Annotated in this window: 43 protein-coding genes, 1 tRNA gene and 3 rRNA genes; 3 read left to right on the top strand and 44 right to left on the bottom strand. The window is 36.9% G+C overall.

The features are described 5' to 3' along the window. From BN3326_RS13700 to BN3326_RS13650, 12 genes are all read right to left on the bottom strand, one after another. Window positions 1-402: ribosomal RNA gene (locus tag BN3326_RS13700) — 16S ribosomal RNA — on the bottom strand; the annotation flags it as partial. A 482-nt stretch (window positions 403-884) separates the two neighbouring features. Further along, complete coding sequence (locus BN3326_RS13695) at window positions 885-1277, bottom strand: 6-carboxytetrahydropterin synthase (RefSeq protein ID WP_069999814.1); 393 nt, start codon at window positions 1275-1277, stop codon at window positions 885-887. Then, entirely contained in the window at window positions 1274-1723 is a 450-nt protein-coding gene (locus tag BN3326_RS13690) for a GtrA domain-containing protein (protein ID WP_069999813.1), read from the bottom strand. The genes BN3326_RS13695 and BN3326_RS13690 overlap by 4 nt, the downstream gene beginning before the upstream one ends. A gap of 56 nt (window positions 1724-1779) precedes the next feature. Beyond that, window positions 1780-3030 (bottom strand): nucleotidyl cyclase domain-containing protein, encoded by a 1251-nt coding sequence (locus BN3326_RS13685; RefSeq protein WP_069999812.1) that lies wholly within the window; start codon window positions 3028-3030, stop codon window positions 1780-1782. 375 nt (window positions 3031-3405) lie between these two features. After that, a complete protein-coding gene (locus BN3326_RS13680; protein WP_069999811.1) occupies window positions 3406-4167 on the bottom strand; it encodes a glycosyltransferase family 2 protein in 762 nt (253 codons plus the stop codon). Then, window positions 4160-5530, bottom strand: a complete 1371-nt coding sequence (locus BN3326_RS13675) for a TIGR03111 family XrtG-associated glycosyltransferase (protein ID WP_069999810.1) — start codon at window positions 5528-5530, stop codon at window positions 4160-4162. The genes BN3326_RS13680 and BN3326_RS13675 overlap by 8 nt, the downstream gene beginning before the upstream one ends. Beyond that, entirely contained in the window at window positions 5514-6107 is a 594-nt protein-coding gene (xrtG, locus tag BN3326_RS13670) for an exosortase family protein XrtG (protein ID WP_069999809.1), read from the bottom strand. Before xrtG ends, BN3326_RS13675 begins: the two co-directional genes overlap by 17 nt. Next, window positions 6104-6727 (bottom strand): Firmicu-CTERM sorting domain-containing protein, encoded by a 624-nt coding sequence (locus BN3326_RS13665; protein ID WP_069999808.1) that lies wholly within the window; start codon window positions 6725-6727, stop codon window positions 6104-6106. The genes xrtG and BN3326_RS13665 overlap by 4 nt, the downstream gene beginning before the upstream one ends. Next, window positions 6724-9768, bottom strand: a complete 3045-nt coding sequence (locus tag BN3326_RS13660) for a 6-pyruvoyl-tetrahydropterin synthase-related protein (RefSeq protein WP_069999807.1) — start codon at window positions 9766-9768, stop codon at window positions 6724-6726. Before BN3326_RS13660 ends, BN3326_RS13665 begins: the two co-directional genes overlap by 4 nt. 138 nt (window positions 9769-9906) lie before the next feature. Continuing rightward, a complete protein-coding gene (locus BN3326_RS13655; protein WP_069999806.1) occupies window positions 9907-11676 on the bottom strand; it encodes a M3 family oligoendopeptidase in 1770 nt (589 codons plus the stop codon). 206 nt (window positions 11677-11882) lie between these two features. Then, window positions 11883-12053, bottom strand: a complete 171-nt coding sequence (locus BN3326_RS22050; protein ID WP_171903837.1) for a hypothetical protein — start codon at window positions 12051-12053, stop codon at window positions 11883-11885. Between the two features lie 69 nt (window positions 12054-12122). Next, window positions 12123-13064 carry a 2-hydroxyacid dehydrogenase gene (locus BN3326_RS13650; protein ID WP_069999805.1) on the bottom strand — a complete coding sequence of 314 codons (942 nt, stop codon included), beginning with the start codon at window positions 13062-13064 and terminating at the stop codon, window positions 12123-12125. Window positions 13065-13290: 226 nt separating this feature from the next. Between BN3326_RS13650 and BN3326_RS21505 the strand changes: the two genes are divergently transcribed. After that, window positions 13291-13440 carry an HAD family hydrolase gene (locus tag BN3326_RS21505; protein ID WP_141722923.1) on the top strand — a complete coding sequence of 50 codons (150 nt, stop codon included), beginning with the start codon at window positions 13291-13293 and terminating at the stop codon, window positions 13438-13440. Window positions 13441-13447: 7 nt separating this feature from the next. Here the strand turns inward: BN3326_RS21505 and BN3326_RS13645 are convergent, their stop codons facing one another. Then, the gene (locus tag BN3326_RS13645) at window positions 13448-14389 is read right to left on the bottom strand and encodes a PHP domain-containing protein (protein WP_069999804.1); all 942 of its coding nucleotides are present in this window, start codon (window positions 14387-14389) and stop codon (window positions 13448-13450) included. Window positions 14390-14606: 217 nt separating this feature from the next. Here BN3326_RS13645 and BN3326_RS13640 point away from each other — a divergent pair, with 217 nt between their 5' ends. Continuing rightward, entirely contained in the window at window positions 14607-15995 is a 1389-nt protein-coding gene (locus tag BN3326_RS13640; RefSeq protein ID WP_069999803.1) for an aspartate ammonia-lyase, read from the top strand. Between the two features lie 184 nt (window positions 15996-16179). On the opposite strand, the gene BN3326_RS13635 is transcribed toward BN3326_RS13640, so the two are convergent. The 12 genes from BN3326_RS13635 to BN3326_RS13580 form a co-directional block, all read right to left on the bottom strand. Then, entirely contained in the window at window positions 16180-16551 is a 372-nt protein-coding gene (locus BN3326_RS13635) for a metal-dependent transcriptional regulator (RefSeq protein WP_069999802.1), read from the bottom strand. A gap of 79 nt (window positions 16552-16630) precedes the next feature. After that, a complete protein-coding gene (locus tag BN3326_RS13630; protein ID WP_069999801.1) occupies window positions 16631-17587 on the bottom strand; it encodes a M14 family metallopeptidase in 957 nt (318 codons plus the stop codon). Further along, complete coding sequence (locus BN3326_RS13625) at window positions 17571-18935, bottom strand: MATE family efflux transporter (RefSeq protein ID WP_069999820.1); 1365 nt, start codon at window positions 18933-18935, stop codon at window positions 17571-17573. The genes BN3326_RS13630 and BN3326_RS13625 overlap by 17 nt, the downstream gene beginning before the upstream one ends. Next, on the bottom strand, window positions 18932-19753 hold the full coding sequence (locus BN3326_RS13620) for an ABC transporter ATP-binding protein (protein ID WP_069999800.1): 822 nt from the start codon (window positions 19751-19753) through the stop codon (window positions 18932-18934). Before BN3326_RS13620 ends, BN3326_RS13625 begins: the two co-directional genes overlap by 4 nt. A 13-nt stretch (window positions 19754-19766) precedes the next feature. Then, a complete protein-coding gene (locus tag BN3326_RS13615) occupies window positions 19767-20585 on the bottom strand; it encodes an ABC transporter ATP-binding protein (protein ID WP_069999799.1) in 819 nt (272 codons plus the stop codon). Continuing rightward, window positions 20582-21406, bottom strand: coding sequence for a nickel/cobalt ABC transporter permease (gene opp1C, locus BN3326_RS13610; RefSeq protein ID WP_069999798.1), 825 nt, complete (start codon window positions 21404-21406; stop codon window positions 20582-20584). Before opp1C ends, BN3326_RS13615 begins: the two co-directional genes overlap by 4 nt. Then, complete coding sequence (opp1B, locus tag BN3326_RS13605) at window positions 21407-22348, bottom strand: nickel/cobalt ABC transporter permease (RefSeq protein WP_069999797.1); 942 nt, start codon at window positions 22346-22348, stop codon at window positions 21407-21409. Window positions 22349-22434: 86 nt separating this feature from the next. Beyond that, on the bottom strand, window positions 22435-24075 hold the full coding sequence (nikA, locus tag BN3326_RS13600) for a nickel ABC transporter substrate-binding protein (RefSeq protein ID WP_074463616.1): 1641 nt from the start codon (window positions 24073-24075) through the stop codon (window positions 22435-22437). 182 nt (window positions 24076-24257) lie between these two features. Next, entirely contained in the window at window positions 24258-25172 is a 915-nt protein-coding gene (locus BN3326_RS13595; RefSeq protein ID WP_069999796.1) for a LysR family transcriptional regulator, read from the bottom strand. 256 nt (window positions 25173-25428) lie between these two features. Beyond that, window positions 25429-26658: a [FeFe] hydrogenase H-cluster maturation GTPase HydF gene (gene hydF, locus BN3326_RS13590; protein WP_069999795.1), complete on the bottom strand. Its 1230-nt coding sequence runs from the start codon at window positions 26656-26658 to the stop codon at window positions 25429-25431. Window positions 26659-26678: 20 nt separating this feature from the next. After that, window positions 26679-28097, bottom strand: a complete 1419-nt coding sequence (gene hydG / locus BN3326_RS13585) for a [FeFe] hydrogenase H-cluster radical SAM maturase HydG (RefSeq protein WP_069999818.1) — start codon at window positions 28095-28097, stop codon at window positions 26679-26681. A gap of 156 nt (window positions 28098-28253) precedes the next feature. Continuing rightward, window positions 28254-28526, bottom strand: coding sequence for a TM1266 family iron-only hydrogenase system putative regulator (locus BN3326_RS13580; RefSeq protein WP_069999794.1), 273 nt, complete (start codon window positions 28524-28526; stop codon window positions 28254-28256). A gap of 312 nt (window positions 28527-28838) precedes the next feature. Between BN3326_RS13580 and BN3326_RS13575 the strand changes: the two genes are divergently transcribed. Further along, complete coding sequence (locus BN3326_RS13575) at window positions 28839-29483, top strand: SGNH/GDSL hydrolase family protein (RefSeq protein ID WP_069999793.1); 645 nt, start codon at window positions 28839-28841, stop codon at window positions 29481-29483. Between the two features lie 24 nt (window positions 29484-29507). On the opposite strand, the gene BN3326_RS13570 is transcribed toward BN3326_RS13575, so the two are convergent. The 19 genes from BN3326_RS13570 to BN3326_RS22240 all read right to left on the bottom strand — a co-directional run. After that, the gene (locus BN3326_RS13570; protein ID WP_069999792.1) at window positions 29508-30758 is read right to left on the bottom strand and encodes a uroporphyrinogen decarboxylase family protein; all 1251 of its coding nucleotides are present in this window, start codon (window positions 30756-30758) and stop codon (window positions 29508-29510) included. Between the two features lie 587 nt (window positions 30759-31345). Further along, a complete protein-coding gene (locus BN3326_RS13565; RefSeq protein ID WP_069999791.1) occupies window positions 31346-32248 on the bottom strand; it encodes a sugar phosphate isomerase/epimerase family protein in 903 nt (300 codons plus the stop codon). Window positions 32249-32293: 45 nt separating this feature from the next. After that, window positions 32294-33397 (bottom strand): Gfo/Idh/MocA family protein, encoded by a 1104-nt coding sequence (locus tag BN3326_RS13560; protein ID WP_069999790.1) that lies wholly within the window; start codon window positions 33395-33397, stop codon window positions 32294-32296. A gap of 54 nt (window positions 33398-33451) precedes the next feature. After that, window positions 33452-34018, bottom strand: coding sequence for a DUF1097 domain-containing protein (locus BN3326_RS13555; protein WP_069999789.1), 567 nt, complete (start codon window positions 34016-34018; stop codon window positions 33452-33454). A gap of 152 nt (window positions 34019-34170) precedes the next feature. Beyond that, the gene (locus BN3326_RS13550) at window positions 34171-36393 is read right to left on the bottom strand and encodes an extracellular solute-binding protein (RefSeq protein WP_069999788.1); all 2223 of its coding nucleotides are present in this window, start codon (window positions 36391-36393) and stop codon (window positions 34171-34173) included. A 416-nt stretch (window positions 36394-36809) separates the two neighbouring features. Next, the gene (locus tag BN3326_RS13545; RefSeq protein ID WP_083258720.1) at window positions 36810-40013 is read right to left on the bottom strand and encodes a hypothetical protein; all 3204 of its coding nucleotides are present in this window, start codon (window positions 40011-40013) and stop codon (window positions 36810-36812) included. 4 nt (window positions 40014-40017) lie between these two features. Continuing rightward, window positions 40018-43047, bottom strand: coding sequence for a glycosyltransferase family 2 protein (locus BN3326_RS21500; RefSeq protein WP_083258719.1), 3030 nt, complete (start codon window positions 43045-43047; stop codon window positions 40018-40020). After that, window positions 43044-45050 (bottom strand): oxygen-binding di-iron domain-containing protein, encoded by a 2007-nt coding sequence (locus BN3326_RS13535; protein WP_069999787.1) that lies wholly within the window; start codon window positions 45048-45050, stop codon window positions 43044-43046. The genes BN3326_RS21500 and BN3326_RS13535 overlap by 4 nt, the downstream gene beginning before the upstream one ends. Window positions 45051-45400: 350 nt before the next feature. Beyond that, the gene (locus tag BN3326_RS13530; RefSeq protein WP_069999786.1) at window positions 45401-45799 is read right to left on the bottom strand and encodes a cupin domain-containing protein; all 399 of its coding nucleotides are present in this window, start codon (window positions 45797-45799) and stop codon (window positions 45401-45403) included. A gap of 1 nt (window position 45800) precedes the next feature. Further along, window positions 45801-46736, bottom strand: a complete 936-nt coding sequence (locus BN3326_RS13525; protein WP_069999785.1) for a transketolase family protein — start codon at window positions 46734-46736, stop codon at window positions 45801-45803. Next, the gene (locus BN3326_RS13520; protein ID WP_171903836.1) at window positions 46736-47548 is read right to left on the bottom strand and encodes a transketolase; all 813 of its coding nucleotides are present in this window, start codon (window positions 47546-47548) and stop codon (window positions 46736-46738) included. The genes BN3326_RS13525 and BN3326_RS13520 overlap by 1 nt, the downstream gene beginning before the upstream one ends. Before the next feature lie 29 nt (window positions 47549-47577). Continuing rightward, the gene (locus BN3326_RS13515) at window positions 47578-48399 is read right to left on the bottom strand and encodes a carbohydrate ABC transporter permease (protein WP_141722924.1); all 822 of its coding nucleotides are present in this window, start codon (window positions 48397-48399) and stop codon (window positions 47578-47580) included. Window positions 48400-48413: 14 nt separating this feature from the next. Further along, window positions 48414-49292: a carbohydrate ABC transporter permease gene (locus BN3326_RS13510; RefSeq protein WP_069999783.1), complete on the bottom strand. Its 879-nt coding sequence runs from the start codon at window positions 49290-49292 to the stop codon at window positions 48414-48416. A 132-nt stretch (window positions 49293-49424) separates the two neighbouring features. Next, entirely contained in the window at window positions 49425-50759 is a 1335-nt protein-coding gene (locus BN3326_RS13505) for an ABC transporter substrate-binding protein (RefSeq protein WP_069999782.1), read from the bottom strand. Next, complete coding sequence (locus BN3326_RS13500; protein WP_069999781.1) at window positions 50719-51453, bottom strand: FadR/GntR family transcriptional regulator; 735 nt, start codon at window positions 51451-51453, stop codon at window positions 50719-50721. Before BN3326_RS13500 ends, BN3326_RS13505 begins: the two co-directional genes overlap by 41 nt. A 520-nt stretch (window positions 51454-51973) precedes the next feature. Then, on the bottom strand, window positions 51974-53011 hold the full coding sequence (locus BN3326_RS13495) for a uroporphyrinogen decarboxylase family protein (RefSeq protein WP_069999780.1): 1038 nt from the start codon (window positions 53009-53011) through the stop codon (window positions 51974-51976). A gap of 358 nt (window positions 53012-53369) precedes the next feature. Then, a tRNA-Gly gene (locus tag BN3326_RS13490) sits at window positions 53370-53440 on the bottom strand. Window positions 53441-53486: 46 nt separating this feature from the next. Beyond that, window positions 53487-53604 (bottom strand): 5S ribosomal RNA (gene rrf / locus BN3326_RS13485). Window positions 53605-54059: 455 nt separating this feature from the next. Beyond that, window positions 54060-54176 (bottom strand): 23S ribosomal RNA (locus BN3326_RS22240); the annotation flags it as partial.

Raw genomic sequence — 54176 nt, 5'->3', positions numbered from 1 at the left:
ACGCGGCGTCGCTGCATCAGGCTTGCGCCCATTGTGCAATATTCCCCACTGCTGCCTCCCGTAGGAGTCTGGGCCGTGTCTCAGTCCCAGTGTGGCCGTTCACCCTCTCAGGCCGGCTATGGATCGTTGCCTTGGTGGGCTGTTATCTCACCAACTAGCTAATCCAACGCGGGTCCATCCTATGCCGATAAATCTTTGAAAGAAAAACCATGCAGTTTTTCTTTATTATGCGGTATTAGCAACAATTTCTCGTTGTTATCCCCCTGCATAGGGCAGGTTACCCACGCGTTACTCACCCGTCCGCCACTAACCAAGAGAGCAAGCTCTCTTAGTCCGTTCGACTTGCATGTGTTAAGCACGCCGCCAGCGTTCATCCTGAGCCAGGATCAAACTCTCATATAAAAGTTTGTCCAAACAGTAGTTAACTGTTTTTTGACTTAATTACTTGTACTTTTAAAGAATATTGCTATTCTTTAAGCACTTGATTCGAACTTGCAATGAAACTTAGTATAAGTTTCTATGTGAAGTTCTTTTGAATCGACTGGTTTTATGGTTACTATTCTATTTTCAAAGTTCATTAAGTGTTGATGCTCAAGCCCTAAGGCTTTTTCGTTTGTGCCGCTAACTAGTGGCGACTTGTATAATATTACACGAGTTTTCTACATATGTCAACACTTTTTTCATATTTTTTATTCTTATTTTTTATATTGCTCCAAACCCTTGATAAATATACATAGATATCTTTTCCAGTATAGAAATAATTTCGGGAAGAGCAGATAAACTTTATCGTTATGAAGAAGTTTTCGAAACTATTCTCCAATCAATAAGGCTATAAGCACTTTTTATACTGTGCTTATAGCCTTATTGATTGAATATGCCTTCTTCTATCTGGAAGCCTGCACTTCTTTAACCTCATCAGAAATATCAATAATATAAGACCTTGTAGGCGTTTCACTGACTTCAATAGATAAAAGAAGCCACCTTTTTTCAAATAATAGTTGCTGCAATGTTTCTTTAAAGTAGTGGCTGATATTTTCAAGCGTAGGATTTAAAGTTGTAAAAGGCTCAACTTGATTAATAGATACATCCTGAAATCTATGCAGATACTTTTCAATATCTTTTTCTATAGTATCGAAGGCAATGAAATCATCTTTAACTTTAAGCGTATGCATCGTAATCTCCCACGTATGGGGATGTTCTTGCCCCAGCACCCCATTGATATAGATCGCATGGGTTGCATTAATATAAAACTTAAACCTATATTGATTATACTTCAAAGTGCTACATCTCCTTTATGCTTAGCCGTTTTTTCCACAAGATGATAAAGATATTTTCTCATAAAATACAAAACAAAAAATGGAACGATTAAAGAGACCCCCTTACTAAATAAGAAATTAAGTTCCCTGGATAAAAAATAAAATACATACTGATAGCATAGACTGATGAGCCCGCCTGCCAAAAACAAACCTACTACGAAGGTACCTATATAAATTAAGAAACCTAAGAGGCCATAAGCCGCATTAAAAATAGACTTTGATGCTAATACATAATGTATAAAAAAGCCCAAAATTACTCCTGTTGTATTGGCATAAACTAAGCTGACGTCAAAATAGCTGATTAGAAGCCATACCAAACCACCATCAATAACCGCTGCTAAAACTGAGTAAATAAAGTATTTTATAAGAGGATTATGCAAACTTATGCGCCTTCTAATACTATTCATAATATCCCCCTTCTATTCTGAATCTTTTATCTACGTCTTATTAATTTTGCTTCTGCTTAAGCTGAGTAACCCGAAAACTGTCCCATCTCCTTGTATGTTTCTTCTTGATACGTTTTATTAATAGTTTTTTCTAAGGTCTCCCATATACTTTCATCTTCTTGATTTTGGGTCGCCATACTCAATTTTATGCAAGCTTCCCTATTGTCCCTTAAATTAAATGCTTCTTTAACATCGTCAATAAACTTTTGGGCGAGTTCTTTATCCGCTTGGAGCATCACTAACACCAATTCATTTTGATTAAGACGTGCTACGATATCAGACTTTCTGCTCTTTTCCCCAACTAACTTTGCTACGTCTTTTAATATCTCCTCTGATAAGACACTTTCATCTGTATCTGATGAAGAAGTTAAACTTATTCTAATAAAAGTAAGCGGTAAAAATGTTTCTATATTAAGTTTTGTCATAAGATTATCAAAAAATTCCCTGTTATAAACTCCAGAAGCCAGATCGTAAATACTAGCTGTTTGGGTAACCTGCTGCATAGCATTAATCTGTGTACTAAACTTTTCGATCTGTAGATTTTTATTTTTAATTTCATTTTTAAATCCATTTGCTTTTTTAGCTGCATCAAAGATATAAATTGAGAACAAGATGCTTAATACGACGATACCTAACGCTATGAAGGTTCCCAACATATAAATTCTTGTAAAATGCTGTGGTATGCGCAGTGTCGTTAGCATATATGTTTCTAGCGTTGCTATACCGATTATATATTGTGCCTCTCCTGCATTTAAAAAGGTCCATGCAAGCACTTCTTTACCTTTGTCACTTTGCTTTATCACCGTTGCTGTTCCGCTTATACCCTGATTCATAAGCTGCTCCGCAGCCTCTAGATCTTGTCCGCCTTCATATCTCCACTTATCAAATAGCGCATTTATACTTTTATCTTGATATTTTTGTGTCGTTGAAGCATCTTTTTCAAATAAAACGCCTTCCCTGTCATAGAAAAATATATACTGATTGTGAGAATTAACTTGCGTCTTAATAATCTCATCAATAACCTTTGTTTCGGCTATTTTAAAAGTGTTTTTATCTTCTGCCACAGCATCTGCAAGAAGTTGTTCTGCTTCTTCTGCCAGCCGAGTTACCTCCATCTGCTGCTCATTTGCAAAGACTTCAACCAATGTATTTTTATGATCATTCATTTGGTAAACCAAAAGTGTCCCCAACACTATAATGAGTAAAGTTACCACGCTGCAGATGCTAAATATTTTAAATAAATACTTTTCTTCCTTATTGTTTCTCATCTTTATCCCTCCCCCTTGTATAACCTTAAATCTATAAGATTAATGAGCCTATTTGTCTCCAACATAGGGTCTACGTCCTTTTAATAAAACAAAAACACCTATGATCTTTCCTGCTGTTAATAAGTCATAAAACCCATCGCACAAGAAGTTTACATAAATGTTTGTTGTCTTTATTATATCCTTATTACACGCGATAATCAAATTTCTAAATAGATTATATTTTTACTTTTCACCCACAAAACTATTTTAAAAATATAAACTTGACCCTATCAAACCTATGATATTCTTGATGTTTAATTATGTCACACTGAACACTTTAAAATTTCCACTTTAAGAAAATCATATAGAAATTGGTAAACTTTCAAATCTTTCCTATCAAGTTTTAATTCTTTTAAGCTTTATAACTAACTTCATGCTATTAATAGATGTTCTGATGATTTTCATTTTGCTATCCCCTTGTTTGAAATCATATCTAAGTTCAAAAGGCACCTCTGCGAAAACAGCACCACAAGCATATAGCTTGTACAAAAGCTCCGTCATACAGGCAAATCCACTCTCTTCGATCATCTGATCTTTAAACTTATCTTTTAATTTCTCTAAAATAGTCCTTTTATAAAGTCTATAGCCACAAGTATAGTCCCTTACCCCTTTTACATGTAAAGAGGTCCCATAAACCCTCTTGGCTGCTTGGCAAGTAAAGCGTCTTAGTTTTGAAAGCCCCCGAACCGATGCACCCTCTTGATATCTTGAAGCGATAACGACATCTGCATGGGTTTCTTTTTGTTTATCTATCATATCGCGTATATACTTAGGATCATGGGTATTATCACAGTCCATAAAACAAATGTATTCACTATTAGAACTATTTTTCAAAACATATTCTATGCCCGTTTTAACAGCCATCCCAAGTCCTTGATTAACTGGATGATTAATAAGCTTTAGATTATCATAATCTTCTTGTAATCTTTCAGCTATAACCTTTGTTTGATCTACACTTCCGTCATTAATAATAACAATTTGCAAATCAAGCTGATAATGTAATTTTAAAGTACTTTTATAATTTTCCCATTTTTTAATCAGTTCAATAATGTTGCCCTCTTCATTGTAAGCAGGAAGCATAACTGTTATTTCATTCATTATTAACCCTCTTTCTTATACGACGTATAATTTGAAGCGCATAGTCGAAATCTCTTTTTGCTATGGTCGTGAAAATTTTATATTCTTCTTTTAAATTCAATGTTTTCCACTGTCTTTCTCCTTTGATGCTATTAATAATGCCTGCAAATCTTATCCAAAAGATGATAAAGTTAAAAACAGGCAGTAGAAAAATCATATAAATCCTTGAAGTGTAATAGATTCTAACGGCTTCATAATTTCTAAGATACATGCTTATATTCAGATAAAATAAAAAACCTGAGAAAACATATAGCAAATAAATGATAAATACTGAACCTATAACAAGCTCAAAGGGATAGTTCATAAATACCAGAAAAATCAGTGCAAAATACCATATCAGTCTTGGAAAAGCAAAAGTATGATCATATATAAGCAACCTAATCATAAAATTACTAAAAAACCCTTTAACCGCTGACATCTTATGTTGCAAAAACATATGTGAAACTTCTATTTCTCCCCGCTGCCACCTTTGTCTTTGGGTATAGAGCTTGTTAAAATCTTCAATGGGATCTACAAAAAATAAAGCTTCTTCACATAAATGCACATTCTTTTTTAATAGATGCCGCATCTGAAAAGTAATCTGAGTATCTTCACAAACCGTTTCACTGTTATAAAGCTGGGTTTTTAAAACGACTGATTTTCTAAAAGATGAAAAAGCTCCGGATACTGTATAAATACTGCCTAGCTCCGACTCAAAATTTCTTCCCGCCAAAAAAGCTTGTGCATATTCAAAAAACTCACAGTCTCTTAGGATACGTAAAAATAAACCTTTGGTCTTTTTAATATAAACGGGATCAACTAAGATAACACCTGTCATACAATGTATGTCCTGATTTTGTTCAAAGCGTATAATCATATTTTTAAGCGCATCTTTTTCAAGCTGTCCATCGCTGTCAATATGAATAATATACTTGCCTGTGCTATTAAAAAGTGCCATGTTAAGTGCCTTAGATTTGCCTTGCTTAGAATTTAAATAACTCATAGATAAGCCTTCAAAGTGCCTCTGAGCTTGGGTAAAAATCTCGAAGCTATTATCACTGCTCATATTATCTACTAGTAAGACATCTATAAGTTCCATAGGATAGTTTGAGTGATAAATTGATCCCAAGCATGCGCTCAGGGTATCTGCTGAATTATAGACGGGTACAATGACTGTAATCTGAGGGAGTTTTCCTTTAAAAGCTTCTCTTTTTATAAGAAACTTCTTTTTAAGAAGTATAAAAAACCCTCCAATAGCCGGAATAATCTCCATAATGAATGGAATAATAATCCATGCCATCCAGAAAATCATCGTTCTTAACGTTCTGCTAAATATCATCTCCATACGAAACATCTCCTATCTTTTGCCTTTTAATCTGCGCTTTAGTAAATACATGAAAATATAAAATGATAGATAATGTATAGAAAACAATTCTGCCAAACAATGTATGCGCAAAATAAAAAATGTTATTGCCATAGTAATATACCAAACTACAGATTATAAAAAGTCTCAGTACATTGGACATGAAGATCCAAAAAGCCCCTAGGATGCAGCCTGCTATTTTTTCTAAGATATTGTAGACTGGAAAGAAGCAAAGAAGCGAAATAAAAGCTAGAATCTCGATAACTCCTGAACATTCGTAATCTATATAAAGTGATATTGTTTCTTCATTTCTAGAAATCAGAATAAGCGAATACTCATGGAATGTCTTATAATAACCTGTTGCATCCCCAATAATTCCTGCTGCAATGGTTACTAATCGACTCAATAGGCTCACTAAATAAGGCTCAAAAAACGTCATTAAAAAAAAGAATATCCCCACAGCCCCAAAAACAAACTTAAAAAAATGCAATTTCCCTCTATTAAAGACTGTCATTAAATAAAGCCATAGAATAAATACGCACCCTATTAAAATACTCATACACTTGGTCTTCTCTTTCTTTTATAAATCATAGCCCCTACTATAGCCACTACCCCACTGATAACTAGTCCCATGTATGGCCGGGTGCTTCCCGCCTCAAAAATAACTGATTGACTTCCTAAATTTGGAAACTCTAGCCTTAAAGTAAACATCTGGTTATTAGTATCTTGCCTAAAGGTAGATAAAGGTATACGAAATTCTCCTTGATCACTGGTTTTTCCATCCTTATTATCCCCCCTTACAACGTAACCATCGGCTGTTAAAATGAGGTAGCCTCCACTCGTATCAACAATACTTATCCTGCCTTTACTGGGGGTATCAGGCGCTAGTGCTAACTGCCTCCTTGATCCTTGATCTACATAATATACTATTTGATAGTAGTTTAAAGCTTGGCCTCCTCGAGTACCCATTTTGATATACAAATATAAATTGTTATCATCCATATGCCATTTTAAAATATGCACTTGCCCCTCATTGTTCCATGGGTATTTTAATTCTGAAGCCGGTTTATCTGACCAGTCATCAAAATGCCCATCAAGCACTACATTAACTGGGGCACCATGGGTGCTCTTGGCACTCATAATTATTATCAGGAAAATTATGCTGATGATTTGCTTCATTTAGACCTCCCCTTCTTGTTGGTAATAACAAATACCCCTATTAATGCAATAATGCCCGCTAAAGAGACTATTGTCCCTTCCACTAAATAAGGATAAGTAATTTTAATCAATGTCTGTCCACGGTTTAAGTGTAAAAGATTATTTTTCTTAAAGATGGGCTTAGTGCTTTCATAGGCATCTAAAAATGCAAACGTTGTATTTACATTATCTTCTGGCACATCAATCATCAGATCATTTTTATCCCGTTTAATCTCTAGACTTACAAGCCTCCTCTGAGGCACCCAAGAAGGTTCTATCCCTATTGCTTCATTAAGCAGCTGCTGTATTTGCGGGTCTTGATTAAACATTGCATGAAACATGAGATTAAAACCTACGAAGATAATATTTTCATGTTGATTGTTTCCCATAAAAGCCAGTTTTTGATTCCGTATCCACGAAAAACCTGTGACGCCACTCAGATTATCTAAATAAACTGTATTCCAGTCTTGATACTCTTCTTTAAACTGTGTGCTTTTATAAAGCTTATTGTTAAAAAATAGATCTCCAAAGTTATTATGAAAGGTAATAGGCTGTGCACTTACTCCCAAAAACGTTATTCGGTTAGTCCCGAGGTCTACTGGAATCTTATTCATATCAATCACTATTTTTACACCTTTACGGCTTAGATTAATCAACATCTTTTCAGCTTTTAGGCGATTATTGTATCTAAAATCAGATAAGTAAATAAGTTTATATTGACTGAGATCTTCTAGGGTATAGTCTTCAACATTCCAAGATCCTCCGATTTCAAAATACGGGTATTGAAGCGGAATTTCTGTAGCAGAACGACCTATACATAAACCTTCATAGTGTGTAACAACGCCAAATGCACCTTCTACTTGTCTACGAATAATATAGCTCTCATCTGTTTCTGCATATAAGGCATAGTCAGATATCCTAGCCGCATGCAACATATCATCCCACTTGTTTTTAGTTTGTTCTAAAGAAGCTTTTCTTATAATGATCGTATCGCATCCCATTTCTATAGCCCGATCAAACATATAGGTATAATAGCCTTTTTCCACTGCGGAATTTAAAAGCACGATATTCTTAGCAGTAGCTGCTCCCTGCCAAGCCCATCCATAAGCATATTGAACCTTCTCGCCTTCTCCGCCAAGGTAATATGAAGGGAATGAACCAAATAAGCTATTATCCAAAAGTAAAATCCTTTGCTTAGTAATAGGCTTGGTCATATCAAGCACGCTTGTAATCTTTGGAGGTTTTTCATCCGTATATAGGGGGAGATTGAAAGATAAGCTGCTATCTAGTGCAATCAAAAGCAGCATTGTCAGTACAATAGATCTTTTACAAGTCTTCCAAGAAATCATCCCTATAATAAAAAAACTATAGGCCATAGGTGTAAATCGCATCATCCACAAAAGCTGGTTAAGAGGTAGTTTAATCAGAAAAGGCACAAAAGCTGTTGTGGTTCCTAAAAAGATAACGAGAGTAGCAATAAATCCCGGCTGACTTTTTTTATGTGAAAGCAACACCCCTATAAATGCAATGATCACAATTGATAAGCCATAATAAAAATAGCCTGTACTTCTTAGTCTTAAGAAGGGATTTAAAGAAATAGTAAAGGGTATACTCAGTGCCCTCATAACCTCTGAAGTGGCTTCACTATCCATCGCTACAAGCCCTCCACGAAGTGCTGGATAAACCCAAATACCACAAACTGCAAAAGTTAGCAGCATAACAATTATAATTTGAAAAGATGCCTCTGCTTCTTTATGCATAATCGTATAACATAGTAAAAAAATAAACGTTGCAATACCTATCATCGCCGCAATCATTAAGTGACTTGTAATACTTAAAATCATGATGAGAATAACTCCTATAGCAGCCCTTTTATGCTTATGTTCAACAAACTCCCATACAAAAAACATCAGATAAGGAAGTAGCATCGTAATAACTATTCTTGGAATATTTCCCTCTGAAAAAATCACTCTTGCATTATCCGGCATAAAGAACCACAGCATCCCAAAGGCTAGTGAAAGAAATATTCTATTTTCTTTAATCCCCCATGCCAGCCACCCACAAGCTCCTATGAAAAAAGTCATGCCAATAAATAAAAGATAGCCACCTGCTATACTCCCCCCTACTAAAGCCTGGCATCCTGCTAAAATATAATAAGGAACGGGTCCCCAGTATCTAAAAGGCTGTATGCCGTTATACCAAAGTTCTGTAAAAAGAGGATATATGTTTCCGTTCTTTATTCCTTGATATACGAGATCTGCCTTAAAAATATGTCCATATATATCAGCACCCCAAGGCCCTCCCTCTACCTGGCTTACATAGAACATTAGAACTATTGTACTTATGGTTAAAAAAACAAGGGCAAGTATGGTCTTAAACCCTAAGCTACACTTTACACTGCTTGATGTGTTATTTTCTATACTGCCTGTCATGTCTCCTTGTAATCTATTTTTTGAAGATCCTTGTTCCCTCATATCACTTCTGTGACTTTTATAGGTATCATCAAAGCCTGTTAGTTGAGTTTGTTTTATTGGTTTTAACGGTTCATCTTCTATTTGTGACTGCTGCAGTTTCAGTGCTTGACTCACTACTTCTTCTGTTGCTTTATCAAGCATGCTTTGCATAAGTAACTGAGTAAGCATTGTTTGATCTATCCTATTTTCTGGGTGATTCACAATATATATTCTTGAAGGCGTTTCACCGATTTCTAATTTCACAAGCTTAAATTGATGGGCTTCAAGCCGTACATATAGCTTTTCGAAAAATACAGTCCCCATATTCTCAAGAGTAGGTTCTATCTGATCAAAAGGCTTTATTTCTCCGAGTTCTCTGTGTTCGTAGGAGGATAGAAACTGCTGAACTAAATTTTCAAGTTCATCATATAAGATTAATTCTTCCGCAAATGATTCTACAAATAATGTGATTTCAAAAGTATGAAGATGTGAAGCTGTAGGCCGGTGATTAATAAAGATACTATGCGATGCATTTAAATTAAACTTATACTTATAACCCTTAAATTTCATCTTAGCCCTCACCTCCTCTAAAATAATAAATAGTATGGCTTTAAATAAGTTGATTTATTTAAAGCCACACTATTTATTACTCCTCTTATGAATTTGAGATAGTTTTTACAACTAAAAAAAGACCAAATTGGTCTTTTTTTAGTATGCCTGCAGAAACTCTTCAATATCCGCTTCTACTATTTTAAGTGAGCTTCTCCAAAAATCTACACTGCGTACATCTATATTCATTTCTTTTGTAACACCCGCAATAGGTTTTTTACCGGTTACTGCCAGAAGTTTTTCATAGGCTTTTGGGAAATTTTCTTTATCTTGTTCATACTTTGCATAAAGTCCTTTGGCAAATAAAAGTCCAAATGCATAAGGAAAGTTGTAAAAATTAGCACTTGCATAATAGTAATGTGGCTTCCATGTCCACATATAAGGATGTAAATATTCTGGATCTAAACCATCTCCATAAGCCTCTTTTTGCGCTTTAAGCATTAAATCATTGAGCTCTTTAGGTGAAAGCGGCCCATCAGTTCTATTTTCAAAAACTTCACTTTCAAATAAAAATCTAGAATAAATGTCCACAATAACTTGTGTATAGTCACTGATTTCTGTTTCTAATATGGCAAGTGTTTCTTCGACGTCAGCTTCTTTTAAAGCTGCTTTTTTAACAATCGTCTCACAAAATGTAGAAGCTGTCTCCGCCAGCGGCATAGGAGGATCGATATTAAGAATGCTCTCTTCGTTTAAACACTGATCATGAAAACCATGGCCAAGCTCATGCGCCATCGTAATCACATCACTTAAGTTATTGCCATAGTTAAGCATAATACGGCATTCACCTATACTATGGAGTGCATAGCAAAAAGCGCCTCCCACCTTTCCCTCTTTAGGGAATACATCTATCCACTCATTATCCATTGCTTTTTGTGCAAAGTCAGCTAACTCCTTACTAAAGGCACCAAAATTCTTTAAGATAAAGGCCTTCCCTTCTTCATATTGAAAAGACATTTCTTTTTGTACAACTGGTGCATATAACTCATAAAATGGTAGTCCATTTGTATAACCTAGTTTTTCTGCTTTCTTTCTAAGATATTTTCTAAATAGCGGGAGACTCTCCTTAATCGCCTGAAGCATTGCATCAAGGGTTTCCTTATCCATTCTGGAACTTTCAAGAGTCATCTCTAACGGTGAAGTATAGCCGCGCATCTCACAAAGTGCAAGTACTTCTCCTTTAATGGCATTAAGCGCTGCCGCTGTGCCTTCTTCTATCTTTTTATAAGAAGCTATTTCTGCCATGTAAGCTCTTTTTCTAATCTCCTTATCTTTATCATACGCCATATTAAGAACCTCTGTTAAAGGAAGCTCTTTCTTTTCTCCGCTTACCTCTATCTCTACTTTATGGGTGGCGATTAATAAATTTTTATAGTTTACCCACGCACTAGATCCTGTATTTTGCATTCTGGCAATAATATCTTCTTCTTTTTCTGCTAACATATGTTTTTGTTCCCGTACTATTTCCTGCAGATAAAATGTATGTTCTTTTAACAAATCAGAAGAACTGATTATTTCTTCAAGTTTTTCTATCTTGCTGATCCAGTTACCTAACTTTGCTTGTGTTCCTGCTAACTGGCTCATCTTTTGCTCAAGCACTGCATCATACTTAGTGGCTGACTCATTTTGTGAATCTACACTTAAAGTAAGCGCCGCAAAAGCACTTAGCTTTTCATGAAGACTGGTAAGTTCTTTTACGAGAGTGATATACTGTTCTAATTTTTCCTTTTCATGATCATGACTTATTGTATTATCATTAACCCAGTTTTTTATTTTTAAAATAAGTGATTCTAATGTTTTAATATCTTCTTTAAAGTGCTCATCTTCAAATGAATGATAAAGTTTTTTTAAGCTCCAGTTTAATTGCATACTTATCTCCTTTTTTAACCAATGCACTATTTTTATAAATCTCTGTATTATATTTATAAACTTATAATTTATGTTCTACTCTATATTATTATACACATTAGCTCCTATTCTCAATCATTTTTTATTCTCTGTAAACGTCTCTAATGACATACTAAAAAAATAACGTATAAAGTATTAGAAAATCTTTACTTTATACGTTATTTTTATTATTTGTCATTAAATATTTTAACATCATCTAGATCGGCCTTTTTAAGCGTTGGGTATAAGTAATCACAAATAAATGATTTTTCTTCTTCTGCTGTATAAATACAGGATTCCCAAATCTGAGTCGCTTTAGGTTCATTTTTGGTTGACTGAAAAGTCTTTATTTTTTTCATAAATATCACTTATCCCTTTCTTTCTATAATAAAAAGGATCAAGCACCTGACACTTTAGTTATTCAGCTATTATATAACGTTTTGTGGTCTTCCTTGCAGCCACTTATCAATATTATCAAATACAATGACAGCTCTTTTTTCTAATGCTTCCTTAGTTGCAAAAGCTACATGAGGCGTTACCACAACATTAGGCGCATCAAACAAAGGATGATCAGTGGGGACTGGCGGTTCCACTTCAAATACATCTATCCCAGCTCCCGCAATCTGTCCACTTTTTAAAGCCTCAGCAAGTGCTGTGCTATCTACAATAGGTCCTCTTGCCGTATTAATAAGCACCGCATTTTTCTTCATAAGGGCAAGTTTATCTTGATTGATAAGTCCTATTGTTGCGTCATTTTGAGGGACATGAAGAGATACAATATCACAAGTTGCAAGCAGTGTATCTAAATGCACATATTGGACACCCGCTCCTTCTTTTATAGATCGGCTATAGGCATAAACCTCACACCCAAAGGCCTTTGCAATATTGGCTGTTCTTAAGCCTATAGCGCCGGTCCCTATAACCCCAAATTTTTTGCCTTCTAGTTCAAAACCAATAAGCCCTGCTTTTGTTCCACCTTCTCTTGTTACCTTATCACATGGAATAAGACGGCGATAAAGTGCAAAAAGCAAACCAAATACTAAATCTGCTACAGCAACAGTAGAATAGCCCGCACAATTACATACTGTAATACCTCTTTCCTTACAATACGCTGTATCAACATGGTCTACACCTGTAAAGGCTACACAAATCATCTTTAACTTCGGACACTTTTCAATGACTTCTTTTTGATATTTAAAATTGGAAAGGACAACAACATCTGCATCTTTACTTCTTTCTATTAATGTCTCTGCATCTTCTTGTCGTGTATTGTAATACACAATCTCCATTCTGTCCCCAACAGTATTTTTTGCCATATCTAAAAGCTTACTTTCATCTACGCCTAATGGCTCTAATATGACTAATTTCATTCTCTTTCTCCTTTTCTAAGTTAATCTATCTTCCACTCTTTATAAATACTTATCTTAATTATAGTTTTGTCTTAGCAAATTTGCTACTGTTAAATATAATGTTTTTCTTCTCTTTTTATATTTCATTTGTGCTTTAGTTGTGTTCTTTTGATTGCATTGACTTTCACTACTATCTAGCATAGTATTAATTATATTCCAACAAAAATCTTAGAAGGAGATGATCCTCGTGATAAAACTTGTTGCCCTTGATATGGATGGTACCTTACTTAATAACACAAACCAAATTACGCCAAAGACAGCTCAAATAATAAAGCAAATGCAGAAGATGGTATATCCCATGCACTCAAAACCTTTATTCTTAAATAGTTTAAGTTAAATACTTTCTAATACAACTTGTTTAATAATGCATTCCCATAAAAATAATCAAGGTCAATCCCGCACTCCCCAAGCTCTCTTGCATTTACTATGTGCTTTTTATAATCCCCATGATAATCAGATCCTCCTGATATAATAGCGACTTTCCCCGCATATTTCTGCCTGATTTCTTTTTCTATTTCTTTGTTTTCCATAGATCCCTTATAACTGGTTTTATCATAGGTATAACACGCTTCTATACCATCTAATGAGCCCTCAATGAGTCCTTTAATATACTGGTCTCTAGAGCGCGTATACCCCTTATAACTTACCCTGTCTTCTATCAAGTAGGGATGTGCTAAAATCGCAATGCCTCCAGTTCTGTGGATTTCATCTATAACCTCTATAGGATCTGGCTTTTTACGGGTGCTTTTTAAGCTTAGATCATTCTGAATAAATAGCTTTGCCTCTTGCCAAGATTCTGTATACCCTTTTGACGCCATTAGTTCATAAATATGTTTTTTTTGAATCAATTCTGGATGATTTACATTGTTATTTACCTTAAGCACCTCATCCCAAGTAATATCTATTCCTTTTTTATTAAGTACTGCTATAAGCGCCTTATAGCTTACTGCCCTGCTCTTTTGAATCTCTCTTTCTAGTGATTTAAAATAAGCATCCTTCCAATCACATCCTAACCCAATAATGTGGACATCTTCATTACTGGTATCACAAGAAATTTCTATTCCTCTTATAAGTTTTAGGCCCTTATCTGCTGCATACTCAACGATGCTTATTTTATTACCATTTTCTATTACACTTTCAACAGGTATCCTGTCATGATCTGTGATAGCAATAATTTTCATACCTACGCTGATCGCTCTGTCTATCAATTCTTTAGGTGTATCATGTCCATCTGAACAAGTGGTATGTGTATGCAAATCACATAAATACATAGGTGTATATCCCATAAAGATCCTCCCTCCTATAACTTACTGTTAAAAACTAAACAGCTCTATACCTTATTGTACTCTATGATTTTAATAACTTTCTAGTACTTTATCTAGCTTTGACTGATTACTAAGGCCCATTTTGCGCTCTAAAGAATATTGGTAGTCTTATCTAAGTAAACATGCTATACTTTTTTTAAGTTATAGATCAAATACTAAATACAAGAGGTATGAACCTATGAATATAAGGGAAGAAAAAGATAAAATAGGAAGTCTTTCAGTTGAAAGAGATGCTTTATACGGTATTCAGACTGTACGGGCGTCAAATAATTTTGCAATTAGTAATAATCATGTAAGACTGGAACTTGTTTATGCCATGGTTACTATAAAAAAGGCTGCTGCCATGACTCATAAAGAACTTAAGCTGCTAGATGACAAAATAGCTTCTGCCATTATAGAAGCATGTGATAGAGCTCTTAGGGGAGAAGTGAATGATGCTTTCATTACCAATGCCCTGCAAGGCGGTGCCGGCACGTCAACTAATATGAATGTGAATGAAGTGATTGCAAATTTAGCACTTAATCACTTAGGACTTCCTTTAGGAGATTATCAGAGCATCCACCCTCTAGATCATGTGAATAAAGGACAGTCCACCAACGATGTCTATCCCACTGCACTCCGCATCGCTGCTATTAAAGAGATCCGTGCTTTAAGTGATGAATGCAGTAAACTCCAAGAGAGCCTTCAGAAAAAAGAACTTGAATATGCCGATATTTTAAAGCTTGGACGTACAGAACTGATGGATGCCCTGCCTATTACACTGGGCCAGGAATTTGGTGCGTACGCTCAGGCTATCTCTCGTGATAGATGGCGTATCTATAAAGTGGAAGAGCGTCTGCGCCAGATTAACCTTGGAGGTACCGCGGTGGGAACGGGCAGTAATACCAACCGCAAATTTACCTATAGAGTTACTGATATCTTGCGTGAACTTACAGATATGGGACTTGCTCGAGCCGAATACCCTATGGATTTGACCCAGAATAATGATGTATTTGTTGAAGTATCAGGGCTTCTAAAGGCTCTCGCTGTTAATCTTATGAAAATCTCCACAGACCTGCGGCTTATGAACTCTGGACCTTATGGAGGCTTTGGAGAAATCACACTAGAGGAGCTACAAGCTGGCAGTACTATCATGCCTGGCAAAGTGAACCCTGTTATTCCTGAAATGGTAACTCAAGTTGCTATCAAGGTCATGTCTAACGATAATGCGATTACGCTTTGTGCAGCAAGCGGCAACTTTGAACTAAATGCCTTTATGCCGTTGATTGCAGACAGTCTGCTTGAAAGCTTGAGTCTCTTAACCCATACCCTTGCTATCTTTCGGACAAAATGTATCGAAACACTTACCCCAAATGTTGAAGCCTGCAGAGCTCACCTTGATCGTTCTCTTGTTTTGGCTACTTCACTAGCTCCTTATATCGGTTATGAAAATGTAGCTTTTCTCATCAAAGAATGTGGCAGTGACGCCACCAAAATCCGCGAGTTAGTTTTACAAAAAGAACTCTTAGACGAACAGACTCTGGACAAGCTTCTTAATTACCGTCATGAGATGACTTACCTGGTATAGAGCAGTCCTATCCTCGCAAAACAAACGTCCTTTAAACTAGATAAAATACCTTTATTAAAAGTAAAACAGGCGGATAAACACCCTTTTTTTGAGTGTTTATCCGCCTACTAATTCATTTCACTTCTCTATCTAAACTGTTGGACCAATCAACTAAGAAACCCTTTTTATGAATTCAGCATCTTTGTTAACTATTTTCCCTTACTAAAATTTTCATCTTTTCGAAGCTTTGTTCACTAATAACATGTTCTATTTTGCAAGCATCCTGTTCTGCAATATCCTTATCAACACCTAGCACCATCACAAGAAATTGTAAAATGACTTGGTGTCTTTCATAGATCTTATTAGCTCTTATTCTACCCATCTCAGTAAGCAAAATATTGCCCTTCTCATCTATTGTAATTAACTTGTCATTTTTGAGAATCCCCATAGCTCTACTTATACTAGGCTTTGAAAAATTAAGCTCATTGGCTATATCAATGGAGCGAACACTTCCTGTTTTTTTCTCTAGCATCAAGATAGTTTCTAAATAATTTTCGCCCGACTCGTAAATTGCCATAATATCCTCCTATAGTAAACTTACCGTCATTTTAACATATCTCCTCAAAAGACTCAATATCCCTGGCATTTCATAGTGACTAAAAGTCAACTTCTCCATAGGCTATTAAGGGATCCCCATTTGTAACAGCTAAGGCTACCATCATATAAAGTACAACGCCACTTATTTGAGCAAAATAGGACCTCATTGTATTGCCAAAAAAGTCACGGATTTCTCCTATTAGTTCTCCCTCCGTAACTTTTTGCCCCGCCACAACTTGGGGATACCAGCACCCCTCGCAGTCTGCTTCTAAATAAACTGCCCTGGTAATATTGTACGGTGCTTGCAAAACAGAGGTCTGACTTGCTATAATGCCAAGATATGCCAGCACACTTCTGACATCTTTTTTATAAGCTTCTACCTCTTCTTTTGTCCAAATACCTGCTCCGCCACGTTCAACTAAAATCCCTGGAACCCCGCGGATCGCTGCTGAATTATAAGCACCTGTTGTGGCCCCTGATTTCACCATATATTTTACATCTAAAACTGCAGCTACCTCTTTTGAGGCGGCTACTATGTCTTCTTCTGCAATGCCCGGATAATAGACAAAAGGTATGACTGCTTCATGCAGATCTCCCCCATGCAGATCCATATAAAAATCTGCCTTACTTTGAAACTCATAGGTCAGCATATGCGCTATTTTTTGCGTTATACTGCCATCTTTATCTCCTGGAAACTCCCTGTTCAGATTCTTTTTATCCTCTGATACAAGTGCAAAGATGCGCTCTTTAAAAGCAGACGTATTCACTGGATGGATGATAATAATCTGTCCTGCAATGTCCATTGGATCAATTTCTTGTGCCAGTTCAATAGCTGTTTGGATACATGGATATTCGCCCCCATGGATTCCCGCTGTAATAAGAACAGTCTTACCCTCACTTATTCCATTGATAAGTGTCACCGGAAACTGTACTTCTTCATCATAAACTCTGATAAACCCTTGAGTTTTTTCTCCAGGCGCTGCCTCAAGGTTCCCTATTTTAAGTTGCTCTAGCATATAAGTCTTCTCCCTCCTTTTGAGAGTTCATAATAAGTCGTGTTTTTTTGAGCTGTACTATTAAAAATAAACTTCTGCCAAAATAGAATGATAAAAGCGAAAGCCATAACCCATGATTGTGCCATATCGGAACGGCAGCTGCCCATACTAAAATACTTAAACCTAATGCCATAATCGTGGAGTTACGTACCGGCCTTGTAACCGCTGTACCTGTAAAAACACCATAAAAGGCTAAGCCAATTCCTGCAATCAGCGGATATAGAGCAATCCATAGATCATAGCTGCCTGCCAAACGAATAACCTCCCCTATATCTGTAAAAAGCAGTATAAGCTCTTTACGCAGCAATACATATACAGGCGTTATACAAAGGATAAAAATCCCTACCCATTCTCCAGTCTTTCTCCAGCATGCCTTAAGCAAAGCTTCCTGTCTTTGTCCTGCCGCCTTGCCTGCATAAAAGCTGGAGGCGTTGGCTAAGCCGTCAAACATATAAGAAATAACATATTGAATCTGATGTAATATAGCATTAGCAGACAGCATGAGCGTGCCATAGGACGCACTGGTCGCTGTAAATAAATTCGTTTGAATCAATAGACATGCCGTACGTACCATCAGATCTGCATTGACCCGCATCATTGCCATCAGCGAGCTTCTATGTAATATCGATTTGATTTTCATCTCTTCTTTATCAAACTTACCATGCATCACAATAAAACCTGCACCTATCATAAATGTAACCACCTGTGAAATCAGGGTTGCAGCAGCAACGCCGCCTACATTCATATTAAAATACTGCACGAACAAAAGATCTAATAAAATATTCAGGACATTGCCAGATATCTGCATAAAAAGTGCCATTTTAAGTTTGGCCTGCCCCATCAGCCACCCGAGTATCACATAATTAACGAGTACAAACGGTGCGCCCCAAATCAGGATGTAAAAATAGGTTCCTGTAAAACTCTGCACCTCTTTTTCTGGGGATAAGATAGACATGGTCGCCTTAAATAATGGATTCTGAAGTATGATAAAACCTAGCCCTACAATTAAGGCAATGCTGCAAGGGCGAAAAAAAGCTGTCGTTCTATCCCGCTCACTCTCTTTACCATAAGCCTGTGCGCTGTAACTTGTGGTACTGACTCTTAGAAATCCAAACAGCCAATACATGGTATTAAAAATCACACTGCCTACCGATACCCCTGCTATATAAGCTGGATCTGAAAGACGGCCTACTACTGCGGTATCTACAGCACCCAAAAGCGGCTGAGTCACTGTCGAGATAATAAAAGGAACAGCAATTTTCAAGTAATCCCAGTGGGTAAGGTGTATCTTTTCACTTACTTTACTCATATCACTTTAGACTCCCATTCTGGCTTGATATCTATTGGCATTACCGCCCTTAAGAGCTTTCTTGCATACTTATTTTTTAAACTGCTTAATCTGCTTATATCATCGACTTGTTCAACAATCTGTCCTTCATGAAAAAACATTACGCGATCACATAGGTAAGTGATGGCCGTTAAATCATGGGTAATAAAAATATAGGAAAAACTATACTTTGCTCTTAACTCTATCAGAAGATCCATGATCTGTGTTTGTGTCGATACATCAAGGGAGCTGATCGCTTCATCTAGTAAAATCACCTTTGGCCGTACAGCAATGGCTCTTGCAATACAAACTCTTTGCAGTTCTCCCCCGCTTAGTTCATGAGGATACCTGTCTTTAAACGAACTATCTAGTCCGACTTGTCTAAGCAGTTCTTCTACATGCTCTTCTTTTTTGAACTTTGTTTTACTCGTTTTCATAATAAAGCGCAAGGATTCTCCAATAATATCCTTGACGCGAAAACGTGGATTCACAGAGGACGTATAATCTTGAAAAACTACACTTATTTTATGATCGCATCCAGGGCTGCCTGATTGATACGATCTGCCATAAAGCGGCATGCCATCTAAAGTAACTTCGCCTTGGTCTGGCTTTAAAAGACCCAGTAGAACTTTACCAAAAGTGCTTTTGCCGCTTCCGCTCTCACCTATAATACCAAGGCATTCTCCTTCTTTAAGTATCAGATGAACACCTTTTAAAACCTGCTGGCGCTCCTTGCCCCAAAGGCGTTTCTGATTTTCTTTTTTAAAGCTGACGTAAACGTCTTTCGCCTGCATAATCATATTCATGCCTCCTTTAGCCTCGTTGATAAACAACCCGCTCAAACTGATTCATAACCGCCATTCTTTTTTCAATGAGCATCCGTGTGTACGGATCAACTGCATGACGGAAAACATCTCTTAATGGGCCTTGTTCCACTGCTATGCCTTTATGCATAATCACTACATCATCCGCAAGCTGCGTAATAATCCCAAGGTCATGGGTTACAAAAATAATGGCTGCATCCAGTTCTTGCTTGAGTCGTATAAATTCTTTGATAATTTCAAATTGAGTAATTGAATCTATGGCAGTCGTAGGCTCATCTGCAATAATGAGTTTGGGCTTTAGAGCCAGTGCAAGCCCAATCATAACACGTTGCAGCATCCCTCCACTAAATTGATGGGGGTACTTTTTCAGCACATCTTCAGGATTTTTAATCTGCATTCTCTCTAAAATATCGACTGACTGTAATTGTATTTCTTTAGACGAAAGACGCGTATGTGTCCTAAAAGTCTCTTCCATCTGGGTTCCTATGCGGTAAAGGGGATCAAAACAGTTCATAGGGTTTTGTAAAATCATACACATGTCTTTTCCCCTAAGGGTACGCTTTTTTTCCCCTGACATCTCAGTAAGCTCTCTGCCGCTTAGTTGTACACTGCCTGTTATTTTATAGTTATGATCTAAAAGACCCATAATTGCCTTGCAAGTCATGCTTTTTCCGCTGCCTGATTCTCCTAAAATACCAAGACACCTGCCCTTTTCTACAGTAAAAGAAACATCTGAAACTAACACCTTCTCATGCCCTTTTTGTCTGGTGCTGACTGACAAATGATTAACTTCTAATAGGCTGCTCATCGTCTTACCTCCTTTGGATCAAGGGCGTCTCTTAGACAATCCCCCAACAGATTAAAAGCTGCGACCAAAATAACAATGGCTGCTCCTGGGACTATCATTTGGGTAGGATTTGACGTCATGACATTTTTAGCTTCACTTAACATAGCGCCCCACTCCGGCATAGGCGCCTGTACCCCAAGTCCCAAAAAGGATAGGGTAGAAATATTTAAGATGGTCCAGCCCGTATCTAAAGTGGCCAGCACTGCCATCTCTGAGGCAATACAAGGCAACATATGCCGCGTTAAAATATATCCCGTTCCAGATCCAATACTCCTTGAAAACAGTACGAAGTTTTTGTGGGTATACTGAATCACATTGGTTCTTATCATCCTTGCATACCAGGCCCACTTAATAAATATATTAGCGATAATCACATTCCTGATATCTACACCTAAAAGTGCTACAATAGCTAAAATCATAATCTGACTTGGAAAAGAAAGCATCACATCCACAATACGCATGATCACCTCATCCACAGCCCCCCTAAAGTATCCGGCCATAACGCCCATGGAGGTGCCTATGGCGATAGTCCCTGCCATAGTGAGTACAGATAAAAACAAAGTAGGTCGTATACCATAAATCATACGGGACAAAATGCAGCGTCCCAAATGGTCAGTCCCTAAAGGAAACTGTGCAGATGGTGCCGCAAATTTATTTAAAATACTATTGACATACGGATCATTGGGTGCAAAAAACGGTGCGAAGACCCCCAGTATACTGGTAAATAAGATAATGATAATACAAACTATTGCGAGTTTATTTTTCAAAAACTGCCTTATCACTTAAGCCACATCCCTTCTGAGCCTTGGATCTGCTGCATACTGCAAAATATCAACCCCTAAGTTGCAAAATACAAATAAAACCCCCATCATCAACACATAAGCCTGAATAACTGGATAATCCCTATTAAAAATCGAAGCGATGCACAGTTTGCCAATCCCCGGCCATGCAAATACATTTTCGACTACAATGGTGCCTGCAATCAGCTGCGGCACACTCATACCCAGGGCTGTAATACAAGACTGCAGTGAATTTTTTAAAATATGCTTAACTAAAATAGTCCTTTGCTTTAAGCCTCTGGCCTGAGCATATAACACGTAGTCTTGACGCATATTCTCGAGCATGTTGTTGCGAATCAGACGAATATAGGTGGCAATATACGTTAAGGCTACAGTTATTGAAGGTAAGATCAGATGTTTAAGAGATCCGCTGCCGCTGGTAGGCAGTAAATCCAGCTTAATGCTTATCCACCACATCAGTAAAAGCCCCACCCAATAGGCGGGCATCGCAGTTGTAAGAAAAACAAGCCCCCGCATGATTCTATCAAACCAGCTGTCTTTATAAACGGCACAAAAAAAGCCTATAGGCAGGCTTAAACCTACCACAAAGAGCAGTGAAAACCCAGCCAGCTGCAAGGTAGCAGGCAGACAGCGCCTAAACTCTCCCAACACAGTCCTCGCAGGATTCGTATAACTTACGCCAAAGTCAAGTCTTAAGCAGTCACCCATCCACCTTACATACCGTACTAAAAAAGGCGCATCCAGCCCCAGCTGTGCTTTCATCTCATCAATAGCCTGCTGTGTGACAATAGGCGTTTGATTGACACGCAGCGCCACCTCTGCTGGATCTGATGGAATGAGGTTGATAAATACAAAACATAAGAAAGATATCCCGATTAAAAGAGGTATTGCAGCGAGGGTACGCTTAATGATATAATGCTTCATTTCTAAGCCTCCTTACAAAACATAGCTGCCAAAATGCGAGTTTCCTCTTCATTTGGGCAGCTTAGTGAGTGTATTTTTAAATCCTTCTATTTTTCGAAATACATTTTTTCCATAGGCACTTTATATTGTGTCTGTGCAAATGTTACATTTTTAAGTGCTGAGGTATAAACCGCACGGTTGCATTCATAAGTCAGCGGAATATAAACTGCATCATCATGAAGTCTTGATAATACAAAGTTATAAAGCTCCTGACGTTCCTTTTCATCTGTAGATCTAAGAATCTTGGTAATCGCCTCATCTATTTCAGCTTTATCATGCAGACCTTGCTGCGCTGCATAATCTCCATAAACTGGCTGGCGCATCCCAGCTAGTGAAGACTGTGGATCATAAGGCATCCCCCAACAGATATTAAATACGAGGTCAAAGTTCCCTGCCTTCATATTATCACGATAAGACTGCTCTTCTTCTCCTGTAATATTAAGTACAATACCTACCTTAGAAAGCTCTGATTGTAAATATTCTGAAATGGTTTTTTCTGTTACACTATCACTATTATATAGCAAAGCAAGCTCAAGCTTTTTGCCATCTTTTGATCTTACATTTCCACTTTCTGTCCAGCCCGCTTCATCTAATAAAGCTTTTGCCTGATCAAGACTATATGCATAAGGCTTAAGGTCTACATCGCAATAAGGTACAGTTTTTGCATAAAGTGTATCTGCTGGCTTTTCTAGTCCATTGAAAATGCCTTCCGAAATTTCTTGGCGGTTAATCGCATGTTGCAGCGCTTTTCTTACATTAGTGTCTTTTAAAATGTCATGACTTGTATTAATAACAATTTGTCTGGTAGACGTTGCCTCTGAAATAGCTGTTTCAAATCCTTCTTTGTCTTTGTACTTATTCATTGCCTCTGCATCGATCATATTTTTACCATAGATCAGGTCAATTTCACCTTTTTCTAAAGCTAAAATGCGGGTTTGATTATCCGGAATAACCTTAACGGTAATTTTTTTAATTTCAGGCTTTTCTCCCCAGTAGTTTTCATTCGCTTCAAATACTGCATATTCATCTGTTACAAAATCTGTAAGTACATAAGGGCCTGTTCCGATATAGGCACTCACACCATCTTTTGTTGAGCCTTCAAGCATTGCTTTTGGTGAAATAAAGCGGAAGGGTCTCGTTACGCCAAGCTCTGTAAGCATCGGGTAATACGGGCCGCTTAGGGTGATTCTAAATATGTATTCATCTACCACTTCTGTTCCTACCAGCAGATTCATCATCTCAAGCCAAGTATGTCTTTCTTTATTTTCTACAATAGCATCAAAGTTTGCTTTAACAGCCTCAGCATTAAACTTCTCGCCATCTGAGAAAATTACATCTTCTCTTAACTTAAAGGTATAAATTGTTCCATCCTCAGAAATCTCCCAAGACTTAGCAAGTGCCGGTGCATAACCATCCTTTGTGATCGTTACTAGCGATTCATATAAAAGCTCCTGTGCATACATCTCACCTCCATAAAGATGGGGATTTAAATCACGAATATCTCTAAAATTGACGTAAGTGAGCTCTGTTTTCTTTTCTGCTGCATCCATAGTTACTGCTTTTTGGGCTTCTGTATTGGTTTCAGACGTTTGCTCTGGCAAATTTGATTTTGGAGCACATCCTGAGAACATACTTAGAGCCATTACCCCAGCTATGCCTAAAACTGCTATTTTTTTATTTCGTATCATGTTTTATCTCCTTCATTAATAGGTCTGTACTCAAGTTAGCTTTAGCTAACTCAAATGCAAAAAAATATTCCTTCCTCTTAGCTTCGAGTATGATTGTAGCACGAATCAATTTTTCTGCATAATATGGATTCTTTATAGCCTGCTTATTCCATATTGTTATAACCCCTTGTTATAAAAACTGCTCAGCTCTTATTGATGGCTTGATCTACCATCATTAAAAACTCTGATACTTCATGCGATAATTCTTCATTTTTACGCTTTACATACCCGATTAATAAGCATTTTTCACAGCCAATAATATCTACCGACTTAATATCATACTGTTTAAAGTCCGCATGAAGAAATTTAATACCGAAGCTGCAAATATCTGTATGTAGCAGCAAGTTAATGAGTACATGATCACTGTTAGTATGGATAATCGTATTAAATTTGTTCATACATAGTGCCCCAATACTAATTTGATCTAGATGATGTTCCATGGAGAAGAAGTCTTTTGAAGGCTGTACAAACTTCAGATCAGCAAGTTCTGAAAATCCTATGGAATCCCTGTTGTACAGTGGGTTATTCTTCCCAACATAAACACAAGGACTCTTTTCTCCAAGTACTTTAAACTCTAAATTTTTATGTCCTAATATATGCTCAAAAGACTTTTTTTGAACCTCAGATATATAGAGAATACCTATTTCCGAACGGTATGTATTGACATTTTCTACGATTTTTTCGACTGTATCTTCAAGAAACTCCATTTGCAAGTTCTCTTCTTCATGTTTTTTATAATAATTACAAACTATTTGTGAAATCATATTGCTGGGGTAGCATGACACCCCAAACTTTCTGCGAGCCTTTTCTTTAACAATAGAACTCATAATGTCTGCATTTTTTAAAATGACTTTGGCATATTCATAAAGGCGTTCTCCCTCTGGGGTAAGGCTGACACCCTTACTCGTACGGTAAAAAACCTCTGCCCCCAATTCCTTCTCAAAAGCTGTTATGACCTTGCTTATATTAGGCTGTGAAGTATAAAGCTCTTTTGCTGCTTTATTAATACTCCCAAGCTCAGCTGTTGTTATAAAATACTCAAGCTGCTTAATTTCCATAATCATTCTCCAATCATTACCCTATTAAAAATCAAATAGTGGTACAATGAGTTAGTCTCCGCTAACTCATTGTACCACTATTTGATTCTTCCGGTAAACACCTTTTCTATCTATTATTTCTATTTTTTTAAGAAACTGAGTTCTTCCTCTATACTGTGTTTAACTGCTCTTATCTGCCATAGCTTCCCGACATAAAAAGGCACTCAAAAACCTCTTTTTAGGATTTTGAGTGCCTTTCTTTCATTGATCTCTTCTTTTATACTTCCTCCAGTAAATCTGCAATATAAGGGAAAGGTTCCACACTGCGCTTAAGTATCCCCTGCATATAAGCTATTAATATGCCGTAGTTTGTGATAGGAATCTGCTGATCTTTTGCGCACTGAACTCTATATTTCATTTCTCTTTCATTAAGCATACAGCCGCCACAATGAATAACAGCCTTATACTTTGATAAATCAACCGGAAACTCACGGCCGCTGGTGAATTCAAATTGTATTTGTTTGCCTGTATGCTGCGAGATCCAACGGGGTATTTTCACTGTACCAATATCGTCACACTGACGGTGGTGAGTACATCCTTCTGATATTAAAACCGAGTCACCATCCTGAAGCGTTTCAACTGCCATAACGCCCCTTACTGCTTCCTCAAGATTACCTTTATATCTGGCAAAAAGAATAGAAAAAGAAGTCAGCATAATATTTTTTGGGGTATCTGCTGATACTTTTGCAAACACTTGGCTATCGGTAATTACTAGCTTTGGTTTCTTTCCTAGATTTTCAAGTGTTTCTCTAAGTTCATATTCCTTTACAACGATAGCTGTAGCATCTGCTTCTAGTATGTCACGAATAGTCTGCTGCTGGGGCAAAATCAAACGTCCTTTAGGGGCTGCCTTGTCAATAGGCACAACCAGTACCACAAAATCCGAAGGCTCTAGTAAATCTGCTACAATCCTAAATTTAGATTCCTGCTGTGGAACCAGCTTCCCGATCATTTCTTTTAGTTCATTAATGTTTTCACCTGTGGAGGTACTTACCCAAATCATTTTGTCCGCTTCGTTGTGTTTGTCTTTTAATAATAGCTTCTCTCTACTCACAAGATCCATTTTATTTAAAATTACTATATAAGGAATACTCTTCTCCTTAAACCTTTCAATAAGATCCGTATCCTCTCTCATCATACCAATTGTGCCATCAACAACCAAAATAGCCAAATCTGTTTTATTTAAAACCTGATAACTTTTTTGTACTCTAAGTCGCCCAAGCTCGCCCTCATCATCAAGTCCTGGTGTATCAATAAGCATAACTGGCCCAAGCGGCAGGAGTTCCATTGCCTTATAAACAGGGTCAGTCGTTGTACCTTTAACTTCTGAAACGATGGCAAGATTTTGTGCTGTAATAGCATTAATAACACTGGATTTTCCGGCATTTCTCTTGCCAAATAGTCCAATATGAAGACGATCTGCCGAAGGTGTATTATTTAATTCCATGATAAACGTCCTCCCTATTACTAGAATCTAAAATCCCGATTCCCCTCTTCAATTTCTTTTAAATTCTTATAGACGATTTCTCTTACTTTTTCCTTTGGAACATTCGGAACTTCTCTTTCAATAAGTTTTTCACCAATTGCTTTTGTCTCCTCTGATGCATAATCCAATAAGTATTCTTTTAAAGTCATCAGCGCATTAGGGTCGCAGCAATTTTGGATCTGACCACTCTTTAAGAGGCTCATAAAACGATCTCCCGTTCTTCCTTCTCTATAGCAAGCTGTACAAAAACTCGGGATATAGCCTGATTCCATAAGCCATGATACGATCTGATCAAGGGTTCTAGTATCTGAGATATCAAACTGTTCAGATCGTGCATCTTCTGGTTCTTCTTCAACGTACCCGCCTACACTTGTTTTGGAACCTCCGCTTATTTGTGAGACACCAAGCTTAAGTACCTTCTCACGACAGACTTGACTTTCACGAGTAGAAACGATCATCCCCGTATAAGGTACTGCAATCCGAATACAAGCAACAATCTTTGCGAAAATCTCATCATCAATACCATTATCAAACGCATCTGGATCTATATCATCTGCTCTGCGGATACGTGGTACACTTATGGTATGTGGCCCTACGCCAAAAGCAGCTTCTAAATGCTCTGCGTGCATCAAAAGTCCTGCAAATTCATAGTCATAACCTTCAAGTCCAAATAATACACCAAGCCCTACATCATCAAGACCGCCTTCCATGGCTCTGTCCATAGCTTCCGTATGATAGGCATAATGATGTTTAGGACCTGTTGGATGAAGTTTCTCATAGCTCGTTTTATTATAAGTTTCTTGGAATAAAATATAGGTTCCAATCTCTGCCTCTCTTAGTTTTCTATAGTTATCTACCGTTGTGGCAGCTATATTCACATTTACGCGGCGGATTGCGCCATTTTTATGTTTGATGCTATAGATGGTCTTAATACTTTCTAAAACATATTCAATAGGACTATTAAGAGGGTCTTCCCCCGTTTCTATTACCAGACGTTTATGTCCCATATCCTGAAGCGCTATAACTTCTCTTCTGATTTCTTCTTGAGTTAACTTTTTGCGGGCAATATGCTTATTCTCATAATGATAAGGACAGTAAACACATCCATTTACACAGTAGTTGGATAAGTATAATGGTGCAAATAAAACAATACGATTACCATAGAAGTCTTTCTTAATTTGTTCCGCTAGCTTAAAGATCTCCTGATTTTTCTCTTCATCGCTGCAGGCAAGTAAAACAGATGCTTCCCTATGGCTTAGCCCCTGTCTTAACTTTGCTTTTTCAAGTATTTGATTGATAAGTTTTATATTGTTTTTATTTTCTTTTGCATAGGACAATGTTGCTAAAATCTCTTCATGACTAATAAATTCTTCAGCTTTTAATGATTTCACATTATACATGATGTTCTCCTTTTGCCTATCCAGATCAGATATGATTACGTCAAAGACGCTCATCCTTTCCTGTTGGCTTATTTTTTTGTGACTTACTTTAGGATCTTCACAGTCGACTGCACTTTTATACATCGTCTCCTGTACAGATTTAAAGTGTTTATCGCTTTATACTTCTTCATCTAAATTTAAAGCAGGAACTTTCGAATAAATCGTTTTGGTGTTGATACCAGGCAGCATCCCAAGTTTTCCTGATAGTGCACTAATCACATCAGCTGGTGCATCAATCACCACGCTGATTACTGATATTCCGCGCTTCTTATAAGGCACCCCCATTCGCCCTATGATGTATTCGCCATATTGATGCAGTAATGCATTCATTTTTTCTGTGGATTCTGTTTTTTCTACTACAATACCAATTAGAGCAACTCTAGTATCCATAGCGCTTTCCTTCCGTTATTAATAGGTAATAAAAAAATGCACCTCAAAAGGCGCAGAAATAGAGTATGTTTTCTGTTCATGTGCCTTCCCCCTCAGAAATTCTTTAGGTGTCAGTTAATTCCGTAAAAGATTTGCTGTAAGAAAGATTTTCACTATCTCAACAACTTATCTTATTGATAATAATTATAGTACAAAATGCTTAAGACTACAATGTTAAAAACATACCAATGTTAAAAATATGTAGTATAATTTAAGGTAGATATATAGTCTTTGCAGTTAACTATAAAAAGATCTACAAGGAGGAATACAACTATGAAAAGAATATTATGTTATGGAGATTCTAATACCTGGGGTACAGACCCGAGTTCCTGTGAACGGTTTGATGAAAATACCAGATGGACTGGTGTTCTCCAAAACCTCTTAGGGAGTGCGTATAAAGTTATAGAAGAGGGATGTAGTGGACGTACTACGGTATGGGAGGATCCTATCGAACTTGACAAAAATGGCTATGCCTATCTTAAACCGTGCCTTGAGTCTCAGCGCCCCTTAGACCTTATTATCATTATGCTAGGAACCAATGACCTTAAACCAAGATTTTCAGTAGGCGCAGCCGATATTGCATCATCAGCAGGCCAGCTTGTAAAAACTGCCAAAAGCTATTTTTATACCAAAGGTCTTCATATACCTGAAGTATTACTTGTCTCACCTATACTAGTAGCTGAAAATATAGAGGAAACACCATTTAACGAAATGTTTGGAGGCCAATCTGCCGTAACAAGGTCTAAAAATTTTTCGAGAGCCTACAAAGAAGTCGCCAAAACCCTCCAGTGCAATTTCTTAGATGCCGCACAATATGCAGATCCGTCTCCTATTGATGCTATCCATATGGAAGCTGAGACTCATAAAAAGTTAGGCTATGCTATAGCTCAAAAGGTGGTAGAAATCATTGGTAAGTAAGATGTTTTATTCTTCTTATTTTTATTATCCTTTATTAAAGTCTTTTACAGCCTCGATCATCGCAACAACATTCTCAACTGGTGTTTTTGCAACAATATTATGTATGGTATTAAAGACAAATCCACCATCTTTAGAGAAGATTTTGCAGATCTCAAGCACCTCTTTTCTGACTTCTTCCGGCGTACCAAACGGCAGAGTCCTTTGGGTATTGACACCTGCTCCCCAGAAGGCAACGTGCTTACCAAACTGACTTTTTAGCATTCTTGGCTCCATATCTTTAGCTGTCCACTGCACAGGGTTAATCACATCAAAGCCTGCATCGATAAGCTCTGGGATCAGCGGTACAATTGAACCACAAGTATGTTTGAAGGTCTTCCAAGGGGTATTTTGATGAATCCATCCATTGATACGTTTATAATAAGGTGCATAGAGATCTCTGAAGGTATCTACAGAGCAAAACGGACCATTCTGCGTACCAAAGTCATTGCCGCATATATAAGCTATATCAATAGCATCTCCCGCGGCCTGATAGATTTTTTCTAGATTTCTTAATGCAATCTCTACTTGTTTGTCAAATATTTCATGCAGATAGTCCTGACGTATAGCAGTAGACATATACCATTCCTGAATATCCCGAATCCCTTTGGGGTCCTTTAGCATAGGACCTGGTACACAGGCAATATCTCCAATAGCTGTGCCCCCAAGATTAGCGCCTACATAATAATTAGATCCTCTAAATATTTCTGCCATCCTTTTATAATAAGCAAGGTCATCATTAGATAAGTCTCCAAACTCCTCCAGATTGTCTTCTACATTGAGATTGTCGTCATCAAAGTCTTTTTGTCTAATGATTGCGTCAAAAAAGAAACTTGATCTTGGCATCTTGGCAGCAGGTGGAAAACTTTTATCTCCTTCTGCATAAATATAAATGTCGTTTTCATCTTCTGTAGTAACAAACTTCTCTGCTACAAGCACCTTCTGTCCCCACGGTGTCATCCATTCTCTAAAGTTTTCATTTTTAAAACCATACATCGTATACTGGCCCCATAGCGCTGTTGTATCAATGCCTATAGCTTCTCTTAAGTCATCATCTACAACCCCCAACATTTGGTAAGGTTCAAAAACTGTAATGATCTTTTTTTCCAGTCCATAATGCGCTCTTAATTGTTCAAGCACACTAACATGAATACCTGTTGTAGGAAAAGATCCTATATCAAAAGGAACTGGTCCCGCTTTATGATCAAGTGCTAGCTGAACTTTAGTTTTAGAATTCATAAGCATTCTCCTCTTTTTATTTATTTTTGATTAGTTAATTACATAACTCTCGATTCATTGAAGCTCAATAGTCCTATGTTTATATATGACAAAGTCTCCTCCTAAGCGAGCTAAGACTATTCAAATATCTAGCAAGTGGTTTCTGTATTCGGAAGTTGCCTATGGAGTGTATCGTTAAGAAAATCTTAGCAGTTTTTTAAAATGGTTTTTAGGGAGACTGTTTGAGCGAAGCGAGTTTCGACCGTTCATTTTAAAAAACTGGTTAGATTTTTAGATACACGCAACTCAGCAACTGGAGAATACTGAAATCATCTTGCGAACCTATTCGATAATCTAAATCCCCTGAGTTTCGCAATCGCCTATTTATTTTTGATCTCATATACAAATCTTTTATCAATCTATATAGGCTACTATTTACTTTAATTATTCCAATCGGTAGCGGCCCTTTAAACAAGAAAGTGTGCAAAAAACGCACACGCTTGTGAAACAGGAAAGTTTGGTCCCTTGCAAGCAAGACGCACTTTCCTATTTCATAAAAAATGGCCTAGAAACACAAGTTTTCCTAGACCATTTTGCATTTGTTTAAATTAAGCTCCGACTGACTTTAATTTGTCGTCTAAGAACTTTTTAGCTCTTGGGATATCTTCTTCGTCTAAGTGTTCAATGATAATTGGAATATTAGGATGATTTTCTGATAATTTTTTGAGATATAAATCATAGTTAAGTACACCAAGCCCCGCTGCTGGCAGTTCTACTGCACCTGCACCTCTGAAGCTGTTATGCTCCGCAGCGTCAATGCTTGCATGTTTTTCTCCAGTATCAACCGCACGTTTACAGTCTTTTGCATGCGCCACTTTGATTTTATCATCTAATACATTAAAGATTTTTTCGATTTCTGCATCTACATGATCAATATTTGCATCACCAAAATAGTTTGTAGGATCAAGAAGGAGTCCAAGTCCTGGATGGTTCACATCACGGAATAAGCGTGCCACCTGATCAACAGAACCAATAATGTTGTTGACATAGTTTTCAACTAAAAATACGGCATTATTTTCGTAAGCATATTGTGCCAGCTCCTGTGCAACTTCCTTAAATTCTTGATAAGCTTCCTCTGTAGAGTTTTTCGGATCATAGAGCCAGTCACTGTCTACGTTATAAGTACCTGTTTCGCTTACTACATAAGGTGTGCCGAACTCTCTGGCAAATTTTAAAATTTCTTTAACATGCGCTACATTTTTTGCTCTTATCGCTGGGTCTGGATGTACTAAGTTTGTATAAGCCGAAATACTTACTATAGGAATATTGGCATCTCTAAATGCATCTCTTACCTTATTTGCTTTTTCTTTTGTAATATTGCCTTGTGATAAGTCAATATCTTTAAAGTCCAGGTCAAGCTGTACACAACTCATCCCGTCTTTTTTTGCTTTTTCAATCACCTCCGTGAGTGTGTATGGATAATACCCTGTAAAAATACCTACTGAAATCATTTAAATGCCCCCTTTAATAGAATAATGTATACTGATGAATATGTTTTATATCGTAATATCAATTTCTGAGAATTTTACAGTTCTTTCTTCTTTGATGGATAAGTAACATGCATCGATCGCTGCCATCGTATGAAGGTTATCTTCTCCGCCGATCTCTGGCTCCGTATTTGTTTCTACTGCTCGCAGAAGCTGTGCCATCGTGCCTCTAAAAGCATCTGGGAACCATACCGTATCCCACTCTGGACGAATCCACTGGTTAGGGAACTGTTTGCAGGTAAATTCCATCTTGCTTGGTGTTCTCTCATCATAACACCAACCGATATACCCCTGTGCCATACCGTCTAAGCCTTCTACACGCCACTTAATATAAATATCTTTCTCTACGCCTTCTCCCTGCCATGCCCATACATCATCCAGACTTGTGGCCATCACTTCATCTGAATACTGGAAGGTATATTGGCTGATGCCGTCAATATGGTTAAATTTCGTTCTCGGGTCATGTCTGGTTACTGCTGTGATTTTTTCTGGATCTCCAAATAAATATCTAAATGTATCAACATGATGGATACCCATATTTAAAATCTCAATACGGTCATACCTTTCAAGAAACGTCTGCCAGTGCGGAATCGCTCTCATATCAATCGTTGCCAGTACTGGTTTACCGAGATATCCCTTATCTAAAACAGCTTTTAAAGCTCTTATGGACTGGTCATAACGCATATTGGAGTTAACCCCTATTTTAATACCTGCTTCCTTACATAGCTTAACAATCTCTTTAGCTTCTTCTATATTCATAGCTAATGGTTTCTGGCATAAGATCCCTTTTATGTACGGTTTGGTTACAGCATAGCGCACTACTTCAAGCTGCTTATCCGGAGGAATGGCAATGTCAAGAATCTCAACATTTTTATCATCAATGAGTTCTTGCCAGCTCGAATACACATTTGGAATGTTATACTCTTTAGCCACAGCATTACTTTCCTCAAGACTGAGTGATGTAATGGCATAAGAATTAAAGCCAACATCTGCATAAGCCCTCAAGTGACAATTTCTTACAATCGCACCTGCTCCAATAACGCCAATTCTAAAATCCATACGTTTTGGAAGCTCTGGATCAATACGGTAATCAATATTCATTACTTCTTCCATAGTCCACCTTCTCCTTTTTCATATTATATATAGTGATTGATACAACACTATCTCTTATACTGCTGAAGCTTCCGGCTCTAAACTCGCCTTTTCGGCCTTTATATCTACTGGTATTTTTTGATCTATCCAAACTTTTCCTATAATAGCAATCCATCCAAAAAATAGCCCGAGCGCGCAGTAGAATAACTCATAAATAGCAGCCGATGCATACGTTGCATTCGGTACGTAGTTCATAATGCCGAAGAATGCACCACAGCCGATGAAAATAGCTGGTATATAATCTAATATTTTAATTCTCTCAAAACACATAACAGGAATAACCGGTATAAAAATGGCAACTGGTACACACCAGAAAGCACCTAAGAACGATAAAACTCCGGCCAGTTCAAATATAATAACACCTGTTGTAATTCCCACTGCATAAGCTATAAAACCTTTTAGTCCACCCTTTGGTGTACATCCCCCCAGAAAATAAACTGCCCACGCTTGGAAAGCTATCCATGCGCCTGCATGACCAATCGGCATTTTAGTGCCTACAAATTGATCAATAATTTGAATGATAAGTGCCAGCGCTGCGATCCATGTTGCCCAAACTAAGAGATTCTTATTTTTTGCTTTCATAACCCCATTCCCTTCTTTTTTTAGTGATTAGTAAATCGAATTATATTGTTTCATGAAACGTTTCAAATAACTTCATTTTTATACTATCACTAATTTTCGGAAATTTCAAGCTTAGATTTGTATAAAATTATACAAAAAATTGTTGTATTTTTCTATTTTTCCATCAATTTATAAATACGCTGTTCTATATGCTCAAGCGTACTGCTGTTACTTTGTACGCCTCTCAATGCTTTGCCTATTTCTTGTCCAATGATTTCATCATACAGTTTAATATTGATACCCAAAGTCTTGGTGGTGCTAAGCAGTTCTCGCTTTTTACTCTTTGCATAGCTCTTAAGAATATTGCGCTTCCAAGGATATAGCCCATCTAATTCTTGATCTGCGTAAAAAGACTTACGGCTTGAAATCCCTGATAAAACAGCAAAAGGACTGGCAATACTTCTTCCGCATGCCCACATCATATATTCTATCGCTGCCTGCTGCATCGTACTGCTTGGGTTAATTCCGAGGCTCCATCCTCCGAGTACTGGGCACTGTCCTGGTAGGATGCAGCTACCTACATTTCCGGCAACTTTAGACTCCATCGAATCGTTAATGCCAAAAGCGTAAGAATCATACAAAACTGCCATAGCTGTACTGCCGCATTTAAAATCTGAAGCAATACTGCTCCACGTCTCATAGGAGCTTTCAGTATTAGTATATTGATAACTTTTTTTGTAACTATCTAGCGCAATATGCGCATAATCACTGTTAATTGTTATTCTGTTATCTGTAATAATAGCTCCCCCATAGGCCCATAAACGATTAAGAAATTCAATACTATTATATAAATTGCCTTTATTAATAAGCGCGGTTCCATACTGCAGTGGTGAGTTTAGATTGTATTTTCTTGTAAAAAATTCCGCAATTAAATTAAACTCATCCCATGTTTTAGGAAGAATCAGCTCTTTGCCATATTTTCTTTGAAACTGAATTTTTAAAGTCATATCTTCAAATAAATCTTTTTGATAAAAGAGCATCTGTGTACCCGTCATAAAAGGCAGCCCATACAGTTCTCCATGATAAACCCCATGATTTTCAAGAGCCCTGTCTATAATATCTTCAAAATAACTTTCTCTTTTCTTCTGCAAATCGGTGATTGGCTTTAACCCAGACATTTTAACTAAGTCTTCAAGCCATACTAAATCATACATAAAAATATCAATGCCAGTATCTTGTTGATGAATACATGCTACGATATATTCCCAAAGCTCATGGTATTCAAATGCAATAAAATTCACTTTGATGCCATGCTCTTTTTCATACACCTTTGTAAGCATCGGCAGCACCTTAGCTACTCTTGCATCTAAGATGGCAACATTGATTGTATCTCTCTGGCCTGACCTAATGTCTTTTCCAGTATAGAATGGTGTATTGGCCACTTTAAATACTGCATCCAGCGTTTTAATCTGTGTATATTGTAATCCTCCAGTCTGAGCCGCTTCTACAATTTGTTTAGCAGCCGTTGTACCCATCTCATAATAAGAAACATTAATGACCCCATCAAGGGTGTTATCGTCCTCTATCCAGTTCTCTGCCTTAATGCAGATTAGAAGCGGAGAAGCGCTCGCTTTTTCTTTTAAAATCTCAATGGCCTTTTTAGCTCCCTGAAGCATCATATAGCTGCTGAGAATAAGGACTGTAATATCTGGATGTTCATACAGCAGTTCATACGCTGCCTTAAAGCCACTCTCACTGCTGTAATCTCCGACAACTTTATAGAGGAGCTCCTGACGGCTGGTATCCTTAAGTGCTTCTAGCTCCTGCTCAAACATAATACCATTTTCTAAAATCAATCCAACTTTTGTGTGCTGATGATCCTTACACCATAAGAGGCATTTCAAAAAAGCTTCAGTATAATTGATAGTGATAACATTCATATTGTTTTTCATACTGATCTTCTTGTCCATAAAAACAACTGGAATATTATTGTCACTCAGCTGATGCAGCCAGTCTTTATTTTGAACTGCAGTGCTTACAATCACACCATCCACTCGCTGCTGAACAAAATGCTCTATATGTTTTTTTTCTAAAATTGCATTATTATCTGTGGTTTTAATTAAAATACTATAACCGCTCGCTCTAAGCTTCTTTTCAATGGCAGCAATCATCACCTGAATGCGGGGTTCCTCCACATTACTTACGATAATACCGATAATATTGGTCTGGGTATTTTTTAAACTTCTGGCATTTGCATCCGGCCTGAACCCCAAATTTTTGATCGCCTCTTCGACTTTATCGATTAGCTCTTGGTTATTAGTCTTACCATTGATTACATTAGAAACACTCCCAACCGAAACACCCGCAACTGTTGCCACATCTTTTATTGTAGCCATGATCTCACTAATCCCTTCTCTTTCAATCCTGTCACTCTATATATCAATTTATTATAAAAACTCTCCGTTTTTCTCTAGTATAGATTTCACATTTTAAAGTTTAACTTATTCACGATGTTATTTAATGTGAAATCATTCTGAGAAACAACTTTTAGTAGATGAATAACTTAAGTTTATATGTTGTTTCTCTATAAAAATGAGAAACTCCCGCATTCAATTTACGTATTTTCTATATAATACAATAAATTTCTACAATTAGCAAACACACCGTTATTTTGAAATTTTACACCATACAGTTGACCTTTATTTCATTAAAAAATAGCTATGATAACTTTTCATTATCATAGCTACTTTTCACTCTCTATCTTTGATTGCCCTAATACTTCTAAAGAATTAGCTCTTTTATAAACTCAAAACTACTTAATTTTTTCGAAAGTATCTTTCAGACTATAGTAAGAAGGCTTTAAACGCTCATGAAAAGTGGGTTCATCCCATGGCTCCCAAGAATAAAAGCTCATTTCTATTTTATCTACGGGTTCATTTTGTCTTATAATTGCTGCGCCAAAATAAAATCCTTTTGTTTGCTCTGCTTCTATCCCCTTGTTTTTATATAAGTCTCCTATAATTGATTTTTTACTAGGATCCATAACATTTAGCAGCTGCCATGGTATTCTTATTTCTACTTTCCCCTCTTTTACATAATAGTCTGAAAGGGAGTTGTAGTTTTCCTTTTTAGGATGTGCATTACCATAAGTTAATAAGCCTGTTTCATACTTAGAAAAAGGGACTATTGTTCCATCTTGAGGCAATACAAATCCCCTAGAAAGACAGAGGTACTGCGGTATAAATATACCGCTTCCCTTGTTGCCAAAAGGTATATCCGGGATTTCTAACTCAAACTGTTTAGGATACATGTAGTGGAAAGAGTCATAATAAGCATCCACCTGAATGCGAGAGTTTTCCATACCATCAATCATTAGTATAAAATCTACCGCTCTTGTAAATTTCAGATTATTAAGCTTATCCACCTCATTACCTTGCCCCCCTATGGTATCAATAGGAATGACAATCTTATCTTTATCAAAATCGAAATCTTTTGTGTCTGCCATTAAATACATATACTTCTCATCAGATTTAGCAAATAGCTTGATGCCATCATCTTCGTAAACAGGTTTCTCATTTTGCCACTCATCTATATCCCCATCAACATAACAAATACTTTCTTCCGCCCCTGGTTCAAAGGCCAGAAGCCCAAATTGCTGTTCATTCGTTTGAGGATTTGACCAATAAGGTCTTGAATCAGGCAGGTCAAGGTCCATGGTATTCCACGTTCTTTTAAACCATTCATCTTGCCATGCAAAAACTAAACCACCGCAGTAACCCTCATCATAAATATCCTGTAACAGTTTCCCAACAATTCGTCCCTGTTCAGCTTCATCAAGCTTTCCTTGGTTATAGCCCATATGGATATTGATGTGTGCCATACCTCTTGAAGCTGGTACACCAAACTCAGCAACCATAACGGGGATGGTGTGCTGACGCATTAAATCTCTAAGATATGCTTTATAAGTATTTACTTTCCCTGAATCATCTTTAAAGCTTACATACTCTCTTTGATAATTCATAAAATCAGGGTAATATGGATAAATATGATATGATGCAAATACGCCTGTTTTTAGACTTTTATGGGGTTTTATATGCTCTATATTTACTTCTGCACGGTCTTCATTCTCTAAAGGCTCATTGGGATGTTTAAGCATATCCGTCGTTGGCCAGTTAGCGTAACTTAAAGGCCTTACCATATTATACTTTTTAGCTTCATAGGCGAGTACTTTGTCGCCGACTTCACACAAGAAGACTTCAAAAGGAGATGCTCCCTCAGTAAATAAATATTCACCCTCATAACTTTTTTTATCTGCATGATTATTATTAGTGTTTTCTACAAATTCAGGATCCCATTCAATACCTAAGATCCATCCGATTACATATTGAGAAATATCGCTATTATATGTCCCGCTTGCAAATCCCTTTCTCTCTGGAAGGATGGCATTCCCATGTATAATATCTGCTAGATCTGATGCGTCTTTAATAAACTCATTTTTTATTTTTTCATGATCTGCATAAGCATCCTTCAATGTCTCTATATCCTCTTCTTTTACCCAGACCCCTTGTATTAAATACAAAGGCTTCTTAGCAGTTTTATTATAAAGATATAGTGCATCATAGAAATCAGGCTTAAGTGTTGTATAGACTCTAATCACTTCCGCATTCATCTCACTAATATATTTGAACCAGCGCAGGTATTCGTCTTTTGTAATAGCAAGTTCTCCAGGAAAAGCGCCTGGCTTTGCAGCTCCAATATTGACACCCTTTAAAAATTTCTTTTCCCACGTACCATTTGTATGAATATAAAAGTCTTTCCCTTGTGTTTTTGCTATATAGGAGAGTCCCTCTGTTTCCAACTTACTATCCTGATTTTCCCTAGTCTTTACATCACTGATAATTTTATTCATCATTGGAACATAGCAGTTCCAATAAAAGTAGTCAGGCGCTCCTTTATTAAGAGAAGTTGTCATTTTTTTAACCTTATCAAATCCATAATACTTCCAAATGCTATGTACCTCTTGTAAATCTGCATAATCTCCCGCAAAATAGTAGGAAGTATATTCAGTATTTATTTTACGAATGACTGCTGGAAAAGTAAGCGGAAGCTGGAGTTTCTCCATAATCTCTTTGCCTTCTTCTGTTAAATCCAGAGCATAGTTGGCTAGCGTTTCACTGTCTTCATTACGATTTGCAAACTCAAACCAGTAGTGATAAGGAATAGCTTCTTTTATATCAAACTCCAAAGTATACGGATCCTCAAATTTTATTGTTAAACCCGTTTTCCCAACATGGGTCTTTCCTTCTAGTATAGCTATTTCATCCGAGTCGGAGACCAGTACATAGCCATCACCCTTAAAATGCCACTGTTTTTGGTACTGTTTTTCATAGTTATCTACTACCCAAACTGGCACTTCAATGTCGCGGGACAGTTCTTTAAAATACCTGCCTTTCCATCCCATCCATTCGGTACCAAAAAGCAAACTTAGCTCTTTTCGGTTTTCGGCATTAGTAGGTGCGGAAGCGATATTAAATTCTCCTATCAGGGTATTCGCCTGACCGATATTCTTTTTGATGGCAAGGAGTTCCTTACTTGTAAGACCTCCATAAATGAGATCCGAACGAACACCTTTTACATTAGGCATCAAATAATCATCCGTATAAACCCCATAGGTATCTGTTAAGTATATAAGATCTGGATTTTCTTTGCCTTCTGGTATTTCTCGTATATCGTAAACATCTTTACTCACTGGAAAAAAACCAAAATAATCTTTGTCATACTGAAAATAGCTTTCTGTCTTTGAATAAATCACCTTATTATGATTCAACACCCACATAAGACCTTTGTGCTCACGATAGTCTGGAATAGGTACAGTCTTGTCAACAATCCATACATTGAGTGAAGTAGTGGGTAAATCATGCCACCTTGAGATGGGGCTCAGTAATACAAGTCCCAATGTTGCGGTAAAGATTGTAATTAAAGAATAAATACATATCATCATTACTTTTCTTTTCATGCTATCACCCCTCTACTACGGTATCGGAAGATGTAAAGCCTTTCCGCTTGGCTTTGTCCCATCCCTCTATTTTTGTCAACATTCTTAAAGTTGCCTTCACGCGCCAAAAGCTAAAGAGCTGTCTTGGCCCGAAGTTTTCAAGTATAGAATAAAAGATGAGTATCCCAATATCTTTTAGCCTAAAATATTTCATATCCTTTTCAGCAATGAGCAGCGAGAAGAGTGAGATTAATACACCCATTAAAACTGTTGATATAAAAAGTAATAAAGCAATTTCTACATTCAAAAGACCTAACATTAATGCAATAATGACCATGCAATAACCCTGTGTCTCTATCAATGGGCCTACCATTTCAAAAATAAAGAAATAGGGCATCGCAATACATCCTGTTCTGCCATAGGCTGGATTAAAGATCATTTTTTTGTGAAAGGTCAGTATATCCACAAGTCCTCTATGCCAACGGTAGCGTTGTTTTTTTAGACTTTTTAAATCTTCTGGTACCTCTGTCCAGCAATTGGCATTGTATGCATAATCAATTTTGTAACGGAGACCTTTTTCACGCATCATTCTGCCAATGCGAACCACCAGTTCCATATCCTCACCCACTGTATCTTTTTCATACTGACCGCTGCTAGTAAGGTAGCCCCCTACACTGATAACACGCTCTTTTCTAAAAAGTCCAAAAGCTCCTGATATAATGAGTAAGCTATTTGAATATGCCCACCCCAATCTGCCTGACATAAATGCACGCATATACTCAATAGTCTGAAATCTCGCCAGTTTATTTTTGGGAACACGGGTATCAGTAATAGTTCCTTGATCAATAATACAACCATTCGCTGGAAAAATATTACCCCCAAGTGCAGGTGTTTCAACTCCTGCATCAAGTTCCATCGAAGCCAGTTTGAGAAGTGCATCTGCCTCTAAAAGAGAATCTGCATCTATACCACAGAAATATTCTCTGCTTGAGATATTGATACCTGCGTTTAAAGAATCTGCTTTCCCGCCATTTTTTTTATCTACTACAATCAGTTTAGGCATAGATGGATTGAGATAAACGGCTTGAATAGGCCTTGTCTTAAGCTTATATTCAAACGTATAATCTACTCTTTTTAAGTCAAAGTGCTTTATTAAAATCTCTAATGTTTTATCATCAGACCCGTCATTCACAATAATAAGTTCATAATCGGGATAGATTAAGTTGAGTAATGAATTAGCACTTTGAATAATAGTTTTTTCCTCATTATGGGCTGGTGCAATAATAGATATAGATGGCAGCATTCTTTTTTTAAAGAGCATCGTAATTCCCTTTAAACGCCATAATTTAGACTGCCTTCTTACATTTATAAAAGAAAGTATGAGAAGCATGCCGTAAATCAAATTAATTGCAACAGAATAAAAAACTAGATAATAATTGAAGTCTATAACATAAGTTTTAAATTGTTTTATTAAGGGTGTATCAAATAGCCGTGGAAAATATCGCAGTATATAAATAATTGGAAAAAATAATACTGTGACAAGAATCACTGAAGAAAGTACTTGAATAAGGTTTTTATTCTTTATTTCCGACTGAGGCACTTCATTTTCTTTCCACCTAGTAAGACCACATTTTTTTAGCGTCGTGTCATTTAAGTATCTACTTAACTCTATTCTTAAAGATGTATCTTTTGATAAAACTGCCTTTATTATTGCAACTAATTCATTTTCTATATCGATATTCTTATTTTTATTAAGAAAGTCTATAACATTACTTGCTTTTCCTGCCAATAGCACCTGTTCTATGATACTACCTGCAATATCTTTATCTTTAGATACTAACTTCATCATAAAGTATTCAACTTTTCTCGAAAGAATTTCAGCAAGGCATTCTTTTACTTTCCTATCCTTTTCTTCATAAAAAAATACTACAATCTTATTAATAAGCTCTGGCCTCTTCTCAAGTACCTCCAAGATCCCATTTATAGCTGTTCTGGATGTTTCTTCATTATAAAGATAAGTAACTAGTCTGCCTAAGCTTTCATCTGCATCAAATTGAGATAACGCCTTTACCGCTATCTGCCTTATTCTGACGTCTTTACTATTTAAATATTTTTCATCCATAAGCACCTTTGGATAAAGTTTAGCTACTGTTTCAGCTGCCTTATAAACAAGATTTTGCCGGCTTATTCTTCCATCAATACTAACTGGTAGCCGTTTAAAACGCCAACATTTATAATACGGGCTGACAGTCCCTTTGTATGTACAAAGCCTATTTCCGTCTTCATCAGATATTCTGCCGAAGGTACAGTTGCCACAGCATCTTACAAGTTTATCCATAGTATTATACTTTTCCCTGTTTGCTTCTATTTCATTTTCATCCATCACCTTAATTAAATAAGCTTTTAGGGTAGTTGTATAAGATTGTGCAGCAAAATCAACGATCAATTCTTTTACTTCTGCTTCATTTCGATGTATGATTTGAGGCAAATACGCATGAAACGCTTCTCCAAAATCTATAATCATCATATTAACCCTGTCCCTATACCAACGATGTGCATTCATCAACGTTGCAACAAGCACTGGAATCGACTTTTCATTTCCTATATCTGACAGCGCATTAGCCATATAGAGTTTAATAGGATAAGACTTTTGTTTGGTTATTGCTTTTTCAAGTGCTTCTCTTGCCTTGTCTGAGGCAATCAGACTTAATTCAGCAGCTGCCTCGATTCTTCTAAGTGAAAACAATGAGGATAGTCTTTTGATATTTTTTTTCTCATATTGATTGATATCTAGAGCACTTTCAATAGTTTGTTTCTGTTTTTGGTCTAAAATAATGGAGTGTTTCATTTGTCTGTAACTGTCCGTAAAACGCTTGGTCTGCCTCCGCTTCCTCTCTCCTAAAAACACATTAATAAGTCTTTTTTTCTGTTTAATAAGATCTTCCTGCCTGCCAATTTTTTTTAATCTATTGGCCAAAAGTTTAAGCACTATTATACTATCTGTATATAACAATAATACCACTATGACTAAACATACCTCAAAACTTAAACTCATTGGTACCCGCCCCCTTTAATTTTCTGTTTAATAATCCCCAACAGTTCAGAGAGCATGAACGGTTTTTTTAAATAATAGTCTACGCCAAGGCTCACTGCCCTTTTAACAGTGTCCTCGTTTTTAAGATGTGAAATAATTATAAATGGTATATTTTTAGTATGAGATTCCATGATCAACTTTTCACGTATTAGGAATGCATCCATTTTTGGAAGCATTATTTCTGTTATAACGATATCTGGTACTTCTCTTTCTGCTATCTTCAATGCGGATTCACCATCTTTTGCGGTCAGCACTTCATATTTCATATTCTTAAGAAATGTTTTAATGACATCTACATTTACATCATCTGTATCTGCTACCAACACTTTGCCTACACTTTCTTTATAGTCTCCTACATCAGAATTACTGCATACCACGTTCATCCCTCTGTTTCTAGCAAGTCTCACACGCCACATAGCAAGCTCATAGGTCATTTCAAAAGGCCGCTTAGTAAAGTTCTCATGATTTTTAACTTCCTCCAGACTTACAACGCCCAAAGATATTGTAATCTTTTCAATATATTTCTCAGAAGCCGCTACTGTATTTCTTATCTTCTCCGCATTCTGAGCTGCATCTTCCTTAGATGTATGCGGTAAATACCATGCAAAAGCTGCTCCTTGAAGTCTGAATAGCACCGTATTTTCTTGCTTAAGATCATTAATGATATATACAGTGTTCTTAAGCACTTCTTCAACTTCACTATCTCCATACGAAAATCTGATTTTCTCCATATTATCAAGATTAATAATAATAATTGCCGGATTTAGCCCTTCTTCGGTCTTATCAAGCTCTGTTATTAGATAATTTTTAAAAAACTCATAATTATATAATCCCGTTATAGGGCACCTGAGCAATCTCTCCTGTGTTTCTCTAATCCCTAGGTCAAGACGCTCGTTAGCTCGTTTGAGCTGTGCATTCTCTTCTGTAAGTGTGTAGGTCTTTTTAATGCTGGTTTCAAATATAGTTGGCATGGGAATATCAAATTCCTTTGAAAGTTTAAGTACTAAAGGTTCAATAATTATCAGCGATTCAATGCCCTTTATTGCTAAAAACTTCTCAAATATGAGATTCCAAAGCACATCTCCTGTATAGTTATAATCAGTGATATCGAGTGTCTCCTTGTTTATTGTTATCTCTAAATCCCTTATAACCCTCAAGACTTCTTTTTTACTAAAAATGGCTTGGTATCGCTGTAAGATAGAACTGCACAACCGTAAATAGCCTCCGGCTCTTGAAAGTTCTTTCTTTATAGGTGTTAAAAATGCACCACATTCTAGGTCCCTCAGTTCTCGAATATATCTGCCGATATCCGCTGTAATAATAGAACCATGCTGAGGCGCAATGATGTCAATATCCATCCCCAAGAACACTTCCATTACAGGTCTTAAAATATCATTAGACGGCATGTAGTGTTCATGAAAAACCTTCATTTTTTCAATGTAATCATCCTGTGCAAAAAGGCTCCATTCCTGTGATAGCGCACCAAAGAGGTCACTGGAAAATAATATTTTTGAAACAGTATCATAGGTTGTAATAGCTCCTGGAAAGTGGAGATAGGGTGTTTGTATAAAATTCAGTTTTCTGCCTGATTGCAGCGTAAGACTAAAATTATTTTGATCAACTATATAATAGTGAGATTTTATGCCATAATACTTTACCAGTGTCTGAGTTCTCCAGTGGGTTACAATTTTAAAGGCTCCCCCTTTTTGTTCAAATAGAGGGACACTTGAACAAAAATCTGGATCCTGATGGTGAAGAACGATGTATTTAATTTTTTCTAAAGGAATAATACTTGTAACATTTTGATACACATATTCAAAGTCTAAAACTGACCCCGGGTCAAAAAGAACCCCCTCATCCCCATCCACTAATAAATAAGGATTGCAGTGTAAACTGCCATTCTGATCATTTCCTCCTACCCAATAAATCCCCTTGTCTAGTTCAACTGTCTTTAAAGTATTCATTTAATAGTTCCTCCTCTTCCAGTTTGTATTAGCCTAACAACCTTCTTCACCTATAAGACATTTGTTCTACTGATAAGCCATGTACTTCTTTCAAATACCATTTCTTCTCAAACAGTATTCATTATCTTTAGATAATTATTATTTATTAGATTATTATATTCTTTTTTTCACGTCTACGTCAACTCAAATATCCTATTATTTTTAAAAAGATAGTTTTATGATACGAATACATGGATTTCTACAATACGAAAGGATTGAAAATAAAATCTAAAAAGCCTGACTTCGATAGAATATCGAAATCAGGCCTGGACATAGAGCTCTTTATAATTTTCAGAACTTAAAAGTTATAGCTATCTTATTAGACTTTTTAATACGTCTAATTCTTCCATACTTAATGAATATATATCACTATTATCCATACTTGTAGAAGAGTCTTCGATGAGTATCATCTTTGTATCTTTGCATGTAATCGTATTATGCCAAAGTGTAGCAGGAATATTATAGACCTTATTTGGCTCCATCGCTACAGCGTCAAACACTAAGCCATCTTCTGTTTTATTAGCAAAGATCAGCGTGCAGGAGCCTGCGAGTAGCACAAATAACTCATCCGTTAAATTGTGCCGCTCTAAGCAGTCAATTCCAGTGATATCATTTGCCGGTTTCCAGTTTTTAATACCCACTGTCCATTTTTCATTTTCAAACACACGATTCATTCCTTCACCGTTAAAGGCATATTCAGCAATTTTCATTTTAGTTCTCCTTACTTAAAAGTGATTTACAATGATTGATAATATTTTCAGCATTAAGGCCATAAGCATTAAACAAGTCTTGTGGTTTTCCTGATTTGCCAAATACATCTTCAATGCCAACTCTTGAAAACTTTACATCTGATTTACCCGCAAGTATTTCTGCTACGGCAGATCCAAGTCCACCAATAATAGAATGTTCTTCAGCAGTGACAATTACCTTACACTTTCTTGCCATCATTAAGACACATTCGCTATCAATGGGCTTAATCGTGTGCATATTTACAACAGCTGCATGAATTCCATATTCTTCAAGAACTTTAGCTGCCTGTATAGCCTCCGGGATCATGAGGCCTGCTGCAATAATACAAACATCATTTCCATCCTTTATAACATTGGCTTTTCCAGGAACAAACGGCGTATCTTCTGTAGTAATATCTTCACATATCGGGCGGGCTATACGAATATATACAGGTCCATTTATCTCACTTGCCGCTCTTACTGCTTTCTTTGTTTCAATAGGATCACAAGGAACAAAGATCGTCATACCCGGAAGAACACGCATGAGTGCAATGTCTTCTATCGATTGATGGCTTCCTCCATCTTCTCCGACGCATAGACCTGAATGGGATAAACATAGTTTAACATTGGCACCCACATAGCTGATGGCGTTACGGATCTCTTCATAGGCACGACCAGTTCCAAATAATGCGAAAGTGCTTACAAATGGAATGAAGCCTGAATGCGAAAAACCTGCTGCTGCACACATCATATTGGCTTCTGCTATTCCAAAATTGTAAAACCTTTCTGGATAAACTTCTTTAAATAGACTTGTCATGGTTGCATGTGCGAGATCTGCATCTAAAACTACAATTTTATCATTTTCTGCACCTAAGTCTCTTAACGCTTCTCCATAAGCAACTCTTAATGATTGTCCCATTATACTTCTACCCCCAATTCATCTAATGCTCTTTCATACTCTGCTTTGGTTGGTGCCTTCCCATGCCATCCGAACTGATCTGACATAAAAGATATGCCGTGCCCTTTATGGGTTTCACAACAAATGAATTTGGGTTTTCCACTAATAGGAGCCTTGATCGCATAGGTAATAGCATCAATATCATGCCCATCTACTTTATAACATTCAAAGCCAAATGCTTTATATTTTTCACTAATATCCCCAATACTCATCACTTCGTCGTTGGCTCCATCAATCTGAAGTCCGTTATGATCAAGCATTACAATAAGATTATCCAACTTATAATGAGCCGCTGACATAGCTGCTTCCCACACAAGGCCTTCTTGAACTTCACCATCACCAACAATGACGTATATTTTATGATCTTCTTTTTTATGCTTTGCAGCTAAAGCCATTCCTATAGCGACGGATATTCCTTGTCCTAGGGACCCTGTGTTTACATCTACTCCTGGTGTTTTATTCATATCAGGATGGCCTTGGAGATGGCTGTCTATTTGACGAAGATGCCAAAGATCCTCTCTTGGAAAGAATTCTAAGTCTGCTAAAATGGCATATAACGTTGGAGCAGCGTGCCCTTTACTTAATACAATACGGTCTCGCTTATCCATTTTTGAATTTTTAGCATCAATATGGGCAGTTTTATAGTATATGGCCATCAGCATTTCTACACATGACAGTGATCCTCCCGGATGGCCTGACTGACAAGTATACAACATTTTTAAAATATCTGCTCTAATCTGTTTAGCTTTTTCTTCTAGATTTATAGCGTTCATTCGAAGTATCATTCCTTTCGCTAATCTATTTAACCTTTTTCTGCGCCTGCAGTTAATCCTTCTACCAATCGTCTTTGTGCAAAGAAAAACATGACGCATACTGGAATAATAGTTATAATTCCCCCTGCTGTTAAAAGATCCCACTGCACGCCAAGCTGGCCAATCAAGTTTTTAAGTGCTACTGGTATGGTTCTATTGCCTTCGTTTGTAAACATGACAGCAAACGTATACTCGTTCCATGCCGTCATAAAAATATATACACCTGTAGCAATCAAACAAGGTACTAAAACCGGTAAAACGATTCTAGTAAATGCCTGAAATCTATTGGCACCGTCTATTAAAGCTGCTTCTTCTAAAGATTGCGGCAGATCATTCATGTAGCCATTTAGCAGCCATACAGAAAACGGGATTGTAAAAGTTGTATAAGCAAGGACAAGTGCAAGAGGGGTATATAAAATCCCTAAGCTGCGCATGATTGTATATAATGGAATTAATAACAGCACAGTAGGAAACATGTTATTCGTCAAAAATATGACCATAAGTATCTTTCTGCCTTTAAAACGATACCTTGAAAAGGCATAGGCCGCCAGCATAGAAACTAACAAGGACACAATCGTTGAAGCTCCTGCTACAACAAAACTATTTTTCATGGCTTTTAAGAAATTAAATTCTAAAAACAACTTGATGTAAGATGCAAAAGTTGCTTGTTTGGGCCAGTATGTCACAATATTTCCATAAAGTTCACTCTCTGGTTTTATTGATGTGATAAATGTCCAGTAAAATGGAAAGAGTAAAAATAGCATCAGTGCAGTTAACGGTAGATAAATGTTGAAAATCTTTTTTAGTATCATGCTTTTATTTTTACTCATGACTTATCCTCCTTAAATCTTCTTCGCAGGTACGGAACTGCTGCTAAAGAGAGTATAAGCGTCAATATGAGAGAGATTGCTGCTGCATACCCCATATTAAGGACATTGGCTTTATTGAAAATATAAATACTAAGTGTTTGCGTAGAATAGGCCGGTCCACCTTCTGTCATATTCATAATTAAATCTACTGAGTTTGCAACCCAAATAATACGCAATAATAACGTGATGAAAATAGTATTTTTAATAGATGGGACTGTAATCTTAAATAACTTCTGCACTCTCGTGGCACCATCTACATCTGCAGCTTCATACATTTCCAGAGGTACTCCCTGTAAACCTGCTAAAATCATAAGTGCAAAAAAGGGTATGCCTTGCCAGACAATAGTTGTGATAACACTTGGAAACGCCGTACTGGTCTGGGCTAAGAAAGGTATTTTTTCATCAATAATATGTAGTTTCATTAAAATATCATTTAACACCCCATAGTTACCATCATAAATCCATCTCCACATAAGACCAATGAGCACTCCTGGTGTACACCAAGGGATCAAGCTAACCGCTCGCACAACACCGCGGCCGTGAAAGCTCTGATTTAAAATAAGTGCTAATACAAATCCGAATAAGAATTGTAAACCTACTCCAAAGCCAACCCAAAGCATTGTACGACCAAAAGCATCCCAAAATAAAGCATCGTGGAAGATTTCGACAAAGTTGCCAATGCCAATAAACTTTAAGCTGTTTGGCCTCCTTAAGTCATAATTTTGAAAACTCATTAATATTGCTTTCGCTACTGGAACAAACACTACTCCTAGCATAATTAAAAACGCAGGCGCCACCAAGAAATACGGCGTTATATTGATCTTTCTGCTTCGCATAAGTCCCTCCTACTACATAGAGTTGTAAATAAAAATGCTTATCTTTTGATTTTATCTACTGGTATTTTCGCCAGTCACTCCCCCTTATTTCTATGAATGACTGGCGCATACCTGTTTTAGTATTTGGCTCTTCTATTTATAAAGTTCTTTTTGTAAAACTTCCATGGCTTCTTTTGAGCTGACATCCCCTGACAATGCCTGTGCAACCGTATTAGGCCAGATTGTGCTTACCCATTCGGTTGTAGTATCTAAGATAGGTAAAATACCTGCATAAGAAACACCTTCTATAGATGCTTTCATAAATTTATTATCTTGGAAAAATGGTAAAGCCTGAACACGCTTACTTACTGGCACATTTCCTGTTGTTTCACACCAAACTTGCTGACCCTTTCCTGCTGCCATATAAGATATGAATTCAAATGCAGCCTCTTTATTTTTACATTTTTCGAAAATAACATTTTCAGTATCGCCCATAGAGGTCCATTGTCCTTCGCCTTTTGGGAATGCGAATGCTGCTACATCATCACCAAAGGTCTCAACCATCCCTGCTGATGATCCTGTATGATGTATGGTCATAGCCGTTCTTCCCGATTTAAAGTTTGCAATAATTTCATTGAATCCGTCTGCTGGCGCTGTTGGTGGTACATAACCCTTTTTATAGAGCTGTACGAAATCTTCCATTCCCTTTATGGCCTGATCAGAAGCCATTTCTTCAAAATTACCACCTCTGCCATGAATAAAGCTTCCCCAAGGCTCTTGCCCACCTTTTGAACCTCTCATGCCAAACCCATATACATCTATTTTGCCATCACCATCTGTGTCTCTGGTCAATTTTTCACAAGCCATCAGAAAATCTTCATATGTTTTTGGCACTTCAATTCCCACTTCTTTAAACATTGATGGACGATAATAAACATATAAGACTTGAGTATTCCACGGCATTACATATGTTTTATTTGAGCCACCTGCTTTTTTCATAATCTGATAAAGGTTGGCATCGATATCATCTTTATCCGCCCACTTCTCAATATAGCCATCTAGTTCTGCCAATAGATTATTTGCCGTAAATAGAGGGGTAGCCGTAAGCTTCCAAGTAGCCATATCAGGCCCTCCGCCGCCCATTGCAGCTGTAAATAGGTTTTGACTGTAAGCCCCGCCGTCCCAAGGCTGTTCTTCAGCTTTCACTGTTATGCCTGACTGATTTATTTCATTAAATTCTTTTACAATCTCCTGCATTTTCTGAGAATAGTCCGAGTTATCTGCCCAATACCAATATGTAAGTGTTGTTTCTTTTGAAGCTCCTCCATTTGTACTTTTTGCATCTGCAGCGGCTGCATCTTTATTTGCTGAAGGTGCATTTGCTATATCTTTACCGGGTGCACTCTCTTCTTTAGTGTTACTGCCACAACCTGTTGAAAGGGTAAGACTAAGTGTTAACGCCGTTAATACTGCTAATAATTTTTTCATGTAATCCCTCCATTATTTTTATATCATCGAGCGTCTGCCTGATATGTTTTTCTACTTCATATCTTGCCTTCATTACATCTCTTGCTTTAATAGCGTTAAAAATGTTTACATGACTCTTAAGTGCTCTTTCAAAACTTCCTTTTGAGTGCACTGTTTCCGGATATGCTTTTCTAATTGATTCACAAATGATTGGAATAACCTTATGTAATACATCATTGTGGGTACACTGCGCTACTGCAGAATGAAATTCAACATCCAGCAATGTAAATTCTTCAGAATGATCCTTTGACTCGTTCATTTTATTAATGATTTCTTCCAGTATTTCAATGTCTTTTTCTTCTGCCCGGAGTGCTGCTAGAAATGCAATTTCTTGTTCTATTAATAGCCTTGCCTCCAACAGCGCTTCTAGGAGTCCTGGTTGATTAATGAAATCTAAACCAAGTGGATCTTTTGTCATACCAGTTTGGGAACTCACGAAAGTGCCCTTACCTCTTTTTATTTCAACAATATTTTCTGCCTTTAATAGATTCATTGCTTCTCTAATTGTTGAGCGGCTCATGCCAAAGGTTAGAGTTAATTCACTTTCACTCGGCAGCTTGGTACCTGGCTGCATATTCGACTTAATAATGCTCTTTTTCACCTCTGCTGCTACCATCATCGCGAGCCCCTTTGTGTCTGATTGTTTCTCATCCATTCTTTCTATCCCTCCTTTTAGAAGCATATTTTACGTTTAAACATCAGACAACTTGAGATAAATTATTGGTTAAAACTTCTTTATTGTTTGATAGGACCTAGTATGTTCAAGTCATACTATATAATATGATCTAATTTGATTTATATGACTTTTATCGCATTTATAACGTGTTTAATGAAAAAAAGTTTTTTAAACATATTGCACAGTATCTCTTATTTTTTCTCTAGTCGGACGTCGTACATTTGCAAGGATTGTAAAACTGGTTGAAATGGAAATGTTTTAAATTAAAAATCCCGCTAGGCTTATTGCCTAGCGGGAAACTTGTTATGTAGTATATACCAATTCTATATCTTGTTTCTTTCTATACCTATACTATTAAACTACTGTCTCTAAACATTCCAAACATTGTTTAAGAGATTTCCTATTTAAATTCTTTCATAGGATACTTAGCATATCTTTTTATAAACGTAGATTTTCCAGCACCTAAAAACCCTGTGGTTAGATCTAACTTTGTCATTACTTAATACTTTCCATAAGTTTTAGCGATATCAACCATCTTTTTTGCTCTGTCAAAGGAAGCATTTGCTGGATACTCGCACCCTGTTGCTAACATAAATCCACCATTTTTTTTGAAGATATCGATCTGCTCCTTACATTTTGCATCCCACTGTTCATCTGTACCAAGCACAGCCATAGCTGGTGGTACACAGCCGATTAACGCCACTTTATCACCATACTTTTCTTTGCATTCAGCAAAATCTTTGCAGTCATCTGGTGGATATAAAAAAGAAATGGCAGCAGGTTTCATAGTTTCAATTTGTGCATCGAAATATATCCTTTCTCCACAGTTATGAATCATAACAAGACAGTTTCTTTTATGGACGATATCTGCCAACTCTCTTACTAGATCCCCCTCCATTTGCCTCCACATCTCTTTAGACATAATCGTTCCAGATGCAAAGAGAGTATCAAACATTATAGCACTTACTCCTGTATCCATCAAAGCTGATGTATATTCTTTTAAAGTTTCATTAATTTCTTTTGCTGCAGTATAAACCGCTTCTGGATCATCATATAAATCCAAATACATGTCTTGTTGATTACGCAGCATAGAAAGTACTCCTAATGGTCCAAATACAAAAGCTACAACCGGAAACTCTCCCTTGGAAGCTTGTACAAGCTTTTTACAGGTCTCAATATGCATCATCATACGTTTTGAAGTTCTATAATCTACTTTTTTAATCTTAGCATAATCTTCTATCTCTTTAATTACTGTATCTGAATAATCTGGATGTGCCGCTTCATCAGCTGGATAGATTAACTTCTGCCCCCAAGCATCACATTCAATTGATAAGTCAATCAAAGTGACTATACAATCTAAATCAAATTCTTCAACTGTTTTCAAAAGTGCCTTTGCACATATGTCTGCATTATTAGCCCATTCCTTATAGTTTGCTCCAACTAACTTACGTGAAACACCACTTAAAATAGGATATACAGGTACCCGATCAGCCTCTTGATGCTGTAAAGTCTTAACAACACGTTCCATCGAATTCATAAAATACCCCTCCTGTCATTCTCTTTATTTAAATTAATTGTTATGTACTTATCGTAAACTTTTTTACCTTTTATTTATAGCAAGAAATTATGTTTGTTATAAATATCTCTTTTACTTTAAAAGAGTATTTTTAGGGTTATTAGCGTGAGAAGGAAGCTATTTTAGGTATAAAACAATGAAGTTTACTAGCTATCTTATAGCTTTAGAAAGTTTATGTAATTTATTACTAGATTTTTTACTTTTTTATTTTTCGTATAAGTTGCTTCACTATATTTGAAGTTATTATCAGTTTGAAATACAAAAAGGTGTCGCATAATTAACAAATAGCTAATTATGTGACACCTTCTTTTAAAATTAGAGCGGGTGATGGGAATCGAACCCACGTGACCAGCTTGGAAGGCTGGTGTTCTACCATTGAACTACACCCGCATAGTATAAAAAACTCCGCATTTTTGCAGAGATTATTTTTTATGTAATTTGGCAGCCACCTACTCTCCCGGCTCGTCTCCAAGCAAGTACCATCGGCCGACTAGGTCTTAACCTACGTGTTCGGTATGGGAACGGGTGTGTCCCCTAGTCGCATCGCCACCAAAAATGTTGGGAATAAATATCCTTCAGTCTTCCGACTTCGTCTTGCTGCAAATCTAACAGCTTGATTTGAATGAACGGTCGAAACTCGCATGCGCTCAAACAGTCTCCCTAAGTACCATTCAAATAAACCTGTAAGATTTGCTACGCAATACTACGTAGTCAGCCTTCAGGATACTTATTCCCTCTACATGAAAGGAATATCCAGCCCGAAAAACTTAACTTATTGGTTTTTAATAAATGATTAACCTTAGACTTAACGAAATGCCTATTCTAAATTTTAATTTTACATAGTAAACTTAAAATTTATCATTTGGACTAAAGTTTATAAAGAACATAAAATTTGCTTTTTAAGTTTTGTGTTCTTTGTATTCTCAAAAACAAATACTACGATGTATTTTTTTAATAGTGTTTTTTACTATTTTTAACCGTTTTAAGTGATTTATATCACTTGTTTTTTTAGGTCAAACCCTCGAACCGTTAGTATTGGTCACCTACATGTATTACTACACTTACAGCTCCAACCTATCAACCTCATAGTCTCTAAGGGGTCTTACTCCATTTCTGGATGGGAAGT

This window comes from Cellulosilyticum sp. I15G10I2, from assembly GCF_900095725.1.
Lineage (GTDB): Bacteria > Bacillota > Clostridia > Lachnospirales > Cellulosilyticaceae > FMMP01.
This window is presented reverse-complemented; position numbering and strand designations above follow the sequence as displayed.

Coding starts and splice junctions, on each gene's coding strand:
- BN3326_RS13690 (WP_069999813.1), bottom strand. CDS start 1,723: ATGAATAGTATTAGAAGGCGCATAAGTTTGCATAATCCTCTTATAAAA.
- BN3326_RS13685 (WP_069999812.1), bottom strand. CDS start 3,030: ATGAGAAACAATAAGGAAGAAAAGTATTTATTTAAAATATTTAGCATC.
- BN3326_RS13680 (WP_069999811.1), bottom strand. CDS start 4,167: ATGAATGAAATAACAGTTATGCTTCCTGCTTACAATGAAGAGGGCAAC.
- BN3326_RS13675 (WP_069999810.1), bottom strand. CDS start 5,530: ATGGAGATGATATTTAGCAGAACGTTAAGAACGATGATTTTCTGGATG.
- xrtG (WP_069999809.1), bottom strand. CDS start 6,107: ATGAGTATTTTAATAGGGTGCGTATTTATTCTATGGCTTTATTTAATG.
- BN3326_RS13665 (WP_069999808.1), bottom strand. CDS start 6,727: ATGAAGCAAATCATCAGCATAATTTTCCTGATAATAATTATGAGTGCC.
- BN3326_RS13660 (WP_069999807.1), bottom strand. CDS start 9,768: ATGAAATTTAAGGGTTATAAGTATAAGTTTAATTTAAATGCATCGCAT.
- BN3326_RS13655 (WP_069999806.1), bottom strand. CDS start 11,676: ATGCAATTAAACTGGAGCTTAAAAAAACTTTATCATTCATTTGAAGAT.
- BN3326_RS22050 (WP_171903837.1), bottom strand. CDS start 12,053: ATGAAAAAAATAAAGACTTTTCAGTCAACCAAAAATGAACCTAAAGCG.
- BN3326_RS13650 (WP_069999805.1), bottom strand. CDS start 13,064: ATGAAATTAGTCATATTAGAGCCATTAGGCGTAGATGAAAGTAAGCTT.
- BN3326_RS13645 (WP_069999804.1), bottom strand. CDS start 14,389: ATGGGATATACACCTATGTATTTATGTGATTTGCATACACATACCACT.
- BN3326_RS13640 (WP_069999803.1), top strand. CDS start 14,607: ATGAATATAAGGGAAGAAAAAGATAAAATAGGAAGTCTTTCAGTTGAA.
- BN3326_RS13635 (WP_069999802.1), bottom strand. CDS start 16,551: ATGGCAATTTACGAGTCGGGCGAAAATTATTTAGAAACTATCTTGATG.
- BN3326_RS13630 (WP_069999801.1), bottom strand. CDS start 17,587: ATGCTAGAGCAACTTAAAATAGGGAACCTTGAGGCAGCGCCTGGAGAA.
- BN3326_RS13625 (WP_069999820.1), bottom strand. CDS start 18,935: ATGAGTAAAGTAAGTGAAAAGATACACCTTACCCACTGGGATTACTTG.
- BN3326_RS13620 (WP_069999800.1), bottom strand. CDS start 19,753: ATGATTATGCAGGCGAAAGACGTTTACGTCAGCTTTAAAAAAGAAAAT.
- BN3326_RS13615 (WP_069999799.1), bottom strand. CDS start 20,585: ATGAGCAGCCTATTAGAAGTTAATCATTTGTCAGTCAGCACCAGACAA.
- opp1B (WP_069999797.1), bottom strand. CDS start 22,348: ATGAAGCATTATATCATTAAGCGTACCCTCGCTGCAATACCTCTTTTA.
- nikA (WP_074463616.1), bottom strand. CDS start 24,075: ATGATACGAAATAAAAAAATAGCAGTTTTAGGCATAGCTGGGGTAATG.
- BN3326_RS13595 (WP_069999796.1), bottom strand. CDS start 25,172: ATGGAAATTAAGCAGCTTGAGTATTTTATAACAACAGCTGAGCTTGGG.
- hydF (WP_069999795.1), bottom strand. CDS start 26,658: ATGGAATTAAATAATACACCTTCGGCAGATCGTCTTCATATTGGACTA.
- hydG (WP_069999818.1), bottom strand. CDS start 28,097: ATGTATAATGTGAAATCATTAAAAGCTGAAGAATTTATTAGTCATGAA.
- BN3326_RS13580 (WP_069999794.1), bottom strand. CDS start 28,526: ATGGATACTAGAGTTGCTCTAATTGGTATTGTAGTAGAAAAAACAGAA.
- BN3326_RS13575 (WP_069999793.1), top strand. CDS start 28,839: ATGAAAAGAATATTATGTTATGGAGATTCTAATACCTGGGGTACAGAC.
- BN3326_RS13570 (WP_069999792.1), bottom strand. CDS start 30,758: ATGAATTCTAAAACTAAAGTTCAGCTAGCACTTGATCATAAAGCGGGA.
- BN3326_RS13565 (WP_069999791.1), bottom strand. CDS start 32,248: ATGATTTCAGTAGGTATTTTTACAGGGTATTATCCATACACACTCACG.
- BN3326_RS13560 (WP_069999790.1), bottom strand. CDS start 33,397: ATGGAAGAAGTAATGAATATTGATTACCGTATTGATCCAGAGCTTCCA.
- BN3326_RS13555 (WP_069999789.1), bottom strand. CDS start 34,018: ATGAAAGCAAAAAATAAGAATCTCTTAGTTTGGGCAACATGGATCGCA.
- BN3326_RS13550 (WP_069999788.1), bottom strand. CDS start 36,393: ATGGCTACAATAAAAGATGTGGCAACAGTTGCGGGTGTTTCGGTTGGG.
- BN3326_RS13545 (WP_083258720.1), bottom strand. CDS start 40,013: ATGAAAAGAAAAGTAATGATGATATGTATTTATTCTTTAATTACAATC.
- BN3326_RS21500 (WP_083258719.1), bottom strand. CDS start 43,047: ATGAGTTTAAGTTTTGAGGTATGTTTAGTCATAGTGGTATTATTGTTA.
- BN3326_RS13535 (WP_069999787.1), bottom strand. CDS start 45,050: ATGAATACTTTAAAGACAGTTGAACTAGACAAGGGGATTTATTGGGTA.
- BN3326_RS13530 (WP_069999786.1), bottom strand. CDS start 45,799: ATGAAAATTGCTGAATATGCCTTTAACGGTGAAGGAATGAATCGTGTG.
- BN3326_RS13525 (WP_069999785.1), bottom strand. CDS start 46,736: ATGGGACAATCATTAAGAGTTGCTTATGGAGAAGCGTTAAGAGACTTA.
- BN3326_RS13520 (WP_171903836.1), bottom strand. CDS start 47,548: ATGAACGCTATAAATCTAGAAGAAAAAGCTAAACAGATTAGAGCAGAT.
- BN3326_RS13515 (WP_141722924.1), bottom strand. CDS start 48,399: ATGATACTAAAAAAGATTTTCAACATTTATCTACCGTTAACTGCACTG.
- BN3326_RS13510 (WP_069999783.1), bottom strand. CDS start 49,292: ATGCGAAGCAGAAAGATCAATATAACGCCGTATTTCTTGGTGGCGCCT.
- BN3326_RS13505 (WP_069999782.1), bottom strand. CDS start 50,759: ATGAAAAAATTATTAGCAGTATTAACGGCGTTAACACTTAGTCTTACC.
- BN3326_RS13500 (WP_069999781.1), bottom strand. CDS start 51,453: ATGGATGAGAAACAATCAGACACAAAGGGGCTCGCGATGATGGTAGCA.
- BN3326_RS13495 (WP_069999780.1), bottom strand. CDS start 53,011: ATGAATTCGATGGAACGTGTTGTTAAGACTTTACAGCATCAAGAGGCT.